Origin of the sequence: Bacteroides sp. D20 (assembly GCF_003436255.1) — a bacterium.
GTDB classification, from domain to species: domain Bacteria; phylum Bacteroidota; class Bacteroidia; order Bacteroidales; family Bacteroidaceae; genus Bacteroides; species Bacteroides uniformis.
This window is the reverse complement of the sequence record NZ_QSOO01000006.1, coordinates 1-57671: the sequence shown is the minus strand read 5'-3', so window position 1 is coordinate 57671 and position 57671 is coordinate 1. Positions and strand designations below refer to the sequence as shown.

Here is a 57671-nt window from a genome sequence, read left to right as displayed (position 1 = left end):
CACAAGTGGTCAATAACTTCGGATGATAATCGGCCTGCATCACTTTACGCGGATGTACCGGAAAAGTCACGACCGACGAAGCAAGCCCACGCCCGGCAGCTACCGCACACACTTGCTCTATCAGGTAGCGGTGTCCCCGATGTACTCCGTCAAAGAAACCGATAGTGGCTACACTTGGACGGGAACCAATGTCCGATGTTTCACAAAACAACTGCATGTCTCCAATCCTCGTGGGCCTTTGGCGTATAGGTAGAAATACCCAACGCCTCCGCTGTCCGGCAATTGGCCTCAGAATCGTCAATGAAAAGAGTCTCGTTGGGAAGAATACCGGTCTCATCCAGTACTTTCTGAAATATATCGGCATCCGGTTTTGCCATCTTCATCTCATAAGAGAGATAGATATGCTCAAAAAAGTCCTCCGCACGGAAAGCCTTGTAGCGAAACGCGTGCAGACACGACCATTGCCAATGGATTTCATTGGTGTTGCTCAGCAGATAGACCACATATTTTTTGCGCAGTTCCAACAGTAAATCCAATTTAAAAGTAGGAATACTCACTAGGAAACTGTTCCAGGCGTCATCTATCTGGGCATCAGTCACCGGTTTCCCTATCTTTCCACGAATCACTTCCCGGAACTCCGCACTGGTAATCAACCCTTTTTCATATTTCTGGAAGAAATCCTGCTGGTGATAGAGGTCCAACATGACTTCCACGTCCGGCAATCCCAGCTTTCTGAAATTCTCTAAACAGCGCTGGCGGTCCAAATCAATCAGAACTCCGCCAAAATCAATAATAAGGTTCTTGATTCCTCTTCTTTTCATCACTATTTCTGTGTTAAACGTCGGATAAGGCGAACCAGTTCACCTATCCACAAAACAAACGAAGTAGAAACGACAATCGTCATCCAAGTCATAAAATCGAGCGGCACTGTGCGGAATACAGCTCCACCAAACTGTACAATCAGTATCTGTCCGCCCAAAATGGCAAGTATAATCAGCTCCATGCCATAAGATTTAGAAATGCCCTTGAACGCCGAGTCCGAAGTGCCGAACACACGTGCATTGAACAAGTTCCAGAACTGAAGCATAACAAAGAACGTGAAGAACACAGTCAACCGATAGGTAGTCATCCCCCCCTCTTCACTGTTAAACCAGAAGAGCATTCCCATAAGTAACACCAGGAAGGCAGACCCCATTCCCAGAATGTAATACCTCATGGACTTGGTTATAATGAAATCCGTACTCTTACGTGGCTTTTCCTTCATCACGCTCTCACTGGGTGGAATGGACGCCAGGGCCAGGGCCGCAAACGTATCCATAATCAGGTTCACCCACAACATCTGCGTGACGGTCAAAGGAAGCGTCGTACCCACCAGTGAACCCAGGAGAACGATAAACAAAGCCACAAAATTGATAGTCAGTTGAAAAACAATGAAACGCTGTATATTCTTATATAAAGAACGTCCCCACATCACGGCCGTACCTATACTGTTGAAGGAGTCATCCAGCAACGTGATGTCGCTGGCCTCCTTGGCAACGGAGGTTCCAGTACCCATCGAAAGTCCCACTTGCGCATGGTTCAACGCAGGAGCATCATTCGTGCCGTCACCCGTCACAGCCACTACCGCACCTTTCTGCTGCAACAGTTGCACCAGACGCTGTTTGTCTGTGGGGCGTGCACGCGACATTATCTTCAAGTCCATCACACGGTCCAATGCCTCCTCATCCGTCAATTCGGCAAATGCAGCTCCCGTAATGCGGTTCTTTTCCGTATCCTCCGGTTTCCACAGACCAATCTGGCGTGCTATCTCGGTAGCCGTACCCGGTGTATCTCCCGTCACAATCTTCACTCCGATACCTGCCGACTGGCATTTGGCAACGGCCGCAGGCACATCCGGACGGATAGGGTCACTGATGGCAACCACACCGAGGAACGACAAGTCATTTTCAGCAACCAATGACACACAATCAGACGCTTCCGCATCATCCACAATCTTGAATGCAAAGCCAAGTGTACGCATAGCCATATTCTGGTAGTTGAGCAACTGAGCCTCCACTGTAGAACGGTATTCCACCGCATCCACACGCTTGCCGTCCAACATGACATCCTTGCATTTACCCAAAACAATCTCGGGAGCTCCCTTCACATACAGCACCTTCTTCCCAATCAGGGGGGATTGCACCAGGGTAGCCATGAATTTCCTTTCCGTAGAGAAAGTCAGCTGGTCGATAACCGTAGCTTTCTCACGCAGCGCCAGATAGTCGCATCCTTGGCTGTTCAGCCAAAGCAGCAGTGCCACCTCCGTGGGGTTACCCACCCCTTTCGGCTTCTCGCCAGTCACCTCTTCTTCCAGGAAAGCAGTGGAGTTAGCACTGATACCTTCCATTACCAGCTTGCTGAGGTCATCATTCCCCAGCTGCCCGTTATTCTTCAAACCATAGAAATTGGGTTCATGCACCTGCATCAGATTTTGGGTCAATGTACCGGTCTTGTCGGTACAAATCACTGTAATGGCTCCCATCGTCTCGCATGCATGCATCTTGCGCACCAGGTTGTTGGTGGAGAGCATGCGGCGCATATTCAACGCCAGACTGAGTGTCACGCTCATCGGCAAGCCTTCGGGCACAGCCACCACAATCAGGGTAACCGCCATCATAAAGTATTGCAAAGTAGCCTGCAAAGCCGGCAGCCAATCACGGAAGGTATGAAATGAAGAAAAGTCATAGACCAGTACCACATCCTTTACAAAAAAAATGAGAAAAGCCAGACCCGCTACGGAAAAGCCAATCTTTCCAATCAGATTGGCCAATTTGGTCAGCTGGATATTCAGCGGAGTAGGTTCCGTATTCTGTTCGGTACTTTGACGTGCCACTTTACCGATTTCCGTAGCATCGCCCACAGCCTCCACACGCATGGTGCCATGTCCGTCCACCACCGTTGTACCGCGTAAAATGCGGTTGGAAGCATACGTAGCCTCTTCGTCAAAGTCGGCTTCTACGGTAGTTTTCGTCACTACCGGCTCACCGGTCAGATTCGATTCGTTCACTTGCAGGGAAATGGCTTCCAGCAATTCACCGTCCGCCGGAACCTCTTCACCGGTTTCCAGCACCACGATATCACCCACCACTACATCTTTACGGGGAATCTCCTGCACATGTCCGTTACGAATTACTTTCACCAAAGTTTCTTCGTTCACTGCGTTCAGCAGGTCAAACTTCTTACCGGCATCATACTCAAAGAAGAAACCGATACCGGTAGCCAGCAAAATGGCTACTATAATGCCGATAGTCTCGGCATATTCATTCTCTACAATGGAAATAATCAAAGAAAACAGAGCGGCAACCAGCAATACCCTTACTACGGGGTCCTCAAACTTCTCCAGATACAATTTCCATAAGGAAGGCCGTTTAGGAGGCGTCAATAAATTTACTCCATGTTCCTCGCGGCTCTTCCGCACTTGTTCGTCGGTCAGCCCGACATGATAATAATCATCCTTTATTGCAGCCATGCAAGTCTTTAGGTTTAATTTTGGAACGCAAAAATACAATAATAATCCGGGAAAACAATACCTATATAATGATTAGTGATTAATTGACTGTCATCGATTCTCTTTTTCCCTTACCAGTTTCGGTCCGGTTGCAAGCTCCCACGGCAATGTGAACCAGAAAGTCGAACCTGCCCCCTCTTCCGATTCCACGCCTATTTCGCCTCCCTCAATTTGCGGACAATAGTCTGGCAAATGGAGAGCCCCAGTCCGGTACCTTCCTTTCCCTGCTTCAGCTTGACGAAACGTTCAAAAACATGTGGCAACTTCTCCTAAGGAATACCGGTTCCCGTGTCTTTTACGTAGAAATAACTTTGCACAATTTCCAGTAACAGTATCTCCTCCTCGCCCGTCGATGCAGAGGCCAGCAATTCCGAGAATCCGACAATTACGTTCAACGGAGTACGGACTTCATGGCTCATATTCGCCAGAAACACCGATTTGGAACAGTCGGCATTTTCTATGGCATCCCGCATAATCGCCCAGAACAGCTTGTCGGCCATTTTCATAAAATGTTGTTTTAATAAGAAACAGAAATAGACTATTTTGTTCAACAATAAAACAAAAAGGGCTTTTAAACGTTATTATAGAAGAATAAACCTAAAAAAGAAATTTATGGAAAAGTACATTTGCACTGTATGCGATTATGTCTATGACCCTGAATTAGGCGACCCTGAAAATGGAATAGAACCGGGAACATCTTTCGAAGACCTTCCCGAAGATTGGGTTTGCCCCTTGTGTGGAGTAGGCAAAGAAGAATTTGAGAAAGCGTCCTAAGACGCTTTCTTTTCTTTTATATCGCTGCTGGCTTCCACTACATTCACCACATAGTCACCCAGCTTTTCACATTCTGCAATGATGTCCATATAGTAAACACCCATCTGGTAATCATATTCCTTGTTATTCACATCCAAGATATTCTGATTCTTCAGCTGATTGCGGTAATTATTGATTTCATTCTCCAAATTAAAGGACTTGTTCACATCCGCGCCTGCATGCTCCGGATGTTCCACCACGACAATCATCTGCTCCAAGGCATCATCCGTCAGCTTCATCATGAAATGGATATGCTCGTACTGCTTCTCGGTGAAATCCTGATTGGTCTGGCGCTTGCGGTTGATGGTACGTGCCAGGTTATAGCAGCTGTCGCCGATGCTCTCTATCTCCGTCACTTCACGCAGCATGGCACGTATTTGCAACTTACTTTCCGAACTCAGGCGCCCTTCGGACACTTGATTCAGATAATTGGCAATCTCCAGCTCCATGCTGTCACTGATATTCTCGTACTTCTCCACACGGCTGAACACTTTGTTGAAATCATCATCCTTCTCCGTATGCAGCAAGTCCTGCACCATTCCGAACATACGGCGGGTACGTTCGGCAAAGAGATGTATTTCCTTGCTTGCCTGCAAGATGGACAGCTCTGCCGTAGAAAGCATACCGCCCGAGATAAAACGCAAGCGATATTCCTCGTCCTGCTCCTTCATTGGAATAATGGCACAGACCGTACGTTCGATAAACTTCACGAACCATATCAATATCAGCACGTTGCAGATATTGAAGCAAGTATGGAATGCCGAAAGCTTGAAGGATACGGCCACAGCCGGATCTTTAGTACCCATCACGTTCTCTACGAACCATGACACAGCCTCGGTAAAGGGGGTGAAAAGACACAACACCCATATCACACCAAACACATTGAATACCAAATGAGCCAAAGCAGCCCTCCTCGCCTGCGTATTACCGGTCAGCGCCGCAAGGTTTGCCGTGATGGTTGTACCGATATTCTCTCCCAAAACCAGTGCTGCCCCCAATTCGAAACTAATCCAGCCGTTGGCGCACATAATAAGCGTAATGGCCATAGTTGCCGCAGATGCCTGCACAATCATGGTCAACACCGTACCGATACCCACAAAAAGGAGTATGGAGATAAAGCCCATGTCGGTATAGTCCTGCACAAATGACAGCATATCAGGATTTTGGCTCAAGTCAGGAGCATTGTTTTTCAAATAGGAAAGCCCCATGAACAAGAATGAGAAACCGAAAATAAATTCACCGACAGACTTGCGGTTACTTTTTTGAGAGAAGAGGAGAGGAATGCCGAAAGCAAGAAGAGGAAGAGCAAAGGCGGCAATGTCCACCTTGAAACCTAAAGCTGAAATAATCCATGCCGTAACAGTCGTACCGATATTAGCACCCATTATGACACCTATGGATTGTGAAAGCGTTAACAACCCCGCATTGACAAAACTTACAACCATCACCGTGGTTGCAGAGGAAGATTGTACAAGTGCTGTAATCAGCACGCCCGTCAACACACCGGTCACTCTGTTGGTTGTCATTGCGGTCAATATTTTCCGCAGTCTGTCACCGGCAAATTTTTGAAGCCCCTCACTCATAATCTTCATTCCGTAAAGAAACAGTGCCAATGAGCCGAGTAGCTTTAAAAAATCATAAAAAGAATATTCCATCTTTAATTATTTAAGGTGTTTCATTCCTTCACGTGTTATAATGTCCTATATTTAACGTGTCAACCCACTAAAAACGAGACATCATGAAACACATGTTACAAATTTGTTGCAAAAATAATAATATTTCTAAAGAATTCCCTATAGGGAGCTCACTTTTGGATATTTATTACGGTTTTAATCTAAATTTCCCCTATCAGGTAGTCAGTGCAAAGGTCAACAACCGTTCCGAAGGACTGAATTTCCGTGTATACAACAATAAGGATGTAGAGTTTCTCGACATACGTGACTCCTCAGGTATGCGCACCTATGTCCGTTCCCTCTGCTTCATTCTTTACAAAGCTGTCAGCGAGCTGTTTCCGGAAGGAAAACTGTTCGTAGAGCATCCGGTATCCAAAGGTTACTTCTGTAACTTGCGCATCGGCCGTTCCATAGAGCTGGAAGATGTGACCGCCATCAAGAAACGGATGCAGGAAATCATCGCCGAAAACATCCCCTACCATCGTGTAGAATGCCACACCACCGAGGCTGTGCGTATCTTTAGCGAACGGGGCATGAACGACAAGGTTAAGCTGCTGGAAACCTCCGGCTCGCTATATACCTATTATTACACATTGGGCGACACCGTAGACTACTACTACGGCAACCTGCTGCCCAGTACCGGGTTCATCTGGCTGTTCGACATCGTGAAGTATTACGACGGCCTGCTGCTGCGTATCCCCAACAAGGAGAACCCGAATGTACTGGAAGAAGTGGTGAAGCAGGAGAAGATGCTCGACGTATTCAAGGAACACCTGCGCTGGAACTACATCATGGGGCTGAGCAACGTGGGCGACTTCAATCTGGCTTGCGAGACAGGCCATGCCACCGACCTCATCAACGTAGCCGAAGCCCTGCAGGAGAAAAAGATAGCCCAAATAGCCGACGACATCTACCGTCGCGGCGAAAACGGCAACCGGGTGAAGCTCGTACTCATCTCCGGCCCATCGTCCTCCGGAAAGACAACTTTCAGCAAGCGGCTCAGCGTGCAGTTGATGACCAACGGCCTGCGCCCCTATCCCATCTCGCTGGACAACTACTTCGTAGACCGTGAAGACACCCCGCGCGACGAAAACGGAAACTACGACTACGAATCACTCTACGCCCTTGACCTCGAACTCTTCAACACCCAGCTGCAGGCATTGCTCCGTGGCGAAGAAGTGGAGCTGCCCCGCTTCAACTTCAACCTCGGGAAGAAAGAGTACAAGGGCGACAAACTACGCATCGACGAGCATACCATCCTCATCCTGGAAGGAATTCATGCCCTGAACCCTGAACTGACACCACAGATTCCCGCCGCCAGCAAATACAAGATTTATGTATCCGCCCTGACCACCATCTCGCTGGACGACCACAACTGGATTCCCACCACGGACAACCGCCTGCTGCGCCGCATCATCCGCGACTTCAACTACCGCGGCTACTCGGCACAAGAGACCATTTCACGCTGGCCCAGTGTACGTGCCGGCGAGGACAAATGGATATTCCCCTATCAGGAAAATGCCGACGTTATGTTCAACTCTGCCCTCTTGTTCGAATTCGCCGTGCTCCGCTGCCACGCAGAGCCCATCCTTACCAGTGTTCCACGGAACTGTCCGGAATACGCAGAAGCCTACCGGTTGCTGAAATTCATCAAATATTTCACCCCCGTGCAGGACAAAGAAATTCCACCGACATCCTTATTGAGAGAATTTTTAGGAGGCAGTAGCTTCAAATACTAAGTTTTTATTCTAACTTTGTGAGCAAATAAAACAAACGTACACATGAAAAAAATTATTTCGATACTTCTCTTAGCGACTTTCTGCATCTTTACTCAACTCCATGCGCAAAACCGTGCAGACGAATTGATGAAACAAGCACAAGAAAATCTTACGAAAAAAGAATATATCAAAGCCCGCTATCTATTCCTGCAAGCCTACAATGCCTTTGCCACGCAAGACAAGTATGCCCAGGCAGTGGAATGCGGCGTCAATGCCAGCGCCCTCTACCATCGGGAGAATTACTATAAAGAAGCTTTTGAACTGCTGCGCGGTGCCGAGCAAGTGGTGGCAACCGGCGAACAGAAAACGGGCAAGGCCATGCCCAACCTACGTTTCCGCATCAACAAGGAACGCCTGCAGATGTACATCAACCTGAAAAATCCCGCACGTGCCAAGGAACAGCTGACCAAACTGGAAGAGACCGCCAAAGCCTCTCACAACGACTCTCTGAGCAACGACCTGCTTTATACGCAGGCCAACTATTACTACACCTTCGGCATGAACACACAAGGTGATGCGGCTACCAACCGCCTGATAGGGCAATATAAGGAACAGAAGAACTACGCCAAAGTAGACGAATGCTACAAGACTCTTATCAGCATTGCCCGCAAAGCAAACAATGCCGGACTGGTGGCACGCACCTACGACAAGTACATCCTATGGACCGACTCCGTAAAGGCGCTTACCGCCCAAGAGGAACTGAACGCCCTGAAGAAGAAATATGATGAAAGCCTGGCCACTATCCAGGAGAAAGATGATTCCCTAAGCGCCAAGCAGTACATCATCATCGGGCTTTGCATACTCGCCGCCATCCTTGCCGCCGCACTGGTATTCGGCGCCATCGTATTGCTGCGTTTCATCATCCTCACCCGTAAACAGAAGAAGGCCATCAGCATTGCTAATGAGCACAATGAGCTGAAAACCAAATTTATCCAGAACATTTCCGCCCAAATGGAACCGACACTGGACACGCTCGACGCCTCACTGCCGGGCGTAAAAGCCCTGCATGCATTCTCCAACCATATCCAGGAACTGTCCGAATTGGAAACCACCTTGTCCGAACCCTACGAAGTGCAGGAGAAGAATATCTCCACTTTCTGTGAAGGCATCATGGACAAAATCAAAGGAATGACACAAGAAGATGTCACCCTGACCGTGAATGCCCCCAAATTGAATGTGAAAATCAACCCTGAGCAACTGGAACGCGTCTTGCTGCATTTGTTGGAAAACGCCGCCGAGTACACCCCTGCTGGAGGAAAAATATGGCTGGACTTCAAGAAACGTGGTGCGCACACCCACCAGTTCATCATCAGCGACACCGGTTGCGGTATCCCCGAGGAGCAACGCGAAAACATCTTCAAGCCTTTCACCGAAGTGAAAGACCTGACGCAAGGCGACGGCCTGGGACTCCCCATCTGCTCACTGATTGCCACCAAGATGAACGGCAGCTTGACACTAGACAGCAGCTACAACAAGGGAGCACGGTTCGTACTGGAACTGCACGCATAAACCATACATAATACAATCTGTATGACCCCTAAATTTGAGAGCCGCTTGCCACCGGCATTATCGGGACAAACGGCTCTCTGTGTATATTAAGGATGTGGTTGTCAACGCAACGCTTCCACCTCTTCCGGTGTCAGTGGAATTTTCTTGCCCAAGCGACGTGCTCCCGTTTCGGTAATCAGATAATCCTCCTCATTACGGATGCCGCCGAAATTGCGGTATTCTTCCACCTTATCGTAGTTGATGAAGTCCATGAACTTCTTCTCTCCTTTCCATAAGTCAATCAGCTCGGGGATGAAGTAGATGCCCGGCTCAACCGTATGCACAAAGCCCGGTTCCAGAGGGATGGCAAGACGCTGGCTCTTGCGGCCGAACTGCGTACTCTTGGGCTGACCGTCATAGCCTACCCAGAGCTCACCCAGGTTCTCCATATCGTGCACATCCAACCCCATCATATGGCCCAGTCCATGGGGATAAAACAAGGCATGCGCCCCTTCGCGCACGGCATCTTCGGCATTGCCCTTCATCAATCCCAGCTCTTTCAGCCCCTCCACCATCACTTGGGCGGAAAGCTCGTACACCTTCATATAGGGAATGCCCGGGCGAAGCGCTTTAACAGACTCCAGATGCATGGCGTTCTGGATTTCGTAAACGGCACGCTGGCGTGGAGTAAAAGTCTTGTCCGCCGGCACGGTAGACGACATGTCACCACAGTAACCCGAAGGCAGCTCGGCGCCGGCATCAATCAAGAAGAGGTCTCCCGGTTGCACCCGGTTGCCGTGATAGTGGTTATGCAGGGTCTGGCCGTTGACAGTAGCAATCGTGGCAAAAGACAGCTCGCAGTTGTTCATCTCGGCGATACGGTTCATTTCGGCCACAACCTCGTATTCGTACATGCCCGGACGAAGCACCTTCATTGCGGTGATGTGCATGTCAGCAGTCACGTCGCATGCCTTTTCTATTTCCGCTATTTCTTCTGTCGACTTGTAGTTGCGCTGTGCCACCACCGCACGGATAAACGGTACAGACCCTTCCTGACGTGCCGGAGGAACACCCAGCCAGTCCATCAGTTTCAACTTATGCTCGGCACGATAAGGGGGCAAATAATGGATGGTCTGTCCCTTCTGTACAGCCTTGTGCAGATAACCGACGATGTCGGCAAAAGGACGGGTTTCGGAAATTCCCACAGCAGAAGCCTTTTCGTGAAGGGTGGGCTGGGTACCCATCCAGACAATATGGTCGATGGTCAGCTCATCGCCAAAAATGATTTCTTTATCTTCATCTATGTCGATGAGAGCTGACAGCCCGGCAAACGACAAGCCAAAATAGTAGAGAAAAGTGGAATCCTGGCGGTAACGGAAAGTATTGTCCTCATAGTTCAAACCTTGTTCATCGTTACCCAAAAACAGTAACACTCCGGAGCCTATCGTTTTTTTCAGCTGGGCCCTGCGCTGCACATACGTTTCTTTAGCAAACATAACATTCCTTGTTTTAGTAGTTATAGGACAAAGATAGCCATAATCTTTGAAAGAAGATAATACAAAAAGGAGATTAATCTATATAGTTCATAATCAGAAGACTATTTTGCCAACGTTTTTCAAGCCTTTGGCAAAGTTTTGCCACCGCGTTGGCAAAGTCTTGCCATAGGCATGGCAAAAGTTTGCCAAGCTATTGGCAAAAGTTTGTTTTCTCTTTTCTTGTTAAATATCATCAGAGAGGTTTCGTGTTATCGAACTATTCACTATTTTTGCGGTAAATATCTGAAAGAAGATGCACAATGAGTGCATTGAATAATTTATAAAAATATGGCACAAGGCTCCCGACAAGTACAGACCCAAGCGCAACAGCAGATACAAACGCTGTCGCCGCAACAAATTCTGGTGGTAAAGCTGCTGGAACTTCCCGCCGTGGAACTAGAGGACCGCGTACGTGCCGAACTTCTGGAAAATCCGGCACTGGAAGAGGGCAAGGAGGATACTCCCGGCGATGAATACCCCGACACACCCGATGCGGAAACCGGCTCAGAAGATGGTGGAGACACTAGCTATGATTCTTTAAGCGATTATCTGAACGAAGACGATATCCCCGACTACAAGCTGCAGGAGAACAACCGCAGCAAAGGGGAGCAGGCAGAAGAAATTCCTTTCTCCGACGCCACCTCCTTCTATGAAACCTTGCGCCAGCAGCTCGGCGAGCAGGACTTGACTCCGCACCAGCGCGAACTGGCCGAATATCTCATCGGCTCGCTGGACGACGATGGCCTGCTGCGCAAATCGCTGGACAGTATCAGCGACGAACTCGCCATCTACGCCGGTATCGACGCTTCTCCCGAAGAGCTGGAAGAAGTATTGAAGATTATACAAGACTTCGACCCCGCCGGTCTGGGCGCCCGCACCCTACAAGAGTGCCTGCTCATCCAGATTCGACGTAAGGAAGCGCAACGGCCCATGCCCTCGCCTCCACAATACTATATAGAAGAAGATATTCTTACCCAGTGCTACGAAGAGTTCACCCGCAAGCATTGGGACAAGATTATGCAGAAATTAGGTATCAGCGAAGATACCCTGCAACAAGCCGTTAAGGAAATCTGCAAGCTGAATCCCCGTCCCGGTGCCTCGCTCGGCGAAGCCATCGGCAAGAACATGCAGCAGATTGTGCCCGACTTCCTGGTAGACACTTATGACGACGGTACCATCAACGTGACACTGAACAACCGCAACGTGCCGGAACTGCGCATGAGCCGCGACTTCACCGAGATGGTGGAAGAACACACCAAGAACCGGGCCAACCAGTCTAAGGAATCCCGCGAAGCCATGATGTTCCTCAAACAAAAAATGGATGCCGCACAAGGTTTCATCGATGCCGTGAAGCAACGCCAGAATACGCTGATGACTACCATGCAGGCCATCATAGACCTGCAACGTCCTTTCTTCCTCGAAGGAGACGAGTCATTGCTCCGCCCCATGATTCTGAAAGATGTTGCCGAACGCACCGGGTTGGACATCTCGACCATCTCCCGTGTGAGCAACAGCAAGTATGTACAGACCAACTACGGCATCTACCCGCTGAAATTCTTCTTCAACGACGGCTACACAACCGAAGACGGCGAAGAGATGTCTGTACGCGAAATACGCAAGATACTCAAAGAGTGCATTGACAACGAGGACAAGAAAAAGCCTCTGACCGATGACGAACTGACCGAGCTGCTGAAGGAGAAAGGCTATCCCATAGCCCGCCGCACGGTGGCAAAGTATCGCCAACAGATGAATATCCCCGTGGCAAGACTGAGAAGATGAGAGAAAAGGATGAGCGATTAGGGATTAAGGTTTAAAGATTAGTGCATTCAAATAGTAAATTGTAAATAGTCAAATCGTAAATAAAATTAGGTTGTGGAAGAGCATATTATAGCAGATAAAACTTTAATCAGAACAGCGAAAGTGATTTCGGCGGTATTCACACCGTTCTCCATCCCTTTCCTGGCATTTCTGGTTCTGTTTATATTCTCGTACCTGCGCATCATGCCGTTGCAGTACAAGTTGATAGTATTGGGCGTGGTGTATTGCTTCACCATCCTGATGCCTACACTGACTATCTTCATCTTCCGCAAAATCAACGGTTTCAGTCCGGAAGAACTGGTGGAACGAAAAAGGAGATACATTCCCTTTATTCTGACCATCACTTCCTATGTATTCTGCCTGCTCATGATGCACCGGCTCAATATCCCGTGGTATATGACCGGTATCATACTCTCCGCCCTGGTAGTGATGATAATCTGCGTCATTGTCAACTTAAAATGGAAACTGAGCGAACACATGGCAGGCGCCGGAGCCGTAATTGGTGGACTGGTAGCTTTCAGCGCCTTGTTCAGCTACAATCCCGTATGGTGGCTATGCCTCTTTATACTGGTGGCTGGCGTGCTGGGCACCGCCCGCATCATCCTGCGACACCACACACTGGGCGAAGTTATGGGAGGCTTTGCCGTAGGGCTTATCTGCTCGTTGCTGGTACTCCACCCGCTGAGCAACATACTGTTCCGAATCTTCCTCTTTTAAGAGCCTTGTTTAATTTTTAATTTTCAACTTTTAATTTACATAGTATCAACCCTTAAAAACTAATGATCATGAATTTCCCGACTAATGTAAAGTACACCAAAGAACACGAATGGATTCGCCTGGAAGGTGATGTAGCCTATGTAGGTATTACCGATTATGCACAAGAGCAACTGGGTGACATTGTGTTTGTCGACATCCCGACCGAAGGTGAAACATTGGCTGCCGACGAAGTGTTCGGTACCATCGAAGTAGTAAAAACCATATCAGACCTCTTCCTGCCCGTAACCGGTGAGATTCTGGAGCAAAACGAAGCCCTTGCCGACCAGCCGGAACTGGTAAACCAGGACCCATACGGCGAAGGCTGGCTCATCAAAATCAAACCCGCCGCTGATGCCGACTTCGACAGCCTGCTGGATGCCGAAGCCTACAAAGCGCTGATAAACGAATGAAATGAAAGGATTAGGGGTTAGCGATTAGCACCGGACGGAATGATAGCGCAGTCCCTAACCCCTAATCGTTAATCCCTAACCCTTATAAAATTAACCTTTTAATAATTTAAAGATTCATGTCTCCAATCGTTAGCATCATCATGGGCAGCACTTCCGACCTCCCCGTTATGGAGAAGGCCGCACAATTGCTCAATGACCTGCATGTACCGTTCGAAATGAACGCTCTCTCTGCTCACCGCACACCGGAAGCAGTGGAGGAATTTGCCAAGAATGCCCGCCAACGCGGCATTAAAGTGATTATTGCCGCTGCCGGTATGGCTGCCGCCCTGCCCGGCGTCATTGCTGCCAATACCACACTGCCGGTAATCGGGGTTCCCGTAAAAGGGTCCGTACTCGATGGCGTAGACGCCCTTTACTCCATCATCCAGATGCCTCCGGGCATACCGGTAGCCACCGTTGCCATTAATGGTGCCATGAACGCTGCCATCCTTGCCGTACAAATGCTGGCATTGGGCGATTCCTCATTGGCCGAAACATTTGCCACCTACAAAGAAGGGCTGAAAAAGAAAATAGTCAAGGCAAATGAGGACTTGAAGGATGTGAAGTACGAATACAAAACCAATTGATTTACGATTGGATGATTTACGATGTACGATTGAAGATACCAAGAAGTAATTTCAATCGTACATCGTAAATCATCCAATCGTAAATCTTTTAATCCTTTAACTGTAAATATCATCGTGGATCTATTTAACTATTCCCGACGGGAAACGTCAGAAGTAAACATCGGAGCCACCCCTATGGGCGGCTCCAATCCTATCCGCATACAAAGTATGACGAACACCGCTACGCAGGACACAGAAGCCAGTGTAGCGCAAGCCAAACGTATTGTCGATGCCGGAGGAGAGTATGTACGCCTCACGACCCAAGGCATCAAAGAGGCTGAAAACCTGATGAATATCAACATAGGCCTACGTCAGGACGGATATATGGTGCCGCTTGTGGCCGACATTCACTTCAATCCGAAGGTAGCGGACGTGGCGGCACAGTATGTAGAAAAAGTACGCATCAATCCGGGAAACTATGTGGATGCAGCACGTACTTTCAAGCATCTGGAGTATACCGATGAGGAATATGCCCAGGAGTTGCAGAAGATACACGACCGCTTTGTCCCCTTCCTTAATATCTGCAAGGAGAACCATACTGCCATCCGCATCGGCGTGAACCACGGTTCATTGTCCGACCGCATCATGTCGCGCTATGGCGATACACCGGAAGGCATGGTGGAATCTTGTATGGAGTTTCTGCGCATCTGCGTGCAAGAGAATTTCACGGATGTGGTCATTTCCATCAAGGCATCCAATACAGTGGTCATGGTAAAGACAGTACGCTTGCTGGCAGCCGTCATGGAGCAGGAAGGTATGCGATTCCCGCTGCATCTCGGTGTAACGGAAGCCGGAGACGGAGAAGACGGACGCATCAAATCGGCCTTGGGCATCGGCGCCCTGCTGGCAGACGGCTTGGGTGACACCATCCGGGTTTCCCTGAGCGAAGCTCCGGAGGCGGAAATCCCCGTAGCCCGCAAATTGGTGGACTATATCGTGCAGCGCCACGACCATCCTTATATCCCCGGAGCAGATGTGCCGGAATTCAATTATCTCTCTCCCACCCGCCGCGAGACTGCCGCCGTACACAATATCGGCGGAGACAATCTGCCCGTGGTCATTGCCGCACGCTTAGACGGGGACATGGACTTCAATCCGCAATTCATGCCGGACTATATCTATACGGGACGTTCCATCCCGGAACAACTTCCGGAAGGCATGCAATGCATCATCGATGCCGATGTCTGGATGGAGCACAGTAACGGCAGAACGGAACCGGACAATGCCTGGCCTGCCTTTAAAGGAGACCAGCTTCCTTTCCTAAGCAGCTGCGGCGCTTCCTTGAAATTCCTCTTCATCACGTATATGGGGCTGAATGACGAAGCCATCGCCTGCCTGAAGTATCATCCGGAAGTCGTATTGATTTCGCAAAGCAATCATCCCAACCGGTTGGGAGAGCAACGCGCCCTGGCACACCAGATGATGAAGGAAGGCCTGAAGAACCCGGTAGTCTTCTTTGAACACTACGCAGAGAGCGAACTGGAAAATCTGCAAATCAAAGCGGCTGCAGATATGGGAGCACTCATCTTCGACGGTCTGTGTGACGGTATCCTTCTCTTCAACCAGGGAGAAACCATAAGCGGCAAAGTAGTGGATGCCACTGCTTTCGGTATCCTGCAAGCCGGACGTGTACGTACCAGCAAGACCGAATACATCTCTTGTCCCGGCTGCGGACGCACCCTCTACGACCTGGAAAGTACCATTGCCCGTATCAAGGCAGCCACCGGCCATCTGAAAGGACTCAAGATAGGAATCATGGGATGCATTGTCAACGGTCCCGGAGAAATGGCCGATGCTGATTATGGCTATGTAGGCGCCGGACGAGGCAAAATCAGCCTCTACAAGAAGAAGGAGTGCATCGAAAAGAACATTCCCGAAGAAGAGGCGGTGGAAAAGCTGATAGAACTCATTAGGGACAATGGCGACTATATAGAGAAATAAAAGAACTATAATATGGATTATCAGAAAATACTGAAAGGTATTCATCAGGAAATAGAGCCTTATGCCACTATTGGCAAGCAAGCTGATTACATTCCGGCACTCGCCAAAATCAATCCGGACCAGTTCGGAATGTGCATTCACACCATACAAGGCGAAACCTTCATGCATGGAGAAGCTACTACCGGCTTCTCCATACAAAGTATTTCGAAAGTATTTTCCCTTGCCATGTGCCTAAGCCTTGAAGGAGACAATCTATGGAAAAGAGTGGGTAAAGAACCCTCGGGCACTGCTTTCAACTCGCTAGTGCAACTAGAGGTAGAAAAAGGTATTCCCCGAAATCCATTTATCAATGCCGGCGCCATTGTGATGACCGACATTCTATTGAGCCATTTAAAGCATCCAAAAGAGGAATATATCCGTTTTGTCCGTTCACTCAGCAGAAACAACCAGATTGATTATAATGAAGAAGTAGCCCTATCCGAACGCGAAAACGGCTACCTGAATGCGGCAATTACCAATCTGTTGAAATATCATCATAACATAAACAATGACATAGAACGCGTACTCCGCTTCTATTTCCTGCAATGCTCCATAGAGATGAGCTGTTATGATTTGTCTAAGGCATTTTTACCTTTCGCCAACCATAAACAAGCCTTTGCGTTCGAAAACATCACTCTGACCTCCTCTCAGGTAAAAAGGATCAATGCCATCATGCAAACATGTGGTTTTTATGACGAAGCCGGAGAGTTCTCTTATCTAGTAGGCCTTCCTGGAAAAAGTGGTGTAGGAGGCGGCATAGCTGCAGTTTATCCACTGCGTTATTCAGTCGCAGTATGGAGCCCAAGACTGAACCAGAAAGGGAATTCCGTTATGGGCATCAAGGCTTTGGAACTGCTGACCACACAGACACAGGAATCTATTTTCTGAAAAATTTCAGCGTAGATATTTATCAAAGTCCACCTCTCTGAACTTAAAGTTATGATGTTCGGAGGGGTGATAGGCTTTATTCCAAGTCGAATAGGTCTTCACATCTATCTCCCTTGTCTTCCGGTTAAAAGTTACAATGCGTAAGTAGCCCTCACCTCCCAATCTACTGCCTTCCACACCACGCTGATAGTTTGCCAGCATCTGATACACTTTATTCCCCTCTTTCCCTATAGAGACCAGCGTGCCAACTCCGCTTTTCAAGACATGCCCACAAAAGACAGCTATCACATTGCGATGTCTGAGAAGCAATTTCTTCCAGATTCCAGCGCCATCGTTCACTGTGCGCCCGAGCTCTTTGCCGATGCCATATCCTTGAGGACGCCACCAGTCTTTCCCGTCATGCAACGTACTGTCACAATACAAATAGGCGTGTGTATTCAATATGACAAGCTTATCCGGATGAATACCCACTATGGAATCGGCCCATTGCAGAGCCTCATCAGAAGGTCCGAATTCCAGATTCAAGACCATCCAATCGGTATCGCCCGACCTGAAATTTATGTAATAGTTATCCAATGTCTTTCCATCCGCACTGCCTCCCCAATAGTTCTTCTGCATATAATCGGAAAGAGGAAAATACTTGTTGGCCATTGCAGTGTTATGCACGTCCGAAAACTTGCCGGGCTTACTGCCAATATCATGATTTCCCCACACGACAGAATAAGGTATTCCCGCTTGGCTGATACGATAAAAAGCTTTCTGCATATACGCCCATTCCACCGGAGAATTATCTTGTGTCAAATCTCCCACTTGGAACACGGCATCTATTTTCTTACGGTTGGCAACCAACCAGTCCACTTGCGAATCGAAGACCTCCGGACATTGCTCCAGATAAGTCTGCGTATCCGGCAATACCACAAAAGTACTTACCCGACCGGAAGTGGTGCAAGAAGTTAAAAAAGCGCCCCCTAAAAAGAGCGCTCCGATAACAGACAATATTCTCATCATTTTTTCTTCTGATTAAACAGCCACTCCATAAAATCAGGATAGTTGAAAGCCGGATTCCAACTACCATGATTACAACCAGGAAATTCAATATATTCCACATCGGCACCAATAGCTTTCAAGGCCCGATATGCTGCACGCGATCCTTCAGGAGTTACTACATTATCCGCATCTCCATGAAAAATACGGAACTTGACCGATTTGCCAGCCTTCAACCGTGCCGGATTCACTGTTCCACAAATAGGTATTGCTGCCGCAAAAATCTCCGGATAGCGGACAGCCATGTCAAATGTACCCATTCCTCCCATAGAAAGTCCCATAACATAGATACGGTCTTTGTCTATCTGCGGCATGGCCAGATAGAAATCCAACAACTCTTTCAACGTACGGAAAATAGGAGAAACAGGCACTTCCAACGGCATATCTGCCGGAGCAAAAGATGAAGGGCGCTCCGTATATGCCCAATATCCGGTTTCAGGACACTGCGGAGCCAAAATAAACGCCGGATACTTTTCGCGGTTTACAGGATTAAGCCACATCTGCCCACCATGAACCAATTGTTTCTCATTATCATTGCCACGCTCTCCGGCACCATGCAGGAAAAGCACCAAAGGATACTTTTCATCAGGTTTCATCACCTCTGGACGCAACAAACGATACAACAATGTATCTCCACGGGAAGAGATATAAGTTTCCTTTTGAAAGGTTTCTTGTGCAAACGAAAACAAGAAAAAGAATAATCCACAAAGGATGCCGATTATACGTTTCATCTTATTATTTATTTTACATGTTTAACTTCCGAACGTAAAGATACACCATTTTCATTGAAAGCCTCCACACAAAAATAATAATCCTGATCAGCAGTAAGGGTTTTCATCAATAAATCAGTCTTATCATAGACCATCCAAGAGCTGTAAAGTTTGTCCGGTGCAATGCCCCAAAGTATGTTGTAACCTTGTGCACCTTTCACAGCCTCCCAACGGATGGAGATGTCACGACGGTCTGCTTGGCGGTCAAGTACCAACTTTTTGGGTTGTTGCGGTGCCTTCCCCGTACCCAATCCAAAGACGCGAAGTTCAGATATAGCCAGATTCGGTGTCGGTATATCTATATTTTTATAACGGATATAACGGGCAGACTTGGGTAATGCCAGTTCAACATAATCATTCGGAGTATCCCTATAACTTTCCTTACGGTCCACCAATATATCCCAATTCTCACCATCAAGAGAACCTTCGATGAGATAACGGTGATGGAGTCCTTCGTAGCGACCGTACATATTACTTTGATAATCGTGATAGTTTATCTGAACAGCATACACATCAGCAGGTTTCTCTAAATCAATCATCACCCACTGCCGTTCGTCATTAGCCTCGGCAAGCCAAAAAGTTTTAGTCAGTTCATCCGTTAGGGCATCTGCCTTAAATTCGTCTTTTGTAGTAAAAGCCGTCACCGGCTTGCCATACGAGAGCAACATCCAGCCACGGAACTGTCCAGCCTTGCCCGGTACGGCAGGTGCATAACGGGGATAGTCTCCGAAACGGGTATCTACATACATAATGCCATCTTTATCAAACCCTGCCGGAAACATACAAAGGCGACGTTCCCAATTCACATTGATAGAGAGTGACATCGAAGCAAAATGCCAATACTGCCCCCCAGGACCAAGCACGGTACTTCCATGTCCGGCACCGTTCATATAACCACCCGGCTTGTAGGACACCGGATTATGCTTTTGGTAAGTATAAGGCCCCATCGGATAATCGGCCACATAAACACCATCGGCATAGACATTGAATTCCGTTCCCGGAGCACCGTATTGCATATAGTATTTCCCATTATGCTTCGTCAGCCAAGGCCCCTCAATATATCCGCCCAATACAGTATCCGTATGGTTTTCACCGAAACGTTCCCAGCCATGTTTAGGCATATCCAAATTGAAGAGTTCTTTCGTTTCTCCCTTCTTGATGAAACGCCGGTTCTTGTCCAGTTCCATTCCCCTGATAGGATACACATTGGAAGAACCCCAGAACATATACGCTTTACCGTCATCGTCAATAAACAAATCGGGATCTTGCAGATTATGCAAAATTGCCGGAACAGCTTCCCAGTTTCCTGAAGCCGGATTATCCGTATAAAGGATACTCATGGAACCGGAAGGATCACCGGTCACATAAAGTACCGAATCTTTGTAATTATGTGCCGCCGGAGCATTACACCCTTGCGGATACCAGTTCCTGCCCGGACGTACAAACTCCCAGTTCAGCAAATCCCTGGAACGCCAATAACCGTGTGAACGGGTAACAAACATATAATATTCACCCCGAAACTCCACCACGGCAGGATCGGCACCAGAACGGTAGGAGATATTCTTATCCGAATTATAAATCATGTACGTGTAATCGATATTTAAAGGATTACAATAAGTATCCATACGCATGTCCTGTGCAGAAAGGAAATTCGCCAAACACAACAGCAGCACCAGACCACTTAATCTTTTCATCATATTATCCACATTTATATTTCTAAATATTCATTTATACATCACGAAATATGCACCATTATTTACACAGAGATTCAGGAACATCATATTCTTCCTGCAGGCGGGCAAGTTCCGCTTTCAATTCTGCAGCAACCTTCTCCATCCCTTTTTCACCATACAAATTATGCATTTCTGCCGGGTCCTCCTTCAAATCATAAAGTTCCCACTTGTCATCCACATAAAAATGCATCAATTTATAGCGCTCCATCTTGACACCGTAATGTGCACGGACACTATGAAAACCGGGGAATTCATAATAGTGATAGTAAAGTGACTTCCTCCAGTTTCGTGGAGTATTTTCTCCCTCTACCAACCGACGAAATGACACTCCCTGCATGTCTTCAGGAATCTCAATTCCACACATATCGAGAAAAGTGGGAGCGAAATCAATATTTTGAGTTAATCCTGTTACCTGCGTTCCAGGCTTAATATGTCCCGGCCAGCTCATTACCATCGGCATACCGAAAGACTCCTCGTACATAAAACGTTTATCAAACCAACCGTGCTCGCCCAGATAGAACCCCTGGTCTGTAGTATAAACGACAATCGTATTTTTATCCAATCCGGTACGCTTCAAATAATCCAATATTTCTCCTACACTCTCGTCCACGCTTGCCACACAAGCCATATAATCCTGCAAATAACGCTGATATTTCCATTCTGCCACCTCTTTGAAAGTACGCTGTTTCGAATAAAATTCATTGTTCCGTTCACGATAGGCATCCATAAAACGGCGGCGCTCATCCGGCTCCATCGTACCAAGAAAAGCATGAGGCCACGGGTCGAATAGCAGACTGTCGCTATTCATACCCGCAACCATCTTCAAGTCGTGACCTTCGTACATATCACGGTATATATTCATCTTCTGCATTTGTGCCGCATAACGTCCTTCGTATGCATCATAATAATTGTCGGGTAAAGGGAACTGCGTGTGTTCGTACAAATGATAATGCCGTTCGGCAGGCACCCAATTACGGTGAATGGCTTTGTGATGCATCATCAGGAAAAAAGGTTTATTCTTATCCTCGCGCCCACTCATCCAGTCTTCACAATATTGAGTGATGAGGTCAGTTACATATCCTTTATGCCGAGTGGTATCTCCCTCGGTAATAAAATACGGATTATAATAATCTCCCTGATCATTCAAAATCATCCAATGGTCAAACCCGGTAGGCTTTGAAACAAGATGCCACTTGCCGATAATGGCTGTTTCATAACCGTTTGCTTGCAATATCTTCGGCAGTGTCTGCTGCGAACCGTCAAATCCTTTATTTCCATTCCTCATAAAACCATTCTTATGACTATGCTTACCAGTCAGTATGGCTGCACGACTGGGACCGGAAATGGAATTGCAACAGTAATTATTCTGAAATACCGCCCCTTCATGCCCAATACGGTCAATATGGGGAGTAGGAGCTATTTTACCTATGGGATGTCCATATATACTCATTGCTTGTCGGGCATGGTCATCACTCATGATAAAAATAATGTTAGGACGCCTGTTTCCTATTCCTTGTTTCTGTTCTTGTCCTTGCATCCAAACCGAAGGAACAAAGGGCAACAAGGCAATTCCCCAGGATAGTTTATTTTTCATGTATTCATTATTTGTTGTAATTTATCAAAGGCGTAACACCGTTTTATAATTTACTGATTATCAGTACAGTTAGAATACAGTGCATTCAGTATACGACTGAACCCTATTCAGTATACGACTGAATGGCATTCACTATACGACTGAATCAGGTTCAGTATACAAGTGTTTCTTGAGCCCTTATGATTTGTAAATAATGCAGAATAGAATTAGACGAGTGCCTCTTTACAGTTTCAAAGTAACCAATACGGGAGCATGGTCGGAAAGATAGCCATTGTCCGGCTTATCGCCAACTGTGCGGTAACGCTCCACCTCTACAGAAGCATTTACGAATATAAAATCTATCAGCCTGCGCTTCTCCACCGGAATACGTCCGAAGTCATGAAAGCTCCATGTCGGTCCGTAAACGACCTTTGCCGTGGAACAAGCGTTCCTCATTCCACCTTCCGTCAATATAGTGACCGGCTCGGAGTCTACCGTTCCATTAAAGTCTCCAGTGATAATTACCGGAAGCTCTCCCGCTATTTGCTTTATCTTCTCGAGTATTAACTTAGCGCTTTCTCGACGTGCCACCTCACCTACATGGTCAAAGTGGGTGTTGAAAGCAGCTACTTTCCTGCCACTCACCTTGTCTTTCAACACAGCCCAAGTCACGATACGCTCGCATGCCGCATCCCAGCCTTTCTTTCCGATGGAATCGGGAGTCTCACTCAGTCCGAAATCTCCGTTCTTTAAAAGCTCAAAACGCTCTGTCTTATAAAAAAGGGAGCAATATTCGCCTTTCTCTTTTCCATCTGCACGACCTACGCCAAGGGCAGTATATTGAGGAAGACGCTCCTTCAAGTCATTGAGTTGATTCTTTACCACCTCCTGCATGCCCACAATGTCCGGAGCATAATAAGCAATCATCTGTGCTGCATTATCCTTACGGTATTTCCAGTTATTCATACTGTCCGCTACATGATCCAGACGAATATTAAACGACATCACCTCCACCTTAGCTTCCGGTTGCTTGCCGCACGAGGCGACAAGCAATACGAAAGCAACCAATACACTATTGAAAAGCACGTTTTTCATGGTTATAATCCTTTTTAATCTATATAAAATTTACCAAAATCAAATCCTGCCAAACCTAATCAGCCTTATTCAAATAAGGAGACGTAAAGCCTAATCTCTTCAATCCCTTCTGTACATCGGGATGACTCATGAAAAGCTTCCAAATTAAACCGGTGCGATAGTTCTCTATCATCACAATAATCGGTCCCTGGTCAATGGCAAGATACGAAGGCGCAAACCAATCCTCAGTCAGATTAAATGCATCTTTGAACCCATATTCACCCCAAAGACGGTCACCCAGTTCTTCATAGAAATAGCGCATGGCCTCCAAAGAATATTCCGGTGTATAAGGGATGGATGAAAGGGCCGCAGTAGGCGTAATCACGCCGCGATCATTTCCGGGGCTATGGGCCGAATAGCCTTTATCACCGTCACTGGCTGTCAATCCCCAGCATTTCTCACCGTAACCCTTATATCCCTTCGGATTGTCGATACAATAGGCACGGTTAATCAAGGTATGGGCCTTCATTTGTTCCTCGTAGTCAGCATAGCGGTCCTTCAAGCCATGCGGATCAAGCCCCATGTAAGAGTAATGAGTAAAGAACAAAGGACCGCCCTTACCGTTATCGTTTCCGAGAGGAAGCCTGATGCCATAATACTCCCGACCATTCAGAAAAGTATTCGCATTGACCCAGCCTTTATGATAAACACTCTCGGCAATCGGATAAGTAGGAGAAGACGCACCTAAAATATAAATAATGTGGCACTCGTTATGACCTTTAATCTGATGGTTCATCGCCCACCCGTTATAGGGTGACCAATGCCAATACATCACATCTTGCCCCTGAGTGAAAAAATTCCACTCTGCTTGGCGCCACAGATTATTAATCATTCCCCGGATACGGTTTTCCGTCGGATTATCCTTTATAAAATACTGATGGGCAGCCAACAAACCTTCGAACATGAAAGCGGATTCTACAATATCGGCTCCATCATCCTTACGGCTGAAAGGAATGGTCTTACCGGTTTTACCGTTCATCCAATGTGCCCACATGCCGTGATAACTGTCGGTATTCTTGTCGCTCAAGAAACGAACAATCTTCAGTATACGTTCAGCACCTTGTTCACGGGTGATAAACCCGCGTTCTATGCCGACAATGATAGCCATCACTCCGAATCCCGACCCACCAATGGTAGCTGTCTCGGCACCACCGTTACTCCGTTCATGCGCCAATCCGGATTCAGGATGGGCAAAATCCCAAAAGTAACGGAAAGTTTGCTTCTGAACGAGGGTCATAAGTTCGTCGTCAGAAAGCCGCTTCTGCTTTTTCTGTCCCGAAATCAAATTAAAAGGGTATAGCAAAAGTATCAAATATATTAATATTCTCATCATAATCATTCTTTTAGTTTAAGCACGGACTCTGAAAGCCAAGCTTCTTCAGTCCTTGTTGGATTTCCGGTATAGACATAAATAAATTCCAAAGGAGACCTGTTCTATAATTCTCTATCATACAGATTATCGGCCCTTGGTCAATGGCTATGTACTGAGTATCGTACCAATCTGCCGTCAAATTAAAGGCATCTATAAAACCATAATCTTTCCAAAGTTTGTCTCCCATCTTATAATAGAAGAAATGCAGCGCTTCCATTGACTCCTCCGGAGTATAAGGAAATGCAGACAAAGCAGCTGTTGGAGCAATGACCCCTTTATCATTAGTAGGTGAATGAGCTGAATATCCCGTATCGCCGTCACTTGCCGTCAACCCCCAACAAGAAGCGCTATAACCCGTATATCCTTTAGGATTTTCCTTACAATAATTGTAATTAATCAACGTATGATTGCGATTTTGCATCCAGTAATCGGCATATTGGTCTTCCAGTCCTTGTGGGTTAATGCCTAGAAAAGAATATTGAGATAAGAACAGCGGTCCCCCTTTATCCGAACCTAAAGGAAGAGTGATGCCATAATAAGATTTTCCATTCCTGATTCCTCCATTTTTAGCCCAGCCCGCTTCATATACAACTTTATCGATAGCATGTGTTGGAGACGAAGCAGCAAGTATATAAGTAATCAGACACTCATTCCATCCTCTTATTGCCAGGTTCTTCTCAAAACCGTAATCGGGACTCCAATGCCAATATAGTACATCTTCACCATTTTTCCGGAACCAAGTCCAGTCAATAGCTTCCCAAAGACGGGTTATGTCGGCACGCAACCTGCTTTCTACTTCCGTATTTTCCTTGAAATAGGCTCGAGCGGCAAGCAAACCTTGAAATAACAAGGATGTCTCAACCAAATCGGCACCGTTGTCTTTCTCACTGAAAGGTTTGGTTGCTCCCGTTGCGCCATTTATCCAATGTGCATAAGCACCATGATAAGCCGTACATTCCTTATCAAGAAAAGTAACTATCTTCTGCACTCGTTCAACAGCTTGCTGACGGGTAATAAAGCCCCGTTCAGCAGCTACCAGCATGGCCATCACGCCAAAGCCGGTACCACCGGTAGTAACGACATCGCCCGAAGTAGTACGTTCGCGCGCCATTCCGGAATATTCATGCCCAAAGTCCCAGAAGTACTTAAAGGTCTGCTTCTGTACCAATGTCAACAAGTCCTCATCAGGGATACGCTCAAACTTGTCTGTATCATCCATTCCAGTCTTAATCATACAAACCTTGCCATTGGAAAGCAGTGTCCCGGAAGTGGATTTCACCCCCGGATTGACAATCAATTTATACGATGACAAGACTTTAAAGCCTCCCTTAGGAGTCACCGATACTTTTTTCTCTTGCAGGAACTCATAATCGCAGCTTACAGGAAGCTCCTCATGTTTCAAAGCAATATTGTTACGGGCTGAAGCCTCATCTACAGCATCCGAGAACTCCAAAACAATGGCTACATTGGGAGCAACATTCTCAAATGTCTGTTGGTTTTGTTGGTCACCCACAATGATATTCTTCAACTCGAAAGGCTGATTCACTTCAGGTTGATTATCACCACTGCACGCAACCAACAAAAGACATACTATGAAATATAATACTTTCATCCTATCATCAGATTAAAGTGTAGCTTCATTCTTTTCCAGAGTAAATACTCTGGATTTCGGTTGCCGTCAACACCTTGTCATATAGGCGGAACTGATCAAGCTGACCGGGAAAGTTCTTTGCCCAGGTTTGTGCTCCTGCACCCGAAGTAAGACTCGGAGTAGTGCTGAACTGAAATGCACCGACAGCCAAAGAAGCGCCTACATTATTAAACTTCAATTTCCCACAATCAGGCAATTCTTTGGTAAAGACACCCTCACCATTACGATAAACAGTAATGGTAGAAGTATTACCATCATACACAAAAGCCAGATGCACCCATTCGCTACCAAAAATATCATCTATTTTTGCCTCAACCCATCTTTCATCATTCTCTTTTGCTGTCTGATTGAAGATATGAACCTTGAAAAATGCCTGAGTCTCGCTATTATTATTCTCCAAGAAGATGTCGAAGTTGCCCCAGAATTTAATAGAGTTAGGGATAGAGAACAAACCTTGCGCAGAAGTATTCTTAGTGGTTCTCATCCAGAAAGCTACAGTCAAATCACCGATAGTGGGCATGTTATTTTCCAATATAGAAGGAGTCTTGGCCAAAATGTAAGCATTCTCAGCACCTTGATAGGCCATGCCAGCGATTCCGTCTTCCGCAAACTTGGCATTACCGTTATCTGCTACCAAAAATCCCCATTCACCTTTATCCCGAATGTCCTCTTCATCAAAAGGAAGATACATCTTCAAAGGGGTAGTAGGTACTTCACCTGTACTCTCAGGGTAGTCGAAAGCAGGATGATCCATATCCTGAAAACAAGACTGCATACACAATGCAAACAGGCAAGAAGCCACAGATACTATATATTTTTTCATAAGTAGTTAGTACATTTATAGATTAATAATTGGGATTTTGAACCAATACACCATTCGACTTGTCAATTTCGTCTTGCGGAATGGGCAACAAAGCATGTCTGTCTTGATAACCGGTCTTGCCTGCCGCATGAAGTACCTCTTTAGCAATACCCCAACGAACCAAGTCGTAGAAACGGTCGAACTCCATACCTAACTCAACACGTCTTTCATGACGAATGGCCTCACGCAGTTCATTCTGGTTGTTGGTCGTCACTTCCGGTAGAATTCCGATATTATTGCCACGAGCACGAGCGCGCACCATCTCCAAATAGTTACGGGCAGAAGATAAATCACCCAATTCACAAGCAGCTTCGGAAGCCATTAATACCACATCAGCATAACGTATCAGACGAATATTTACCCAATATCCTCCCTTTGTGAATTTCAAACGCATCGCCGGGTCCGTATATGCCTTCTTGTTAAAGTATTTAGCTATAACATCAGCATTCGAAATAGGTTTCTCACCATAAGGCTTGTTAGCAGGTATGGACTCTGGATCGTCCTTGCCGTTGCGTATAAAATAAAGCAAAGTTTCGTCTTTTCTCGGATCTCCCTCTTCAAAAGCATCTGCCAATTCTTGAGTAGCGGTGTGTTGCCCCCAACCGAGATTCCACTCGCCTGCGCCACGTACACCCTGAACGGAAGCAAACTGGCTTCCTATGTCATTAGAACCTGGTTGTGATTCTGTTGCCGTACATTGCAATTCAAAAACAGATTCACTACAGTTTTCACCTTTTTCTCGGAATATGTCTTCATAAGGTGTTTTCAGATTATATAAACCGGAGTTAATCACTTCTTCAGCGGCAGCCTTCATATTCCCCCAGTCATTACGCATCATGTATGTGCGTGCATGAAGAGAACGAGCAGCTCCCCAAGTGAGACGACCTACATAAAGTTGCTCCCACGTTCTGGGCAGACTGTTTTCGGCTTCCGTAAGGTCAGAATCTATTAATTCATATATCTTTGCCACAGAAGACTTTGGAACATTTGCCTCAGCTGCATCATAAACTTTAAAGTCAATCAAAGGCACTTCACCAAAAGCGCGTACAAGGTTGAAATAACAGAAAGCACGTACAAACAAAGCTTCCCCCTTATTGACGAGGTCACCTTCTGTCAATGACGGATTTTGGCTCATCTCATCAAGCAAATCATTTACCTTATGTATCAATGAATAGTTATCATTCCAATAACTCTTAATCATCCCATTACTTGCCAAATATTCAAAGTCATCGAACATCTTGCCGGTAGCAGCTCCATCGGACAATGTACTTCCTTTCTCTGCGTCCTCAGAACGCATACCGTGGATTGCCAATGCAGTATTGCCGCTTGTCAAATGAAAACCGCGCAACTTGGCATACATATTAAAAACCTGTGTTTCATAAGTACCACCAGTCAAATCATCCTCTGTCTGTTGTCCAAGCGGTTTTCTATCAAACATATCCTCACACGAAGTTAGTGCAAAGCTTACTGCTAAAAATGCTATATAATAAAATATCTTCTTCATAGTCTGTCTCTATATAATTTTAGAAAGTCAAATTAAAACCAATCGTATAAACTGTAGGCATAGGATAGCCTCCACCATCAATACCAAACGAAATAGCACTTCCGCCCACTTCCGGAGTATATCCTCCATTACGGCTCCAGGTCTTGGGATTCTGCACATTGGTATAAAGACGCAGTGACTGTACCTTGATACGATTCAACAGTCGTTTGTCAAAGTTATACCCCAATTCGATATTACGGATTCTGAAGAAACTGCCATCTTCGATGAAATACGTGGAAGCCTCCTGATTTATTTTGTGTGAAGGGTCGAGCAAGGGCTCCCAATTGGAAGTGCCCTCTCCATGCCAACGATTCAATTGCTCTGTGCGATAATTCAGTTGTGCATAGCTACTGCTTCCCCAATTACGGTAAATTTCATTTCCATAAACACCCATCATGTCAACAGTCAGGTCCAGATTCTTCCATCCCAAATTAACATTAAAACCGTAAGTAAAATCAGGAGTTGGATTACCTATCATTGTACGGTCATTATCAGTAATTTTGCCATTACCGTCAACATCAGCAAATTTCAAGTCACCCGGTGTTACCGAGCCAACCGAGTTAATCGGAGAGAAACGGATGTCGTCTTCGTTCTGATATACACCCTCAACCTTGTAACCATAGAAATAGCCAATCGGATAACCTTCGGAAACACGTGAGGGACCACTGATAATATTATAGTCTTTGTTTACCAGTGAAAGCACCTTGTTATCAATAGTGCTCAAATTAGCACCTAATCCATATCTCCAATCTTCCCCAATCTTGTCGTTCCAAGAAGCACTAAGTTCAAAACCGCGATTGCGAATCTCACCCACATTCTGTAATCCGGGAACAGTACCTGCAATACCCGGAATGGAAGTCAACATATCTTTTGTTGTTTTGTTATAATAAACCGGAGAAAGCTGCAAACGATCATTGAACATATGCATGTCAAAACCTACTTCCCATGAATAATTACGTTCCCATCCCAAAGTAGGTGAAATCAGTTTGTTGGGGCCTTTACCCGCAATGATATTGTCACCGAACACAGCTGAACCCGAACTAACAATGGTGGCATATGCCGGATAACTGGAACCAGTATTCTGGCTACCCAACACACCCCAAGAGCCTTTCAACTTCAAGAAGTTAATTACATTCTGGTTCTGCATAAACTTCTCTTCGGTCATTACCCAACCGGCACCGAAAGAGTAAAAGTTGTCCCAAGTATTACCTGTCTTATAGAAAACAGATGAACCGTCCCTACGGAAAGAAGCATTAAGTAAATAACGATTCTTGTAGTTATACAATGCTCTGAACAAATAAGACATGGTAAATCTGTCACTCTGAGAACCGCCATTAGTTGCCGTAGATACATCGTCGATGGTAGAGAGCCACCATCTGTCCGGGTCGTCGCCCACCAAAATGCCGTAGCCCGCAAGCTGGCTGCGTCCACCACTCAAACTGGAAGACTCATTGTAATTGGTTGTAAGACCGGCAGTCAATGTCAATCCATGATTGCCAAACTGTCCGAGATAAGTCAACACATAGTCAGACTGTGCAGCAAGAGAGGTAGACTTGCTTTGGTTCACACTTTCTCTTTCAGTCAACCGTTCTTTCCCCCCCTCCACATCGGGATTATAAACATAAATCAGCGGAGAATATGAACGTCCCTGACTGGAAGCATAGTCCATAGAGAAAGTTGCTTTGAACGTAAGGTTCTTCAGAATATCTATCTCTCCGAACACATTACCTGCCACGCGATAGTTTTCAGACTTGTTGTGAGCACCGCGCAGCTCTGTTTCAATAAGAGGATTCCACACTTGTGCACGCTGGAAGTCGGGCAGCGTATGTATCAGTCCCGATTCAAGGTCATGAGTAGGAGCAATAGGAGCAGCCTTCAAAGCACCATCCACACCCTTTGCATCAGGATACTTGGCACGAACTCCATTAAGCTGGAAACCAAAACGCAGGAAATCGGTTACGCTATATTCACTGTTCAAGTTTACGGTAAACTTATTGAGCTTTTCCGTTTTAATGGAACCTTCTTCCATGACGTAACCCAAACCCAAATAAAACTTACTCTTATCCGTTGCACCCGTAATGCTCACATTGTTATTGGTCAGAAAACCTGTCTGGAATATCTCATTCTGCCAATCAGTATTACCAGTCCATTGAGTATAATCATAAGGGTCGCTTCCTTGAGATATCAACTGCTCGTTGTACAGCATCTTAAACTCTTCGGCATTCGTCACACCTACACGGTCATAAATAACCTTCCAACCCACTGAAGAGTTGATGTTGACCATCGTCTTCCCTATTTTTGCCCTTTTAGTAGTAATGATGATTACACCATTGGCACCACGCACACCGAAAATAGCCAAAGAAGAAGGGTCTTTCAAGATTTCCATAGATTCAATATCCGCAGTGTTCAGATAATTGATATTGTCCGTGAACAGTCCATCTACCACATAAAGGGGTTTGAAACCGTTAATGGAGTTCGTACCGCGAACACGGATTTCAGGGTCTTGTCCTGCACGACCCGTATTCACCACCTGTACACCGGCAACCTTACCCTGTATGGATGCCAGTGGATTGGTAGAAGGCTTAGAGGCAATCTCGTCCGCTTTCACAGTAACGATAGAACCGGTCAAGTCGCGTTTCTTGGCACTACCATAACCAACTACAACCACCTCATCAATGAGCTGGCTGTCCTCTTCCATCTTCACATTGATAGTTGAACGCCCATTTACGGCAATCTCCTGCTCACGCATACCTATATAACTAAAAATCAAGGTAGCATTAGATGCCACATCAACAATCTGATATTTACCATTTATATCAGTAATACTACCTTTACTCTCCTGCCCTTTTACACGAACAGAAGCACCGATAACAGTTTCGCCTGTCTTGTCCGTAACGACACCCGAAATCGTAATTTTGTTCTGTGCCATCGAAGTAATGGCAAACAATAACATCACACATGTAATTAGTAGATTTTTCTTCATTTTGTATTGATTTAAAATTCTTTTGCAAACATACCGGAGAAGTTGATATATGTCAAAAAACAAGCTACCACAAGAGTACCACAGTTCACCGGAGGGGTACATCATTACTACTACTGTATAACATAAACGACAGATTATAAGGAATATAAAAGTACAATAAATATTTAGGTACTATTCATATATATAGAGCAAGAAGATAGAAAAGCAAAGGGGGCTTTTATCCTATTCTGAAGTTTTTTATCCCATATTCAAGAACGTCATACCTTTCACTGCCTCAAAGCCGACCATAAGATTTCCATAACCGATTGCCATTATACGATAGATTATATACCAAGCAAATACTGCAAAACGTTTGCAGTGAAGATGTAGACAATATGCAGCAACAATGCCATCTCAACGCAGTGGCTCGAATGCTGCATATTGCCGTCTTGAGAATCAGTTAGAGTAACTTGAACGCTGCTTTCTTTACGTCCTGGCTATTTCTGCCAATCATCACCTCAAAGTCACCGGACTCGCATACAAAATCAAGATTGTAGTTGTAGAACTTCAGCAATTCGGGAGTAATCTTGAAAGATACTTTTTTAGATTCACCGGCTTTCAGGAAAATCTTCTCAAAGCCTTTCAACTCTTTCACCGGACGGGTTACACTTCCCACAAGGTCACGAATATAAAGTTGAACCACTTCTGCACCGTCTCTCTTGCCGGTATTGGTCACAGTCACGGTAGCAGTCAGTTCGCCCTTATCCGTCATGCTAGTCTTGTCCAAAGACACGTCGCTATAAGAGAATGTGGTATAGCTCAAGCCGAAACCAAAAGGATAAAGCGGTTCATTGTCTATGTCTATATAGTTGCTGCGGAATTTCTGGAACCATGCACCGTCGGCAAGAGGGCGGCCCGTGTTCTTGTGGTTGTAGAACAAAGGAATCTGTCCCACGCTCTTCGGGAAAGTCGTAGTCAGCTTCCCACTCGGATTCACATCACCAAACAGTACATCACCGATGGCAAAACCTGCCTCACTGCCCGCAAACCATACATTCAGAATGGCCGGCACGTTTGCCTGCTCCCAGTTCAGTACCAGTGGACGACCGGTAAACAGTACCAGTACCACTGGTTTTCCTGTTTTCAATAATTCTTGTAACAGCATGCGTTGGGTGTCGGTCATTTCAAGATTCGTGCGGCAACTGCTCTCTCCACTCATTTCCGAAGACTCACCGAGCGCAGCCACAATAACATCCGATTTGGCAGCCACGGCAAGAGCCTCGTCCAGCAACTCCTTGTCCGAACGATTGTCACGGTGTAAAGAACGTCCGAACATAGTGGCACGTTTCTCATATTCGGCATCACTCATCAAATTACAGCCTTTCGCAGTCAATATTTCGGCTTTATCGCCTGCTACCGCCTTCAAACCTTCAGCCAAAGAAGTTGCATTCTTCAATACAGCAGCCACACTCCAAGTACCCGGCATATTACTGCGGCTGTCTGCCAACGGACCTACCACAGCAATAGTGCCTTTTTTGGCCAGCGGAAGCACATTACCCTCGTTCTTCAACAACACCAAGCTCTCCGAAGCAATCTTACGCGCAACAGCACGATGCTCTTTGGTAAAGATTTGCTTCTTGGCACGCTTCACATCACAGTATTTATAAGGATTATCGAACAAGCCCAACTTGTACTTAGCTTCCAAAATACGGCGACAAGCCGCATTAATTGCTTCTTCTGTCACTTTTCCTTCTGTCAATGACTTCTTGAGCGTACCTACAAATGCATCGCTCACCATATCCATATCCACACCTGCATTCAGTGCCAAGGCGGCAACAGTCTGCGTATCGCCCATACCGTGGTCGGTCATCTCAGCAATTCCAGTATAGTCTGTCACCACAAAGCCGTCAAATCCCCACTGCTTACGCAGTATATCCGTCATCAACCACTTGTTTCCAGTGGCAGGAATGCCATCGACCTCATTGAAAGAGGCCATCGCACTGCCCACACCGGCATCAACCGCCGCCTGATAGGGCAACATGTATTCATTGAACATGCGCTGATGACTCATATCTACTGTATTATAGTCACGTCCTGCCTCACCGGCACCATACAAGGCAAAATGCTTTACACAAGCCATGATTTCATCATTACGGCTCATATCCTTTCCCTGATAACCACGTACCATGGCCTGCGCAATGGCTGCTCCCAGAAACGGGTCTTCACCGTTGCCCTCGGACACACGCCCCCAACGGGCATCACGGCAAATATCCACCATCGGACTGAATGTCCAGCAAATACCGTCGGCGCTGGACTCAATGGCTGCAATACGTGCCGATTCTTCAACCGCCTTCATATCCCATGTACACGACAATCCCAAAGGAATGGGAAACACCGTTTCATATCCATGAATAACATCCATACCAAATAAGAGAGGAATACCCAAACGACTTTCTTCAACCGCCTGCTTCTGTACATCGCGGATACGTTCCACGCCTTTCAGATTGAAAAGCCCGCCCACTTCACCGGCACGAATACGTTTGGCCACATTACTACTTTTAGCCTGACCGGTCGTAATCTCACCGGTAACCGGCAGATTCAACTGACCTATTTTCTCTTCCAGGGTCATCTTCTTCATTAAATCGTCGATGAAACGATTCATATCGACCGGAGATTTCTGCGCATACGCACTAACGGCAGTAAACACCAACAAGACTAAAAATGATTGTAACTTGAAAAGTAAATGCTTCATGTCTTTCATGCTTTTAATTTATAGAAATATTATTTTGCTGCAAATAAAAGAAAAGCATGCGACAACCTCCACATCTCGCACTACAACAAAAGTACACCCATCACTAAGAAACAAAAGAGGAAGTACAATATTAATACTTCCCCCATTAATATTCCACTGTAAAACAGTTATTTAAAATTTATAAGGAAATCAGTCAGACTTTCTTCCGGAAGCAGATTGAATTTCTTGCGCAACCGGTATCTTGCAGCATCAACCCCACGCGTGGAAATGTTGAGCAACTTCGCTATCTCCTTTGTCGGCATATTCAAGCGAAGCAATGCACAAAAGCGCAAATCTCCTGAAGTCAAATCTGTATATTGAAGTTTCAGATTCCGGAAGAAATTTTCATGTATACGGTCAAAATTAGCTTGAAACATTATCCAGCTCTCTTCATCAGACACTATATTATTGTTAACCAAAGCGAGAAGCTTATCCAAATTCTTACGACTATGCTGTCCGGACAACTTTTGCTTCTGTATCTCCTCTTTCAATGAATTCAAAAACTCCTGATGAGCGATATTCATCATTACCACGCTGGACAATTCTTTGCTTTTAAAACGCAAATCGGCCTCAAGCTGTTCCTTTTCCAACTCGATAATCTTCTTCTCTTGCCGTTCAAGCTCTGCCTGATGGGCTACACGTTGCTGCTCAATCACACGATCCTTCTTTTTCTTCACAAAACGATAAACAATATATTGCAGCAAGGCCAGCAGGCACAACCCTATCAGAATGTAGCTTCCCACAGCCCAATAAGACAAATACCACGGAGACAAAATCTCAAAGGGAAACTCTACCGATGCCAAAACTCTACCAGTATCATATATCTCCGCCCGAAAAACATAACTTCCATAAGGAAGACGGGCATACTTTTTCTGCAAATTGCGTCCATCGGGTATCCACTGATCAGAATACCCTTCCAACCGGTATCTTACTTTATAAGTATAATCGTTATAAACCGGATAGCACAATGTAAAACTCACTGTATTAAACTCATGTTCGACCTTGACTCCCGACTGCACGACCAATGTTTTCCGTTTATCACTGAATTCCTCAGTAACCTGCATCTCTGAAATCCATAAAGAACGCCTAGTCTGAGATTTATATAACGAGGAACTATCTGTTTCAATACGGGCAATAGCATTATTCAAGCAAAGATAGGAATGATTATTTCTCTTGTCATAAACCACGCTTCCTCGTTCTTCCACAGCCAGACCGTCAAACAAAGAATATGGAATCCGAAGTTCGATATTGAAAGTATTTATCGCACACTTCACCAAATACACAGTCCTGTCGCCCACAAACCAATAGTAATCTCCGTTCGCATGACTCACAGTCTTGATTCCCTTCAATTCCATCAATTGTTCATTCATTGTTTCATAGGGAACAATCGAATCAGTCATATCTTCGTAAGTATAGAAATATTCCCCATTAGAAAAAACTACCCGACCATTGATTTTGAACAAAGTAAAACTCCCACCTTTCACTTCTCCCAAACTCTCATACTTCCGCACATCCTTTACCTGCTTCATATCCGAATCAATCCGAAAGCGATACAAACCATTCCTTAAATGTTTCGCCCAAATATTCCCTTGATGGTCCACTTCTATATGACGAATCATGTGACTGAACCCACGTAAGGACCGAGTAAAGCAATACTCTCCCGAAGCAGTCTCCGTATATAAATTCAGAAGCGCATAAGCTCCCTCCAACAAAAAAGATTGTTCCTTCAATTCAATTTTTTCCATACACATCCCTCCTTTTACATCAGATGCCAGCTTTGATTTCAGTCCTGATATAAGGAAAGTTCCCTTGTTGTGCCCGCAGAAAATCTGTTTTCCCCATTCATCGACGAACCACGCTTGTTCTTCCAAACCCGGAACTAATTCAGTCTTTCCATCCCTAAGCCAATAAAGTCCTTGATTAGAAGCAATATAAGCTTCATTTTCCCTTACCAAAACATCATATACCATGCCTATTTTACGAAATGGAGGTTCATAATAATAGATTAAAGAATTGTTGTGTATATAGGCAATACCTTCATCCAAAGCTGTCCATATATTGTTGTCATCATCACAATACAATCTCAAAACAGTATTGTTCTGTAGTTTATTATCCGTATTGACCTTCCAAATCAGCTTTCCCTTTTTATCCAACGCATATATGCCATCGGATATTGTGCCAACAACGTAGCAACTATCTTTGGTCATCACCGCACGATTAATGGTATGCTTCTTGAATATATCATCACATTCAGTTTCCCATTTTTCTACCCTCCCATCTCGATACAGGAAACCTCCCTGATTACGGGTAAACATTAAAACCGCATCATCATAAGGGAGCCCGGCCAGGACATCACTATCTCCAAATGCCTTTCTGGGAATAAGTTCTTTCATTTCCCTACCGGCAAAGACATAAAGTCCACCGTTTATTCTTTGAGAATAAAAAGTATTTCCAACCTGGAACAAATTCAGTGGAAGGTTCTTCATTCGAATACCTTCTACCGAATTTCCATTATAAAAAAAGAGAGAACCGAATGATTGAAATACAATTTCTCCTTGAACGCAAGCAATATCCCAGATTTCGTCATTATGAAACGCAAAATCTTTCACCTTATTTTTCAATGAATGATATTCAAGAGTGTCATAAGGAGTACGGACAAAATAACCGAATTCTTCGTAAGAGCCTACATAAATTCTTCCATCTTCACTGATATATATAGCACGCACAATTCCTTTTGTCGGTAATTCATACAGCCGCCAAGCACTTCCATCAAATTCCAACAGCCCACTGTTATTACCGAAATACATCACTCCTCTTTCGTCTTGAGCAATGGCCCAATTCTGAATACCGGCATTATAATCCGACACCGAATAGTTCCTCACTATAGGAGAAAAAGGTATGGGTGAAGCTTGCAGCAAACTACTGAAAACCAAAAACAAGAGAAACGTTATTGCAATTCTCATGAGTACTGTTTATAGGTATTTACCAGCAAAGATAAAGCTTTTTGCGTTTTCGTAAAAACAAAATCGCAGATTATCCTCTTTTATAGAAAGATAACCCGCGACAACTGATAACTCACTTTATTAATTTTCAGCCGTTTTCTGTTTTCCCAAAGGAATAGACCCCCCCAAGTAAGCATTGACATTCTTCGTATTCTTGCCAAAGAACATATAGTCTGTTCCCGCAAAGAAAGGACCCAGTTTCAGTGCCAGACCGAAGGTTTTACCGGCTCCTTGAAGTACGGAATAGCTGGCAGCTACATTGAAAGCATTCGTCGGACGGATGCAGGCAGAGAAAGTCAGCTCATTCAAAGTTTTCGGTTTGGCAAAACGACCGGTATACAAGGCACCCACTACCAGCCAATCATTCAGTAAGGCATATTCAGCGCCAAGAACCATTGTAGAAGTCAATCCACGGGTACGGCTCTTCTCAGAAGCCTCCTCTGTCTTGAGCTGCAACATGTCATAGTTAAGAATCTCGCCGCTGTTCACAATATTCATGAATTCCTGCTGCGAGGCCGGATCAAGAAGATCATAAGTCTGCTCCGCATTGGCTCGCGCTATACTGGTATTCGATTTAGACCATTTGATAAAGCCCAAATCAAGAACTGAAGCAGAAAGTGTCAATTTATCCAGTAACTTGTAAGATACTCCCAAATCAATAGCCCCACCATATCCGGCAAAACCAAAACTGCCAAAATCGATTTCATCGATATAATCACCATTCTCATTCTCGGGAAGTTCTAACAGCTTTGACGAGTTCTCCAAAGTTGCATCCACTTGAATGGAAGCTTTACTCGTCACTCCTGAAGAGCCGACAGAAGGAGTTTCCACATGAATCTGGTTGATGTTCAGCTTTAAGTTACCGATACCCAGCAGCATCTTCACTTTACCGCCCACAGCCAGCCGGTCTGTGATATTCCTTGCAAAGCCAAGGCCGACTTCCGCATAGGAATTTATCTCAAGCTTCTGTCCATTAATGGTTTCGTTAATACCCAAATAGTCAGAAATATTGTCACCAAACTCCCGGCTGCTCATGTTATTCATAAACTGGAACATGGTTTTCGGTATGGCGGCACCGATATCATTACGCATCCCCACATTGACTGACCAGAAGTTCTTTCCTTTATACCATCCGGCAGACAGAATGTCGGTACTCAAATTCACATTCAAGTTATTGGTAGCATCCAGTCGGTTCATAAAGTCATTGCTCATGAAATAGTCGCTATCATCACTGTTCTCAATAATGTCCATAATATCCCTATACCCCAGGGAACTGGAGTTGACGGTAGCATTCAACGAACCTATCACGGGAATATTCAGATAACCGCGTCCCGGCATCAAGGCCGGATTGAGCTGCATACGCTGGTTACTTCCTTCCATAAAGTAGGAAGTGCGCAGGAACTGGGCTTGTCCGGAAAGAGAGAAGCAAAGCAACAATACCACAGACAGCCATACTTTCAGAGAATTCAATTGTTTCATAACCTTGTCAATATTTTCATTATCACCTGCAAAAATATAAAACAAGTTAATACCCTACAAACAACTTAACCGAATAGTCGTGTATAAAAGGCTTATACAGAGACTATCCGGTATAAATTAAGGAGCAAATAAAAGAATCCTCTTAAGAGTGTCCTTATACTATTTCATCATAAACATGTTCATTTGCTCTCGTAGCGGTACTCAGAAAAACCGGGGCTGTCTCCTTTCTTTGTTGCAGAGACATTGACGTCACTGCCGGAGCAGTCAACATTTCCTTGTATTTTTCCGGAGCAGTGAGTATCTTTACAGCCTCTTTCAAATCATCATCATCTTTCAACTGCTGGATAATGCTTCCACGCTGGAAATAATAACGCTTGATGATTTCTACCGCAATCATGCTCTTGATGTCCTTGGAGAAATGGTCAAGGTCACGGTCCAGATTATGCGACAATTTTTTCTCCAACGCTTCAAACTCTTTCGAAGCATCAGTCAGATAGCCCTCAAATTCGGCCATCTCCTTCAGGTTCTTCAGCATCTTCTCTGTCTGCTGGTCGTATTTGAAGTCCGCCTTTTTCACCATCGCCTTGAAGTCCGCATAATCGGCATCTGTAATTTCAAACTGCTCTGCTGAAGAGATGGTAGGATGTTTCAAGCAATAGTCCGTAGCATAATTGAAAATAAGATTGTCATTGACAAGATAGAACAGAATGTTGGGCAGCTTCTCCTGCTTCACCGCAATGTCCGGAGTCACGCCTCCACCATCACGCACTTCACGTCCGGCAGCCGTATGGAACACGGTAGTAAGGCTGTCCGGAATACGTCCCACACTGCCGTCTTCATTCCGGTGCTTGTAGTCGATAGCCTGCACACAACGGCCGCTGGGAATATAATATTTGGAAGTCGTCAGCTTCATGGTACCACCGTATGGCAACGGACGGGTGGTCTGCACCAATCCCTTACCGAAAGTACGGTTACCGATAATGACCGCACGGTCAAGGTCCTGCAAAGAACCCGCAAGGATTTCTGACGAAGAAGCCGTTCCGCCATTGACCAGCACAGCCAAAGGAATTTCCAAATCCAACGGTTCACGCAATGTTTTGTAGGTATTGCTGGCTTGCTTAATCTTGCCTTTTGTCGTCACAAGTGTCTTTCCGCGAGGCAGAAAGAAGTTGGCTATCTCTATAGACTCATCCAGCAAGCCGCCCCCATTGTTCCGCAAGTCAATCACCAACGAAGTCATCCCTCGCTTCTTCAAGTCCAGAAAAGCCTGCTTGAACTCCTTGGAAGGATTTCCCGAGAAGGTGCTGAGGTTGATATAACCTATATTATTATCCAGCACCGTATAATAAGGTATGAACGGTAATTGGATGGAACGGCGCACAATGTCGAAATCCAACGGCTTCTCCGTACCGGGACGTTGCACTTTCAGCTTGAAGCTGGTACCCACTTGTCCGCGAAGCATCTCGCTGACTTCCTGGTTGTTCTTTCCGGCAAGGTCTTTCCCGTCAATCTCCATCAGAATATCTCCGGCTTTCAGACCTACATTGGCAGCAGGCATATTCTCGTATGGCTCAGATATCATGGAACGTTTCAGTTTCGGGTTCCAAGTAATCACAGAACCTATACCGCCATAGGAATTCTTCAGCATCTGCTCCAGTTCGCTTTGGTCATCTTCCGGATAATACTCCGTGTAGGGGTCCAGCGAGTAGAGCATGGCATCAATACCTTCACGGATAGTCTTGTTAGGATCAATCGTATCCACGTAAAACATATCCAACTCTTTCACAATGGAATTGAATATATCCAGATTCTTTGCTATTTGAAAACTACGGCTATCACCACTCTTAAACCCCCAAAAACAAACGGCTCCCACTACAATCAGCAAGGCAACCATCCAGCGTATCTTTAAAATTCTTCTCATAATATGTCTATGTGATAAATGCTAATTAATTAATAAAATTTCTTCCTTGATTTTTTCCCATTGTGCAGCCTGAAGCTCTGTACCCACCACTTGTATCACATCTTTGGAGAGAAGGGAGCCTATCTTGCCACATTTCTCCAGCGAGTAGCCACACGTCAGTCCATACAAGAAACCTGCCGCAAAATAGTCGCCAGCTCCTGTAGTGTCCACCACTTTCTCTACCGGAGCCGCTTGTACCTGCACCATCTCTGTACCTTTGCGAATCAGAGAACCACGGGCACCCACCTTTACAATGGCTATGCTACACATTTTGGCAATGATGTCCAATGCTTCCTCCGGTTCCTTACCCGTAAAGGCCTTTGCCTCTTCCTCATTGGCAAAAACAATATCCACATATTTGTTGACCAACAGAGAGAAAAATTCAAGGTCTCCTTCTACTATATTGTAGCTCGCCATGTCCAAACATACTTGTAAGCCGGCCTCTTTAGCCAGCTCAATGGCACGGAGAATCATATCATGGTCTTGCACCAGATACCCCTCTATAAATAGGTAAGCATATCCTTTGAACATATCCAGCGAAAGATCTTCCGCCTTCAATGTAGAAGCCGCCCCCAAATAAGTGCCGAAAGTACGCTCCCCATCAGGAGAAATGAAAGTAGAGGCTACACCGGACGGAAGGGTAGTGGAAAGCAATAAATTCGCCTCTGTCCCACGTTCCAGCAGGCTATCCCGGAAAAAGTTACCGTAAAAGTCATTGCTTACTTTTCCGATGAATCCCGTACCCGCACCAAGGCATGCCATTGCCCGAATTGCGTTTCCGGCAGAACCTCCGTTAGCCAGATGCGTCTCCATCCGGCTGAAATACTCACTAATTTTCAAGAACTTATCTTCATCAATCAGAGTCATACTTCCTTTCGGGAGCTGCATCTCCGTCAAAATATTATCATCCTCAATGATTGCCAGTGCATCAACCAAAGCATTGCCCAACCCAATTATTTTATCCATCTTCGATATTTTTTTTGCAAAGATATTGCATATTTCAAAATATCCTATTACTTTTGCAGCGCATTTGAGAAAAAACAACATTCTTCCTTAGCTCAGTCGGTTAGAGCATCTGACTGTTAATCAGAGGGTCCTTGGTTCAAGTCCAAGAGGAAGAGCGAAAAAACTTGAATGCATATTCTTCCTTAGCTCAGTCGGTTAGAGCATCTGACTGTTAATCAGAGGGTCCTTGGTTCAAGTCCAAGAGGAAGAGCGAAAAGGTTTGTCAATTAGGCGAACCTTTTTTGTTTTCTCCATCAGCCGCACTTAACGAACAAACGGAAATCTTTCATCTTTCATGAAATTAACATATATTTGTGGAATATTTATAGGGAATTTATCCCGACCTTCTGTCTTTATTTGCAGAGCCATGAAATTTAATTCAAAAATACGACTATAATGAGAACAGCCCTACTCTTTTTAATCATCGGATTGACTGTATGTACATTTTGCAAAGCACAAGACATACCCGTTCTGCCCCAAGAAAAGTTCCGGCACCATGAATTTTCCGTCAGCTATGGTTTCCTGCCCATTACCGATGCCAACAGCATGGCCGAGGAGTGCTTCGCTCCGGTACTGAGTTTCGGAGTTTATACACGCGAAAAGACAAACTACTACGGTGCCCTGAGCATCAGCTACATTTATAGATTCAACCGCAAAATCAGCCTGGGAGTAACCGGAGGAATAACCGGCAACAAAGGGACAGCCAGCAGCCTTTACGAAGCTTTGGATGAAAACACCAAAGACAACCGAAGGTATCTGTATATTCTTCCCACCTTCCGGTGGCACTGGTTTACCCGCCCCAAATTCTCTCTGTATACCTCAGCAGGGCTCGGTGCCTATTTCCTCCGGAACAGTTTTGGAGGAGAAGTCTTTCACAAGACAAAATTCGCTTATCAATTCAGTTTTCTAGGCATCGAATACGGAAGCCGGTTTGCCTTCTTCACAGAATTCGGAGTAGGATATACCGGAACAATCGTAGCAGGCGGCCGTTATCGTTTCTGACTTATGAGGCCGCTACCGCCAGTGTCAATACACTGATGCGCACACCCTCCACTTCCTTGAGCGCATCGGCACAAGCCGTAGTGGTGGCACCGGTAGTCAATACGTCATCTATAATCAGTACATGCTTCCTTGCAAAAGCGTCAGCACGACGCAGACAGAAGATACCGTCCACATTCTCCCACCGTTCATAAGAGGATTTACGGGTCTGCGTTTCCGTATGCCTCATACGGGCAACGGAAGCAGTATCTACGGGAATACCGGTGACAGCGGAAACACCGCGGGCTATACATTCGCTCTGATTGTACCCACGCATTTTCTGCTTACGCGGATGCAGAGGAACGGGGACTATGACATCCACATCACTGAAGAAACCGGTAGCCGACAACTCCGCCGCCATAAACTGCCCCATCACTTCGCCAAGGTCTTTCCTCCCTCCATATTTCAACTGATGGAGAATGCGGCGGAAATCACTCCCTTTATGGTAAAAGAAACAAGATGTGGCATGTTCCAGAGGTATCTTCCCCCAAAACATACGTTCCACCGGATTGTCCTTACGAAGATGATAGTTTGTCCGGGGCATATCCATATTGCACTTCATGCAGATGCCCTCTTCACCCTCTTGCAAGATAGCACCACACACGGCACACTGACGCGGAAAAAAGAGATGGACAAAAGAAAAGAACCAGGTTTTAACTATGTTTTTCATCGTATAGTATTAAAAAAACGGCAACAGAGCAATACACTCCATCGCCTTGTTTGCTATAATGGCAAGACCTCACCTGCCAGCTTCAAGAACAACGGATGCAGCAGTCCGTTAGTGGCAATGATATGATGTCCGTCCAAAAAGGCGTCACTACCGCAAAAGTCAGTGATTCTTCCACCAGCCTCCAGCACCATCAGCGCCGCCGCAGAAAAGTCCCATTTGCCGATAAACGCCTCAAGCCAGGCATCAAAACGTCCGGCAGCCACATAGCAGATGGCAAGCGCAGCGGAACCGGTCATGCGGATGCCTGCCACACGCCCGTAAAGTTCATGAATCAAATGCTCACCGGTACGTGCATACCGGTCGGAATTATAAGGGAGTTCCGTCACTACAAAGGCATCCTCCACCTGCTGGACAGACGAGACCTCCATCCGTTCTCCATTCACATAAGCGCCACCTCCCTGCCAGGCATAAAAACATTCATCCCGGCAAGGGTCATAAACAACTCCCAGCAACAAAGAATCCTTGTCGCGCAAAGCGATGCTGACACAATAGGGAGCATTATCATGAATATAATTCGTTGTCCCATCCAACGGGTCCACTACCCAACAGTAGGGTTCATCGTGATAGACAGCAGAACCTTCCTCGGCTATAAATCCAGCCTCGGGAAGAAGTTCCCGAAGCGCAGCCACCACCCGCTTCTCCGACTCCTTGTCTACATAAGAGACATAATCATGGGCTTGTTTCTTCTGTACCGCTTCCCGGCTGAAGTTTTTCCGCTCTTCTTTCAAGAAATATCCGGCTTCACGGGCTATGCAGCAGACAGACTCTGTCAATATCTTCAAATCCTCCATTTCTCTACATATTAGTTCCCCGCAGCCTCTTCTGCCTGCCGGTAAATAAGCCGACCGCGCTGGCTGACCGTCCATCTTCCATCTTCCAAACGCACATTCTTTGTATCATCATCTTCCACATTCCAAACATATCCCCCCGCAGGAAGGCCACGGCGCTCCAGAATCTCATTCGGCATTTCTTCTTCCGAAAAGAACAGTTCCACTTGGGTAGAATCGGGACTGAGCACCAGAAACAACATCTTCTCCGCATCATCCACAGCGTTCATACGGACTCCTTTTTCCCACAGACGGATACAGTCTTTCTGAACCTCACTCCAGGTATATCCGGCAGATGCAATGCAACCATGCTTATCCTTATCACCACCAACGACATGTACCGTATCGGCTTGTTCAGCAACTTCCACAGTCTTTCCCCTCTTGCTACCACAAGCCACAAACAGCGCTCCGGCACATAGCAAGCACATAGATATTCCTCTTACATTCATCTTTCAGTCTGTTTATTGATATTCCGACTGACAAAGTTAAGAACAAATCGGCAATTTAAAAAGTTTCTTTTTCATTATCATCAGTGCTCCGGCAGTATATTCCAAGACTTTGCAAAAGATAAATCCACAAACAAGAATCTATTCTATAACTCAAGATACTATAACTTTATCGCACATTCTACTTGCATGCTTGCATAGACACATATAACAACCTACTGCACAGAGCATTAAGTTATGTAAGCAACCACCATGCAAGTATGTAAGCAGATTTTGCTTACATAACCGTGTCCTCTTACAAAAAAGCAGGCTTCTCTTATACAAGAAGCAGGTCCTCCTTGCACAGAGAAGAGTACTTTCCTACGCCAACACCACATCAAAAACAGTTGCGCACAGTTGTGATACGCCTTCTTCACATTAATGAGAAAGTTATTCCACAACTGTGAAGAAAGCGTTCCACAACTGTGCGCAACTATAAACTACAAATATCCGGATGACAAACAGCAGGTATTTCAGCCAAGAAGTGCCCGTCCCTTTTACTCCAGCTTACAGTCCTCTTGTGTTCAACTGTAGGAAATATCCGTCCCAGAAGAGTAGAGCAGAAAAGTTTGTCACACTTAACATCATATTACAGCCACATAACCATAAAATATGCATAATAGTACAGTTTCCACATTTCTTGCTTTTGAATTCATTAACAAGTTCTATAACTTTGAACGGCTAAGACTCTGCCCAATCATATGTTTTCACAGTGAAACAAGAGGCAAGTATCAGCAACAATTAGACAGACATATAGATTCATGCAAAGCAGCATTCACACTTTATCTTGTGGAACTATACTCCATGGCCATTCCTACAACTACCAAATTAAAGGTGTATTAGGTCATGGAGCATTCGGTATAACCTATTTGGCTTCAATTTGCCTGAAAGGCGAATTAGGCATCTTGAATAGCAATGTATCCGTAGCCATCAAAGAATTTTTTCTACAAGATGTAAGTGCCAGAAGTTCATCAGGAGATATTTATGAGCCATCTCCCAATAGCATTGCATACAAATATGGAAAGAAATTTAAAAAAGAGGCCTTAAACCTAGCTCGCCTCAACCATCAAAACATCGTTAAGGTTTTAGAGTCTTTTGAAGAGAACAACACCTACTACTATGTAATGGAGTATATCGAAGGGAGCAGTCTAGATGCATATATATTGGAGAAAGGAGGATTGCCGGAAAAAGAAGCGCTACAATATGTAGAGGAGATAGGAAAAGCATTGCAATATATGCATTCCCAAAAGATGCTGCACCTTGACTTAAAGCCTAAAAATATCATGCGACGTACAGATAACACTTTGTTTCTGATAGATTTTGGGCTATCCAAACAAATCGACAAAAACGGAGAACCGGAATCAAGCACTACTATTGGCCTTGGTACTCCCGGTTATGCCCCCTTAGAGCAAGGTTCGCAAGAATATGGGAAAATACTCGCGCCCACATTGGATATCTACGCTTTAGGGGCCACTCTCTTTAAAATGCTGACAGGAAAGACCCCGCCCAAGGCCTCTGAAATACTAAATGAAGGATTTGCAGAAGAAGAGCTGCGGCAAAAGCACATAAGCGCGCAAACAATATCTGCCATAAAAAAAGCAATGGCCCCCATGAGGATAAAGCGCCCTCAAACAGTAAATGAGTTCGTGGCTTTAACCCATAGCACTACGAACTCCCATACTGATGAAAGCGCCAAACACACTTCCTACAATAAGCAGCATGCCACATATCAAGGCATTGCCTTTTATTACGTCCAAAATGACAAACTGGTTTATTTTCTGAATGACAATATTTATGAACTGCCCCTGGAAGGAAAAACACTGGTAGAAGAGATAATAGAAAAGCCCATAAATCCGGTAATTGTACATTTCAACACCTCACTGGATGCATTCATCAAGAAAAATCGCCAGTCTATACAAGACAGCCGTTTCAAGGTCATAACATATAGGAAAAGTCTATGCCATTATTTTGATGTCTTAAGATTTATCAACAAGTACTTTGACAACGATAAAACATCAAAGATACGGGTTACTGAAGAAATCCATATCGCCTCAGCGATACCTTGCATCATCCATTCAAATGACATGCCTATCTGCATCTGCTCCAAAGAGGAATACTGCATTGCCGAATACGGAGAAGGCCTTTATGAGGCCGAATACTCCGGAGTGGGAACTACTGAAGAGCACATCTTACAAGAATATGATGTAACATCTCCCGCCATACCTATGACCGATTTAGAACTATACTGGGAATTCTTGCCTAAAGCCCTATCTATATGGTATTCATCTGTTATTGGCCAGATAAGTTCATTTGCCTTCCTTGATTGTCTGCCTTTTAAAGTATTGGCGGGGTATACACTAGAGAATCATGTCAGAGAATGCTCTTTTTTATGCAATTTCTACAGCTTCCCTTTAAAGCGCAGTGTCACATTTCCCGGAGACGGCGACTCCTACTTTATGGAAATAGACAGTAGACGTTTTATCATTCCGCTAAAGGATTATTTGGGATATTCTCCTGAAACAATAGAAATCACCATCGATATAAGTTACTTTTTATGTGACATCATTATTGAAGATGTAAAGTACAAAAAGCGAGTAAAAATTCCTCTAATCGGGTTAATATCAAACAGCTATACAGAAGAGGATACATTAAAAAAAAATAATAAATAAGTTACAATGGATACGACAACCAACTTCTTGTTTTTCAATTCACGCGATGAGCTTCTTAGATTGGACATTTCCAAGATTGTATATTTTGAATCCGATGGAAATTACACCAATATAATACTTACGAACAAGCTACGCGGTATTATTTGCCTGAATTTAGCCCAGACCGAAAAAGTCCTTGAAGAGCGACTGAAAGAAAAGGCACGCTGCTTTGCCCGTATCGGCAAACGGTTCATCATTAATCTGAACTATGTTTACCAGATAAATGTCATCAAACAGCGACTCGTTTTAAGTGACTATTCATCATTTGCATTTCAACTGGAGATTTCCAAAGAAGCACTGAAAAAACTGAAAGAAATATTCCTCAATATAAAATCTGCATAATAAAAACAATAATGCCATGGAACTTATCATAGGAAGAGAAGCCGGTGCATCCCGCCTGCGTATCAGCATAAACAACCAAGACCGTTTTTGGGGGAACGCCAACAGCGTACCCAAATCCGTCAGCCGCCAGCACTGTAAAGTGGTGACCGATGACAAAGGAGGCTATATCATTACCAATCTGAAACCCGAAAACGTCACTTACGTCAATGGTGTGCAAATCGAGTCCAAGCACATTTCCGGAAAAGACCGCATAGAGCTGGGGGCAGACCGTTACTTCATGGATATAGCGGCCATTATAAAAGGGCTGGGAGCATCAATACCCAAATCGTTCTCTATCCGTCACCTACAAGAAGTATGGGACGAATTTCACGACACCAAACTCCAGATACAGATAAAAGAAAAGAAGTCTGCAGCAATCCGTTCTGTAACAGGCGTATTTTCCATGTCTGCCATTTTCTGCGGATTTATTCCGGGCATTGCCGACCTGCCGGCTTTGCGTGTCATTCTATATTCTGCAGGACTTTTATTGGCCATCTATTTCTTTGTGATAACCTACCGGTCATCTTCTACACTTCCCAGATTTCTGGACGACCTTGATAAGAAATTTCATAAGGACTATGTATGCCCCAACCCGGAATGCCATCATTTCATGGGATATCAACAGTATGACGACCTGAAAAAGATGACGAGCTGTCCCTATTGCAAATCCAAATTTACCGAGAAGTAAGAATCCCTTGAAAAATGAGGGATTGATACCTTAAACCGCAGGGTTTATGTAGTATACTTTTTGAAATTTGCCATTGTATGCCTCTCTTTATATTTTTGTTGCAGAATAAGTTATAAACCATTAAAAATGAGCAACTATGAAGACTAAAAAAACAAACCAGGAAAGCACTAATTCCACACAGAAAAATGTGGAACAGAAAAGTTACAATTGGCAAAATGGCGCCAGCTCATCCATCGGAGCTGCAATAGGCGTAGCGGCCGGTTCAATGGCCCAGACAGCTTTTGCAACAGAGCCAGTCACCGAAGGACTGGTACAGCCTCCCCACACTGATACCCCTACAGTAACTTCGGAAGTACCTTTAACCAATGAGCCAATTGCCCCTCAGAAGCCTGATACCCCTGCCACACCTATCATGCCCGGAAACAGCAACGATGAACCGCATAACGAAGATACCATCAGTGTGGTCTCCTATGAAACGGTTACGTGTGAAGACGGCTCGCAAATGGATATAGCCGGTGTTATTGTCAACGGACAAGAAACTCTTGTCGTTGACATCGACCGGGATGGAATAGCAGATGCCATGGTGGCAGATATGGACAATAATGGAATAATTACAGACAATGAGGTCATCAATATAGAAGAGGCAGGCATTCGCATGGAAGGATTGTCTATGGCAACCACACAAGCAACCGGCGTAAACGAGGATGCTACATTGCTGGCAGACAATGACCCAATACCCGACTATATAAACGATGCCGACGTAACCGGCTACATGGCCTAATTTTATTCATCACACTATATTTGCTAAAGCTATGAAACGAATAAATATAATCACATTCATCCTATTATTGGGAAGCACCTCCCTGCTCTACGCACACGATTTCACCGTCACCGGAAAAAATGGAGAGAAATTCTTCTTCAACATTGTAGATGCAAAGAAACAACATGTGGAAGTTACCTACCAAGGGAACATCTCTGCCCCCCAACCCTCTCTGTATACCGGTGAGATATCCGTTCCGGCAAGGGTAAAGCACAACAACACGATATACCGTGTTGTCGGCATTGGCAAGAAGGCATTCAGCAATGCAGCTTCCCTAAAAGGCATTGTACTGCCTTCCGGGCTTTCGTCCATAGGCGATTTTGCCTTTGAAGGTTGCAGCGGATTAGAGAAAATCGTATTTCCCGGCAACAGCGTCCGCTTTGGTGAAGGAGTATTCTTCCGGTGTACAGCAATCGGGCAGGTAACGTTGGGCAGCGACTGGACACAAGTGAACCTCAAAATGTTCCGCTGGAGTGACCGTTTGACCTCCATCGTCATCCCGGCAAAGCTCACCAGCCTGCAGAATTTGAAATCATTGAAACAGCTGCAAAGCATAGAAGTGGATGCCAATAATCCAAACTTTACTTCCATAGACGGAATACTCTATAACAAAGACAAAACAACTCTGTTAGGTTGCCCCCGCGGACGCTCAGGAAAGATACGTATTCCCGAAGGTACCACTGCTATACGCTGGAAGGCTTTAATCGATTGTCCCAATATAACCCAAATCGATTTGCCTACTTCATTACAGATACTCTCGTACCGGGAGTTCTCCCAAATGGAACATCTGGAGCAAATCATCATGCGCAGAACAGAACCGATATCCACCGCAGAGCTCAACGGACAAAAAGTATTCCTGATAAAAATTGCCGGCAAGCTGAAAATCAAACTGCTCATCCCCAAAACAGCACTAAGTTCCTATAAAGAGGCACTTTGCTCCACAGAAGGAGAATATGCTGAAGTTTCGGCCAACACTCCCGAAGGATTCCCACCCGAATATGCCCTGATACCTTCAATAGTGGAACCCACTAATATGCTGGGGAAAAGCATGTTATCCGGAGTAAAAGATTTTTCAAAATATGATAAACCCTAAATATACAGAAACAATGAAGCCGCAAAATATTATAATCGCCTCGTGCCTATTACTGATGTGTTGTATCATGAGTAATCTGCACGCATCCACATTCCACCCCCAAAATGTACGCAGTAATAACGACACAATTCAGGCCGTCAGGCTAAAAGCTTTGAGTGCTCAAGAAAAGTCTCTTCAGAAGAAGATACAGGAACAAGACAAAAAGCGGAATGCCACCTACAATGATGTCTCCACTGAGACAATGGAGAGATTAAATGACCGGCAAGACTCTATCTGCCTGGATTTACGTTCCCAACTCGTAACGATACAATTAGAAATGGCAGAAATAAAGAAAGAGAACTTGAAACAAGTACTGAATAACTGGGAAAAGAAAGGGAATTGATTGATATGCAGTTGATAGAGGGCACCCTTCTACAAGAGGGTAAATACAGAATAGAGGGAATACTTGGGCAAGGCGGCTTTGGCATCACCTATTTAGGATGGCAAACAAGACTAAACCGTAGGGTAGCCATCAAAGAGTTTTTTATGAAAGAGTATTGCAACCGCAACGCCGATACGTCACACATTACCATCGGGACGGAAGGAAGCCGTGAACTCGTAGCTCGTTTTCAGCAAAAATTCATAAAAGAAGCACAATCCATTGCCGGACTTAACCATCCTAATATTATCCGTATACATGATGTGTTCGAAGAAAACGACACAGCTTACTATGTGATGGAATATATAGAAGGAGGTTCTCTGCAAGAATATGTGACGCGATACGGTGCACTACAAGAAACGGAAGCGCTGCATTACATCCATCAAATAGCAGGAGCATTGAACTATATCCACCAACGGCAGATGAGCCATCTGGATGTGAAACCTGGAAACATTTTGCGGAGAGAAGAGGGAGAAGTAGTGTTGATAGACTTCGGACTATCCAAGCGATACGATGAAAGCGGGCAACAGACCAGTACTACTCCGGTAGGCATCAGTACCGGATATGCACCAATGGAACAATATGTAGCTGGAGGAGTGCAAATATTCACACCAACTACAGATATTTATTCATTAGGTGCTACACTCTATAAATTGCTGACAGGAACGACACCGCCGGCTGCCAACATTGTGTTCGATGACGGACTACCAGCCTTACCCGCAAACATATCGGCAACTACCGAACGAGCGATTCGTGCTGCCATGCAACCCAAAAGACAACGTCCACAAAGCATAAAAGATTTTTTAGAATTGTTGAATAAACCGGAAAGAGAGGATATTACCATCATTGCCAAGAAAGAAAAGTTGCCTCCCCAAAAACAGCCCTCCAGCAGTAACAAGTTACCCATATTTATAGGGGTTGTCGTCGCACTTTTGTTAGCAACAGTTGTCTGGTTTACTCAAAAACCAAGTGATACCACTCCTCTTAAAGAAGAAGCCTTTGCTACGGAAGTAATTCCAACTGAAAACAATCCGGTAGATCTTGGCTTGAGTGTGAAATGGGCAGCCTATAATGTCGGAGCATCTTCTCCCGAAGAATACGGAGGACTATATGGATGGGCGGACCCGACCGGAGAAAAAAAAGCAACAAATAGTAGCGATTCTCTCAGTGGCACTCCCCCTTTCAACATCAGCGGCACTCAATATGACATTGCTCGTGCTAAATGGGGAGAGAAATGGAGGCTACCTACACAGCAAGAATTAAAAGAATTATCTGATAAATGTATATGGAAATGGACTGAATACAAAAAAGTTGCAGGCTATATGGTAACAGGACCGAATGGAAATCGAATCTTCCTCCCTGCATCAGGATACTGCTACGCTTACGGTGGAACGGTATATGGTCGAGGAAGAAATGGCCGCTATTGGTCAGGAACACGAAAGACAGCTAATAGCACTTCTAGTAGCGCCTCCAGCCTCGTCTTCAGTATTAACGGCTGGAGTCCGTTGTACAGCGACTATTGTAAGGAGGGAAATTCCGTTCGCCCCGTATCAGAATAAACTGTTATAGTTTGCATTATTTTAATTTTAAATTCCGCCAAAATAAAAAACTATGCAATTACAATCAGGTTCTTTCCTTCAAGGAGGAAAATACAAGATAGAGTCCATATTGGGACAAGGTGGCTTTGGAATTACTTACCAAGCCCTTCAGACCGGATTGAACCGTCAAGTAGCCATCAAAGAATTCTTCATGAAAGACTACTGCGAACGCAATGAGAAGACTTCACATATCATTATGGGTACCCAAAGTAGCCGGGAGTTAGTAGAACGATTCCGCCAAAAGTTTATCAAAGAAGCCCAAATCATTGCAGGATTGGCGCATACACACATTATATCCATCTATGATGTATTTGAAGAAAATGACACAGCTTATTACGTAATGGAGTATATAGATGGCGGTTCTTTAAAAGAACGGATTGAAACCAATGGAGCAATGTCCGATTCTGAAGCATTAAGTTATGTCCTCCAGATAGCTGATGCGTTGGAATATCTTCATCACCGTAAAACCATGCACCTGGACGTAAAGCCATCCAACATTCTGCTTCGGAACAATGGAGAAGCTGTACTAATAGACTTCGGTATATCCAAACGTTATGATGACACCGGTAACCAAACAAGTAGTACGCCAATCGGTATCAGCAAAGGATATGCACCTTTGGAACAATATAAGCAAGGTGGAGTAAAAACATTCTCACCAGGTACAGACATTTACTCTCTCGGAGCAACATTGTTTTATTTGTTGACAAGCCAACAACCGCCAGAGGCCAGTGATGTGAATGACGAGGGACTGCCAGCATTGCCAACAAAGATAAGTCCATTGATAAGAAAGGCCATACAAGGTGCAATGCAACCTCGATGCAAAGATAGACCGCAAAACATTAATGAATTTCTCACATTATTGAATGAAGGGATAAAACCTGGTTTGGAAAATGAAACTACAATATTAGATACCCCTAAAAATGAATTTGTAGCAAAAGAGCATCCTTCTTCCATTCCAAAGCCTCAACGAATTTTCTTATTCAAAAAAGAATGGCTTTGGGGAGTTATAGCTCTAATCCTTATATTATGTACTATTTGGCTCAGCAGAACCAACAAGACGAGTAATATCGCACAAGACAACTCTTTAGCTATTGGGCTTGACAGTACTGTATCCGACAGTGCTATACTTACATCGCCTATATCTATGAATAATTCGGCTCTGCATGATTCATCTATTCGGTATGAGAACTCTAATACAGAAATTGGGCAAACAAGAACCAATGTTCAACACAATGAAATCTCAACAGATCAAATTGTAGATTTAGGTTTAAGTGTAAGATGGGCCGGGTGGAATCTCGGTGCCTCAACTCCTGAAGAATATGGGAATTTATACTACTGGGGAGATTCCACGGGAACAGCCAGCAGTGGACCTACCTCTATTAACATTTATGATTTTGATGATATTTGTGGCTCGGAATATGATATTGCCCGAACTCAATTAGGGAAATATTGGCGTATGCCAACAGCAAAAGAATTCATGGAACTTAGAGATAAGTGCAAGATAACATGGACCACTTACCAAAAAATAGGGGGATACAAAATTACCGGACCCAACGGCAACAATATATTTCTGCCTGCTGTCGGTATCAAAAACGGACAAAATATAGAAAATCGCGGTTCCATAGCATATTATTGGACTGGTTCCGTAGCTTTAATAGGAGGGGGATTTGTCAAATTCAAAAGAGGACGCGCTTTCCTATTGAAAGATTCAGTTAGGGTTATGCCCAATAATGTTGCACTCCCCATTCGCCCTGTTATCCCCAAAGAAGAAAAACAAAAGCAAGAAGAGCAACAAAGAAAGAAAAAAAGAAAGAGCCTTGAAGAACGAGTTCCCAAATTTGCATCTTCTCCAGCAGATAGATTTAATTCAGAGATTTGTTACAATTGTAACATAAATAATAACAAACAATCAACTACTTAATAATATGAGTAATATAAATAATTATGCACTTAAACAAAATACCATTTTATATGGTAAATCACATACCTATACCATAGAAAAGATATTGGGTCAAGGCTCTTTCGGCATCACCTACTTGGCTATGACCCAAGTCAAAGTTTCCGGAGCATTGGGTGAACTCGAAACAACCATACAAGTTGCCATCAAGGAGTTCTTCATGAAAGACATCAATGGACGAGAAGAAAATACTGTTACTTGTGGAAGCAGAGGAGGGGTCTATTATGACTACAAAAAGAAGTTTTCGCGCGAAGCCGAAAACCTGAGTAAGCTGAACCATCCCCATATCGTTAAAGTGCTGGAATACTTCGAGGCCAACAACACAGTCTACTACGCCATGGAATATGTAGATGGAGGAAATCTGGATACATACATCACACAACAAAAAGGCTTGACGGAAGCAGAAAGCATTATGTATGCCAAACAGATAGGAGACGCTCTATCTTACATGCACGCTCATAAGATGCTTCATCTGGACTTGAAACCTGGAAATATTATGCTCCGTAAGAATCAGGAAGCCGTACTTATCGATTTTGGCTTGTCCAAGCAATATGATGAAAACGGGAAACCGGAAACAAGCACTACAGTGGGAAGCGGCACACCCGGATATGCACCGATAGAACAGAGTAATTATCATGAAGGTAAAGACTTCCCGGCAACGATGGACGTGTATGCGCTTGGTGCAACTATGTATAAGATGTTGACGGGAATCCGTCCACCAGAGGCTTCAGAAATATTGAATGACGGTTTTCCTGCATATGAGCTACAAAAACGTCAAGTAAGCGATTCGTTAATAGCCAGTATCGCAAAAGTCATGTCGGCTATGAAAAAAGACAGACCGCAAAGTGTAGCCGCATTTTTAAGTATATTGGAAAATAAGAATACGGAAACAACTCCCAAAGAAGATATAGGAATAACGCTGGAGGAAGCTACGGTTATCCAAACATCCGCCAATGAAGAACAGACTATGCCTTCAGGTGACGACATATCTTCCCAGCCCCACCCCAAAAATCAAAAATATATTATTCTTGTCCTAATAGCTGTTCTGTCTATTGGAGGAATTATAGCCTATATTACTTCCAGAACAGGTTCCAACTCCGATACAGATACAGAAACAGAATGGCTGTCCGCAACAGACACTGTAACAAATTCTGAACCGGATAACGCATCATCAGTAACAGTACATGCAGGCACATCTGCTGAAAATATAAACCCGAATTCTCATGTAAAAGAAAATGCAGCGACCGGGAATGTAGAACGCCCTGCGCAACAAAACACCGAAACAGCAAACCTGAGTGCCATGAGTGCCAATATGCCTCCAAAGAAAAAGAACGGTTTTAAGGAAACAGCCAAAGCAGCAGAGCAAGGGAATACAGAGGCCCAATATGAGTTAGGAAGAATGTACTTTCTTGGTCGGGATGTCGCAAAGAATGCTACTGAAGCTGAAAAATGGTATCAAAAAGCAGCAAATCAAGGAAATGCAAAAGCCCAAAATGAACTGGGGAACTTGTATTATACGGGACTTAATGTTACGCGAAATTATTCGGAAGCAATAAAATGGTATCAAAAAGCAGCAGAACAAGGCATTGCAAGTGCCCAATATAAATTGGGATATATGTACGATTATGGGCAAGGTATTTCTCAAAATAGGGTAGAAGCTGCAAAATGGTATAAGAAAGCGGCAGAACAAGAAAATGTGGATGCACAGTATAGACTAGGCAATATGTTTTTCTACAAGGTAGGCATTCCAGAAGATATAGACGAAGCTATAAAGTGGTATAAGAAAGCTGCAGAACAAGGAGATATCAAAGCCCAAAAAAAATTAGGAGAGATATATTCCAATGGAGCCAGAAAAAAAGACCCAGAAGCTATAAAATGGTATAAAATGGCTGCAGAGAGAGGGGATGCTGAAGCCTTAAAACAACTAGGAGATATATACGAGAAAGAAAATGCCTTGGAAGCAGTAAAGTGGTATAAAATGGCAATAGAACAAGGCAATGCTAGTGCATCTTTTAATTTAGGGCTAATATACGAATATGGAAAACCCGGTATTCCTAAGAACAAGGCAGAAGCAATAAAATGGTATCGAAAAGCTGCAGAACAAGGAAGTGAAACTGCCCAAAAAAATCTACGCAAACTTGAGAATGAGTAATAGAGTTCGCGTAGAGATAGCAGGTACTTCCTTCTATACGATTATTTCATACAAGAATCGCTATCTGTATATAGATTACCATTTCAATTTCCACCAAAATAAAAAGCTATGCAATTACAATCCGGCACTCTCCTCCAAGGAGGAAAATATAAAATAGAAACAGTCTTGGGACAAGGCGGCTTTGGCATCACCTATCTTGCCACACAAGTGGCCTTAGAACGCAAGGTAGCTATTAAAGAATTCTTCATGAAGGAACATTGCAACCGTGACGTTGCAACTTCCCATGTATCAGTCGGTTCACAAGGCAGTCAAGAATTAGTAGCACGTTTCCGCCAGAAGTTCGTAAAGGAAGCCCGGATGATAGCCGGGCTGAATCATCCTCACATCATTCGTATCATTGATGTGTTCGAAGAAAATGGGACAGCCTACTATGTAATGGAATACATGGGAAATGGCTCTCTTGCAGAATATCTAAAAAGGAATGGAGCAGTCGAGGATGTAAATTAAACTGTGTCAGCAAGGAATAAAGTATTAACTTTGCTAA

At 44.8% G+C, this 57671-nt stretch carries 43 protein-coding genes, 2 tRNA genes and 1 pseudogene (1 of these 46 running past the window's edge); 22 read left to right on the top strand and 24 right to left on the bottom strand.

Annotated elements, in window-relative coordinates:
• The 4 genes and pseudogenes from DXD78_RS08045 to DXD78_RS21470 all read right to left on the bottom strand — a co-directional run.
• Window positions 1–217 carry the start of a bifunctional riboflavin kinase/FAD synthetase gene (locus DXD78_RS08045; protein WP_009037680.1) on the bottom strand. The gene continues 725 nt to the left of window position 1, outside the view, so only the first 217 of its 942 coding nucleotides appear in the window; it begins with the start codon at window positions 215–217; its stop codon lies beyond the left edge, outside the window.
• Window positions 201–821 carry an HAD family phosphatase gene (locus DXD78_RS08040; protein ID WP_005830542.1) on the bottom strand — a complete coding sequence of 207 codons (621 nt, stop codon included), beginning with the start codon at window positions 819–821 and terminating at the stop codon, window positions 201–203. The genes DXD78_RS08045 and DXD78_RS08040 overlap by 17 nt, the downstream gene beginning before the upstream one ends.
• A gap of 2 nt (window positions 822–823) precedes the next feature.
• The gene (locus tag DXD78_RS08035) at window positions 824–3508 is read right to left on the bottom strand and encodes a calcium-translocating P-type ATPase, PMCA-type (protein WP_117652679.1); all 2685 of its coding nucleotides are present in this window, start codon (window positions 3506–3508) and stop codon (window positions 824–826) included.
• Window positions 3509–3598: 90 nt separating this feature from the next.
• Window positions 3599–4017, bottom strand: a pseudogene (locus DXD78_RS21470) (sensor histidine kinase); the annotation flags it as partial.
• A 142-nt stretch (window positions 4018–4159) separates the two neighbouring features.
• On the opposite strand from DXD78_RS21470, the gene rd reads away from it, so the two are divergent.
• Complete coding sequence (gene rd, locus DXD78_RS08025) at window positions 4160–4321, top strand: rubredoxin (RefSeq protein ID WP_005830549.1); 162 nt, start codon at window positions 4160–4162, stop codon at window positions 4319–4321.
• Here rd and DXD78_RS08020 read toward each other — a convergent pair.
• Entirely contained in the window at window positions 4318–6015 is a 1698-nt protein-coding gene (locus tag DXD78_RS08020; RefSeq protein ID WP_005834507.1) for a Na/Pi cotransporter family protein, read from the bottom strand. The two genes, rd and DXD78_RS08020, sit on opposite strands and share 4 nt — an antisense overlap.
• An 83-nt stretch (window positions 6016–6098) precedes the next feature.
• On the opposite strand from DXD78_RS08020, the gene DXD78_RS08015 reads away from it, so the two are divergent.
• Both DXD78_RS08015 and DXD78_RS08010 read left to right on the top strand, forming a co-directional pair.
• Entirely contained in the window at window positions 6099–7772 is a 1674-nt protein-coding gene (locus DXD78_RS08015) for a nucleoside kinase (protein WP_117652678.1), read from the top strand.
• 42 nt (window positions 7773–7814) lie between these two features.
• Complete coding sequence (locus DXD78_RS08010) at window positions 7815–9320, top strand: HAMP domain-containing sensor histidine kinase (RefSeq protein WP_005830555.1); 1506 nt, start codon at window positions 7815–7817, stop codon at window positions 9318–9320.
• A gap of 101 nt (window positions 9321–9421) precedes the next feature.
• Here DXD78_RS08010 and DXD78_RS08005 read toward each other — a convergent pair whose 3' ends face one another.
• Window positions 9422–10795 carry an aminopeptidase P family protein gene (locus DXD78_RS08005; protein ID WP_117652677.1) on the bottom strand — a complete coding sequence of 458 codons (1374 nt, stop codon included), beginning with the start codon at window positions 10793–10795 and terminating at the stop codon, window positions 9422–9424.
• 327 nt (window positions 10796–11122) lie between these two features.
• On the opposite strand from DXD78_RS08005, the gene rpoN reads away from it, so the two are divergent.
• From rpoN to DXD78_RS07975, 6 genes are all read left to right on the top strand, one after another.
• On the top strand, window positions 11123–12613 hold the full coding sequence (gene rpoN / locus DXD78_RS08000; protein WP_005830563.1) for an RNA polymerase factor sigma-54: 1491 nt from the start codon (window positions 11123–11125) through the stop codon (window positions 12611–12613).
• A gap of 93 nt (window positions 12614–12706) precedes the next feature.
• Window positions 12707–13369, top strand: a complete 663-nt coding sequence (locus DXD78_RS07995; protein ID WP_005830565.1) for a membrane protein — start codon at window positions 12707–12709, stop codon at window positions 13367–13369.
• Window positions 13370–13437: 68 nt separating this feature from the next.
• Entirely contained in the window at window positions 13438–13818 is a 381-nt protein-coding gene (gene gcvH, locus DXD78_RS07990; protein WP_005834498.1) for a glycine cleavage system protein GcvH, read from the top strand.
• Between the two features lie 116 nt (window positions 13819–13934).
• Window positions 13935–14444 (top strand): 5-(carboxyamino)imidazole ribonucleotide mutase, encoded by a 510-nt coding sequence (purE, locus tag DXD78_RS07985; protein ID WP_009037672.1) that lies wholly within the window; start codon window positions 13935–13937, stop codon window positions 14442–14444.
• Between the two features lie 114 nt (window positions 14445–14558).
• A complete protein-coding gene (locus DXD78_RS07980) occupies window positions 14559–16424 on the top strand; it encodes a 4-hydroxy-3-methylbut-2-en-1-yl diphosphate synthase (protein WP_117652676.1) in 1866 nt (621 codons plus the stop codon).
• A 12-nt stretch (window positions 16425–16436) separates the two neighbouring features.
• On the top strand, window positions 16437–17351 hold the full coding sequence (locus tag DXD78_RS07975) for a glutaminase (RefSeq protein ID WP_005834492.1): 915 nt from the start codon (window positions 16437–16439) through the stop codon (window positions 17349–17351).
• Between the two features lie 6 nt (window positions 17352–17357).
• Here DXD78_RS07975 and DXD78_RS07970 read toward each other — a convergent pair whose 3' ends face one another.
• The 15 genes from DXD78_RS07970 to DXD78_RS07900 form a co-directional block, all read right to left on the bottom strand.
• The gene (locus DXD78_RS07970; protein ID WP_117652675.1) at window positions 17358–18359 is read right to left on the bottom strand and encodes a metallophosphoesterase; all 1002 of its coding nucleotides are present in this window, start codon (window positions 18357–18359) and stop codon (window positions 17358–17360) included.
• Complete coding sequence (locus DXD78_RS07965) at window positions 18356–19126, bottom strand: prolyl oligopeptidase family serine peptidase (protein ID WP_005834487.1); 771 nt, start codon at window positions 19124–19126, stop codon at window positions 18356–18358. Before DXD78_RS07965 ends, DXD78_RS07970 begins: the two co-directional genes overlap by 4 nt.
• Before the next feature lie 8 nt (window positions 19127–19134).
• Entirely contained in the window at window positions 19135–20859 is a 1725-nt protein-coding gene (locus DXD78_RS07960; protein WP_117652683.1) for a family 43 glycosylhydrolase, read from the bottom strand.
• A 58-nt stretch (window positions 20860–20917) separates the two neighbouring features.
• Window positions 20918–22492, bottom strand: coding sequence for a sulfatase (locus DXD78_RS07955; RefSeq protein ID WP_005834483.1), 1575 nt, complete (start codon window positions 22490–22492; stop codon window positions 20918–20920).
• A gap of 222 nt (window positions 22493–22714) precedes the next feature.
• Window positions 22715–23566: an endonuclease/exonuclease/phosphatase family protein gene (locus DXD78_RS07950; RefSeq protein WP_005834481.1), complete on the bottom strand. Its 852-nt coding sequence runs from the start codon at window positions 23564–23566 to the stop codon at window positions 22715–22717.
• Between the two features lie 55 nt (window positions 23567–23621).
• Window positions 23622–24938, bottom strand: a complete 1317-nt coding sequence (locus DXD78_RS07945) for a glucoamylase family protein (protein ID WP_009037668.1) — start codon at window positions 24936–24938, stop codon at window positions 23622–23624.
• 10 nt (window positions 24939–24948) lie between these two features.
• On the bottom strand, window positions 24949–26589 hold the full coding sequence (locus DXD78_RS07940; RefSeq protein WP_016272419.1) for a glucoamylase family protein: 1641 nt from the start codon (window positions 26587–26589) through the stop codon (window positions 24949–24951).
• Between the two features lie 25 nt (window positions 26590–26614).
• Window positions 26615–27451, bottom strand: coding sequence for a LamG domain-containing protein (locus DXD78_RS07935; RefSeq protein WP_005834473.1), 837 nt, complete (start codon window positions 27449–27451; stop codon window positions 26615–26617).
• 22 nt (window positions 27452–27473) lie between these two features.
• Window positions 27474–28994 carry a RagB/SusD family nutrient uptake outer membrane protein gene (locus DXD78_RS07930; RefSeq protein ID WP_009037666.1) on the bottom strand — a complete coding sequence of 507 codons (1521 nt, stop codon included), beginning with the start codon at window positions 28992–28994 and terminating at the stop codon, window positions 27474–27476.
• A gap of 19 nt (window positions 28995–29013) precedes the next feature.
• Complete coding sequence (locus tag DXD78_RS07925; RefSeq protein WP_009037665.1) at window positions 29014–32016, bottom strand: TonB-dependent receptor; 3003 nt, start codon at window positions 32014–32016, stop codon at window positions 29014–29016.
• A gap of 439 nt (window positions 32017–32455) precedes the next feature.
• Complete coding sequence (gene bglX / locus DXD78_RS07920) at window positions 32456–34747, bottom strand: beta-glucosidase BglX (RefSeq protein ID WP_034529388.1); 2292 nt, start codon at window positions 34745–34747, stop codon at window positions 32456–32458.
• A 167-nt stretch (window positions 34748–34914) separates the two neighbouring features.
• Window positions 34915–37749 carry a hypothetical protein gene (locus tag DXD78_RS07915; protein ID WP_005834465.1) on the bottom strand — a complete coding sequence of 945 codons (2835 nt, stop codon included), beginning with the start codon at window positions 37747–37749 and terminating at the stop codon, window positions 34915–34917.
• Window positions 37750–37869: 120 nt separating this feature from the next.
• On the bottom strand, window positions 37870–39267 hold the full coding sequence (locus DXD78_RS07910) for a DUF5723 family protein (RefSeq protein WP_182423789.1): 1398 nt from the start codon (window positions 39265–39267) through the stop codon (window positions 37870–37872).
• Between the two features lie 154 nt (window positions 39268–39421).
• Window positions 39422–41188: a S41 family peptidase gene (locus DXD78_RS07905; protein WP_034529255.1), complete on the bottom strand. Its 1767-nt coding sequence runs from the start codon at window positions 41186–41188 to the stop codon at window positions 39422–39424.
• Window positions 41189–41209: 21 nt separating this feature from the next.
• The gene (locus DXD78_RS07900) at window positions 41210–42193 is read right to left on the bottom strand and encodes an adenosine kinase (protein WP_034529253.1); all 984 of its coding nucleotides are present in this window, start codon (window positions 42191–42193) and stop codon (window positions 41210–41212) included.
• A gap of 81 nt (window positions 42194–42274) precedes the next feature.
• Here DXD78_RS07900 and DXD78_RS07895 point away from each other — a divergent pair.
• The 3 genes from DXD78_RS07895 to DXD78_RS07885 all read left to right on the top strand — a co-directional run bounded on the left by DXD78_RS07895 (window position 42275) and on the right by DXD78_RS07885 (window position 43234).
• Window positions 42275–42348, top strand: a tRNA-Asn gene (locus DXD78_RS07895).
• Between the two features lie 21 nt (window positions 42349–42369).
• Window positions 42370–42443: transfer RNA gene (locus DXD78_RS07890), tRNA-Asn, on the top strand.
• Between the two features lie 185 nt (window positions 42444–42628).
• Window positions 42629–43234 (top strand): outer membrane beta-barrel protein, encoded by a 606-nt coding sequence (locus DXD78_RS07885; RefSeq protein WP_009037658.1) that lies wholly within the window; start codon window positions 42629–42631, stop codon window positions 43232–43234.
• A gap of 1 nt (window position 43235) precedes the next feature.
• On the opposite strand, the gene DXD78_RS07880 is transcribed toward DXD78_RS07885, so the two are convergent.
• From DXD78_RS07880 to DXD78_RS07870, 3 genes are read right to left on the bottom strand one after another with little or no spacing between them, the layout of a single operon-like run.
• The gene (locus DXD78_RS07880) at window positions 43236–43940 is read right to left on the bottom strand and encodes a ComF family protein (RefSeq protein WP_009037657.1); all 705 of its coding nucleotides are present in this window, start codon (window positions 43938–43940) and stop codon (window positions 43236–43238) included.
• 53 nt (window positions 43941–43993) lie between these two features.
• The gene (locus DXD78_RS07875; protein ID WP_009037656.1) at window positions 43994–44791 is read right to left on the bottom strand and encodes an inositol monophosphatase family protein; all 798 of its coding nucleotides are present in this window, start codon (window positions 44789–44791) and stop codon (window positions 43994–43996) included.
• Between the two features lie 11 nt (window positions 44792–44802).
• The gene (locus DXD78_RS07870; protein ID WP_009037655.1) at window positions 44803–45276 is read right to left on the bottom strand and encodes a hypothetical protein; all 474 of its coding nucleotides are present in this window, start codon (window positions 45274–45276) and stop codon (window positions 44803–44805) included.
• Window positions 45277–46073: 797 nt separating this feature from the next.
• On the opposite strand from DXD78_RS07870, the gene DXD78_RS07865 reads away from it, so the two are divergent.
• The 10 genes from DXD78_RS07865 (at window position 46074) to DXD78_RS07820 (ending at window position 57634) form a co-directional block, all read left to right on the top strand.
• A complete protein-coding gene (locus tag DXD78_RS07865) occupies window positions 46074–47981 on the top strand; it encodes a serine/threonine-protein kinase (RefSeq protein WP_009037654.1) in 1908 nt (635 codons plus the stop codon).
• Between the two features lie 6 nt (window positions 47982–47987).
• Window positions 47988–48362, top strand: coding sequence for a LytTR family DNA-binding domain-containing protein (locus tag DXD78_RS07860; protein ID WP_009037653.1), 375 nt, complete (start codon window positions 47988–47990; stop codon window positions 48360–48362).
• Window positions 48363–48378: 16 nt separating this feature from the next.
• Entirely contained in the window at window positions 48379–49089 is a 711-nt protein-coding gene (locus tag DXD78_RS07855) for an FHA domain-containing protein (RefSeq protein WP_009037652.1), read from the top strand.
• Window positions 49090–49225: 136 nt separating this feature from the next.
• Window positions 49226–49870: a hypothetical protein gene (locus tag DXD78_RS07850; RefSeq protein WP_009037651.1), complete on the top strand. Its 645-nt coding sequence runs from the start codon at window positions 49226–49228 to the stop codon at window positions 49868–49870.
• Between the two features lie 31 nt (window positions 49871–49901).
• On the top strand, window positions 49902–51002 hold the full coding sequence (locus tag DXD78_RS07845) for a leucine-rich repeat domain-containing protein (protein ID WP_009037650.1): 1101 nt from the start codon (window positions 49902–49904) through the stop codon (window positions 51000–51002).
• 13 nt (window positions 51003–51015) lie between these two features.
• The gene (locus DXD78_RS07840) at window positions 51016–51384 is read left to right on the top strand and encodes a hypothetical protein (RefSeq protein WP_133302362.1); all 369 of its coding nucleotides are present in this window, start codon (window positions 51016–51018) and stop codon (window positions 51382–51384) included.
• Window positions 51385–51389: 5 nt separating this feature from the next.
• Window positions 51390–52979, top strand: coding sequence for a serine/threonine-protein kinase (locus tag DXD78_RS07835; RefSeq protein ID WP_117652682.1), 1590 nt, complete (start codon window positions 51390–51392; stop codon window positions 52977–52979).
• Window positions 52980–53031: 52 nt separating this feature from the next.
• Window positions 53032–54939 carry a serine/threonine-protein kinase gene (locus DXD78_RS07830; RefSeq protein WP_009037647.1) on the top strand — a complete coding sequence of 636 codons (1908 nt, stop codon included), beginning with the start codon at window positions 53032–53034 and terminating at the stop codon, window positions 54937–54939.
• A gap of 4 nt (window positions 54940–54943) precedes the next feature.
• Window positions 54944–57127, top strand: coding sequence for a serine/threonine-protein kinase (locus DXD78_RS07825; protein WP_009037646.1), 2184 nt, complete (start codon window positions 54944–54946; stop codon window positions 57125–57127).
• 108 nt (window positions 57128–57235) lie between these two features.
• Window positions 57236–57634, top strand: coding sequence for a protein kinase (locus DXD78_RS07820; RefSeq protein ID WP_117652674.1), 399 nt, complete (start codon window positions 57236–57238; stop codon window positions 57632–57634).
• Window positions 57635–57671: the final 37 nt, after the last annotated feature.

Coding starts and splice junctions, on each gene's coding strand:
- DXD78_RS08040 (WP_005830542.1), bottom strand. CDS start 821: ATGAAAAGAAGAGGAATCAAGAACCTTATTATTGATTTTGGCGGAGTT.
- DXD78_RS08035 (WP_117652679.1), bottom strand. CDS start 3,508: ATGGCTGCAATAAAGGATGATTATTATCATGTCGGGCTGACCGACGAA.
- rd (WP_005830549.1), top strand. CDS start 4,160: ATGGAAAAGTACATTTGCACTGTATGCGATTATGTCTATGACCCTGAA.
- DXD78_RS08020 (WP_005834507.1), bottom strand. CDS start 6,015: ATGGAATATTCTTTTTATGATTTTTTAAAGCTACTCGGCTCATTGGCA.
- DXD78_RS08015 (WP_117652678.1), top strand. CDS start 6,099: ATGAAACACATGTTACAAATTTGTTGCAAAAATAATAATATTTCTAAA.
- DXD78_RS08010 (WP_005830555.1), top strand. CDS start 7,815: ATGAAAAAAATTATTTCGATACTTCTCTTAGCGACTTTCTGCATCTTT.
- DXD78_RS08005 (WP_117652677.1), bottom strand. CDS start 10,795: ATGTTTGCTAAAGAAACGTATGTGCAGCGCAGGGCCCAGCTGAAAAAA.
- rpoN (WP_005830563.1), top strand. CDS start 11,123: ATGGCACAAGGCTCCCGACAAGTACAGACCCAAGCGCAACAGCAGATA.
- gcvH (WP_005834498.1), top strand. CDS start 13,438: ATGAATTTCCCGACTAATGTAAAGTACACCAAAGAACACGAATGGATT.
- purE (WP_009037672.1), top strand. CDS start 13,935: ATGTCTCCAATCGTTAGCATCATCATGGGCAGCACTTCCGACCTCCCC.
- DXD78_RS07975 (WP_005834492.1), top strand. CDS start 16,437: ATGGATTATCAGAAAATACTGAAAGGTATTCATCAGGAAATAGAGCCT.
- DXD78_RS07970 (WP_117652675.1), bottom strand. CDS start 18,359: ATGATGAGAATATTGTCTGTTATCGGAGCGCTCTTTTTAGGGGGCGCT.
- DXD78_RS07965 (WP_005834487.1), bottom strand. CDS start 19,126: ATGAAACGTATAATCGGCATCCTTTGTGGATTATTCTTTTTCTTGTTT.
- DXD78_RS07960 (WP_117652683.1), bottom strand. CDS start 20,859: ATGAAAAGATTAAGTGGTCTGGTGCTGCTGTTGTGTTTGGCGAATTTC.
- DXD78_RS07955 (WP_005834483.1), bottom strand. CDS start 22,492: ATGAAAAATAAACTATCCTGGGGAATTGCCTTGTTGCCCTTTGTTCCT.
- DXD78_RS07950 (WP_005834481.1), bottom strand. CDS start 23,566: ATGAAAAACGTGCTTTTCAATAGTGTATTGGTTGCTTTCGTATTGCTT.
- DXD78_RS07945 (WP_009037668.1), bottom strand. CDS start 24,938: ATGATGAGAATATTAATATATTTGATACTTTTGCTATACCCTTTTAAT.
- DXD78_RS07940 (WP_016272419.1), bottom strand. CDS start 26,589: ATGAAAGTATTATATTTCATAGTATGTCTTTTGTTGGTTGCGTGCAGT.
- DXD78_RS07935 (WP_005834473.1), bottom strand. CDS start 27,451: ATGAAAAAATATATAGTATCTGTGGCTTCTTGCCTGTTTGCATTGTGT.
- DXD78_RS07930 (WP_009037666.1), bottom strand. CDS start 28,994: ATGAAGAAGATATTTTATTATATAGCATTTTTAGCAGTAAGCTTTGCA.
- DXD78_RS07925 (WP_009037665.1), bottom strand. CDS start 32,016: ATGAAGAAAAATCTACTAATTACATGTGTGATGTTATTGTTTGCCATT.
- bglX (WP_034529388.1), bottom strand. CDS start 34,747: ATGAAGCATTTACTTTTCAAGTTACAATCATTTTTAGTCTTGTTGGTG.
- DXD78_RS07915 (WP_005834465.1), bottom strand. CDS start 37,749: ATGAGAATTGCAATAACGTTTCTCTTGTTTTTGGTTTTCAGTAGTTTG.
- DXD78_RS07910 (WP_182423789.1), bottom strand. CDS start 39,267: ATGAAACAATTGAATTCTCTGAAAGTATGGCTGTCTGTGGTATTGTTG.
- DXD78_RS07905 (WP_034529255.1), bottom strand. CDS start 41,188: ATGAGAAGAATTTTAAAGATACGCTGGATGGTTGCCTTGCTGATTGTA.
- DXD78_RS07900 (WP_034529253.1), bottom strand. CDS start 42,193: ATGGATAAAATAATTGGGTTGGGCAATGCTTTGGTTGATGCACTGGCA.
- DXD78_RS07885 (WP_009037658.1), top strand. CDS start 42,629: ATGAGAACAGCCCTACTCTTTTTAATCATCGGATTGACTGTATGTACA.
- DXD78_RS07880 (WP_009037657.1), bottom strand. CDS start 43,940: ATGAAAAACATAGTTAAAACCTGGTTCTTTTCTTTTGTCCATCTCTTT.
- DXD78_RS07875 (WP_009037656.1), bottom strand. CDS start 44,791: ATGGAGGATTTGAAGATATTGACAGAGTCTGTCTGCTGCATAGCCCGT.
- DXD78_RS07870 (WP_009037655.1), bottom strand. CDS start 45,276: ATGAATGTAAGAGGAATATCTATGTGCTTGCTATGTGCCGGAGCGCTG.
- DXD78_RS07865 (WP_009037654.1), top strand. CDS start 46,074: ATGCAAAGCAGCATTCACACTTTATCTTGTGGAACTATACTCCATGGC.
- DXD78_RS07860 (WP_009037653.1), top strand. CDS start 47,988: ATGGATACGACAACCAACTTCTTGTTTTTCAATTCACGCGATGAGCTT.
- DXD78_RS07855 (WP_009037652.1), top strand. CDS start 48,379: ATGGAACTTATCATAGGAAGAGAAGCCGGTGCATCCCGCCTGCGTATC.
- DXD78_RS07850 (WP_009037651.1), top strand. CDS start 49,226: ATGAAGACTAAAAAAACAAACCAGGAAAGCACTAATTCCACACAGAAA.
- DXD78_RS07845 (WP_009037650.1), top strand. CDS start 49,902: ATGAAACGAATAAATATAATCACATTCATCCTATTATTGGGAAGCACC.
- DXD78_RS07840 (WP_133302362.1), top strand. CDS start 51,016: ATGAAGCCGCAAAATATTATAATCGCCTCGTGCCTATTACTGATGTGT.
- DXD78_RS07835 (WP_117652682.1), top strand. CDS start 51,390: ATGCAGTTGATAGAGGGCACCCTTCTACAAGAGGGTAAATACAGAATA.
- DXD78_RS07830 (WP_009037647.1), top strand. CDS start 53,032: ATGCAATTACAATCAGGTTCTTTCCTTCAAGGAGGAAAATACAAGATA.
- DXD78_RS07825 (WP_009037646.1), top strand. CDS start 54,944: ATGAGTAATATAAATAATTATGCACTTAAACAAAATACCATTTTATAT.
- DXD78_RS07820 (WP_117652674.1), top strand. CDS start 57,236: ATGCAATTACAATCCGGCACTCTCCTCCAAGGAGGAAAATATAAAATA.